This is a genomic window from Streptomyces sp. AA4, from assembly GCF_000158875.1.
GTDB lineage: Bacteria > Actinomycetota > Actinomycetes > Mycobacteriales > Pseudonocardiaceae > Amycolatopsis.
In genome coordinates this window covers 133709-181303 of sequence record NZ_GG657748.1, presented here as the reverse complement: position 1 = coordinate 181303, position 47595 = coordinate 133709, and the positions used below count along the sequence as shown (strand labels likewise).

Below are 47595 nucleotides of genomic sequence, written 5' to 3'. Positions count from 1 at the left end.
GGACGTGCACACCACTGACTGTCCTCACCTCCCCTCCCGGCGAAAGCGGCGCGAATTCCGTCGATCGGCAGATCGTCAGATGCCCTTTCCGCACTTCCACGTGTTGGAACCGCTTTCGTTGAAGATGCAGACCCGCGACTGGTATCCGGCGTCGTCGTAGTACCAGCCTGTGTGGTCCTTGTCCGCGGTGCCGAGGCCGTGGACGATGTGTTCGCCGGAGACGATCGTCCATGCCGGGTCCCCGTCGTGGCGCCGTTCGAGGATCATGTGGCATACCTGGCCGTTCCAGGACTGAACGAGTCCTTGTGCGTACCACCTGTCGTATTTCTGCTTCTCGGTGTTCATCCATCCCTTGCACTTGGCGTCGGTGACCACCGACTCGGGCTCGTACTTGTCGGGATGCGCGGCGGGTGCGTGGATGGTCGGGGCATTGCCGGCTGCAGCGTCGGCCGTCGGCGCGAGGATCGCACCGCCGGCGAGGGCGAGAGCGGAAGCCCTCAGGCACGTTTTCCAGTGGATGCGCATGTTCTCTTCCCCTTTTTCTTGTTCGGATTTGATTGAGGTCCCTATTTCGACGTGGTGCGGCCGGAGGCGCTCGGGACCGGAAAGCCGGCTGAGCGCCTCGTTCTGCCGGCGCGGCTCAGCGGAGCTGCCTCCGGGAGGCCTGCCTCGGCAGTGCCCCTTCTCTTCGGATGGGGGTTCAGATTCCGGTGGCGCAGACGAAAGAGGAGGTCGCCGGCAGGGTTGCTGCGATGCGATCTCGCGAGTCGCGATCGCCGCCGCGGCGGCCGGCGATGGGCGGCAGGCGCTACCAGGTGGCCGTGCAGTCCTCGCCGTTGGGGTAGTCGTTGTCGCAGGCGAAGAGTTGGACCGTGGATTCGTTGGAGTAGGAATAGCGCTTGCCCTCGGCGGGAAGGTAGCGGGTCATGCTGCTCGTCCACAGGACCGCGTAGACGCTCACGCCGCGGCTGGCGCTGCTGAAGCCGTAGTGGCCGTGGTACTTCCCGTTTGCGTTCCTGTACCAGGTTTTCCACACGACCGCCGTCCGTTTGCCGTCCGGCAGCCACAGAGTGGCTGTGGAGGACGTCCTCGGCTGGTTGTCGCCGGATGCCGGTGCGGAAACGGCTGGCTGCGCGCCTGCGGTGGCGGAAACCGCGAGGGAGAGAACGGCGGATGTCGCGATCGCTGCGGCCTTGCGCGAAACGGTGCTCATGGCGGTGGTCCGTCCCTTTCGTAGCAGGAGGAGAAGCGGGGCCGTTGGTGCTTCCCGAGGTGCCGGTTGGCGCTGACGACGCTCAGGCATCGCCGGGCCGGTCGGGGTCTGGTCGGCGGTCGGGCTGGTGCGGTGCGGATCCGATCGGGTCGGCCCCGCACCGCTGCGGGCCGCCGATCAGGTCATGAACTGGAACCTGCTCGCGACCCGGAAATGGCCGGGATCGCACCAGGCGGTGGATCCCCGTCGATCGCCGAGCCAGCGCCACTGGCCCTGGTGCTCGCCGCCGCCGCCGCTGCACGCAATGGTCGCGCGGTAGCTGGCCGGTCCGCGGCCGTCGCACCATCCCGAGAACCGGTTGACGGTCTTTTCCCACACTTTGCACTTCGATCCGAAGGGCGTAGGTGCGCTGGCGTCCGCCGGGGCGGCGGCTGGTGCGGGGGTGGCTGGAGAAGCGACCGCCGCGGCGCCGCTCGCCGCGGCAAGCCCGCTGCCGAGAGCCAGAGCGGCCAGCCCGAGAGCGATTCGTTGGGGTGCGATCATTTCTGAATTTCCTTTCCGGGGATGCGAGTCGATGCGGGACCGCATCGCGATTCCATCGTCTGCAGCGCACGGCACACAGCGCCAGACCGGGCGGTCGAAACGGTTCACTGTGGGACGTCCCGCGCGCTGACCTGCGGGAATGCAAAACTCGACGACACATTTCTTGGACGGCTCCCGCAGGTAAGCAGGGTTTCGCGCGGGCGCCGACTGGTTGAATCGGCTTCCATCCGCGCTTCGATTCGGGTAAATCCGAGGAAGGGAAGAGTGCATAGAGAGTGTCGGGGTCGACGTGACGGGTGGGCCGGATGACTCGGTGGAAACCGCTTCCCGCTGCTGCCGCACCGCAGGTGCGGGACCTGGTCGACCGATTGCGGGAGCTGAAAGACCAGGCCGGGATCAGCGCGGTGGCGTTGGCGCGCAGGACCGCCTACAGCAGGTCCTCGTGGACGCGGTGTCTCAACGCCCGGACGGTGCCGCCCCGACCGGTCGTGGAGGCCTTCGCCGAGGCGGTCGGGCTGTCCGGAGCGGACCGGGCGCGGCTGCTGGCGCTGTGGGAGCTGGCCGAGCAGGCGCAGGCCGAACCGGAGCCCGCCGCCGCCGTGGAGCGTGAGCCCGCCGCGGAGGCGGCGGATCGGCAGACGCCTGGCGTGTGGCGGAGGCGGACGTGGATCGCGGTGGCCGCCGGAGCGGTTGTGGCCGCGGGGGGAGCGGCGGCGTGGCTCGCCGCTGCCGGCGGTCCGCCGCCGCCCTCGGCTCGGGTCGCGGTGGCTCCGGCCGGGTACTCCTGCGACTACGCCAGCCGGGACGGCCGCTGGTATGCCGGGCACAGCACTGCTTCGACCCAGTTGGTCGTGCTCAATTTCGGCGGCGAGGACGTGGCCGAGGTGCAGTGCCTGCTCAAGCGTCACGGGAGGGATCCGGGGCGGGTCGACGGCTTGTTCGGCGAACGCACCGAACAAGCGGTCAAGGACTTTCAGCGGGCGGCCGGCGCGGTGGTCGACGGGAAGGTGGGGCCGCAGACGTGGGTTCTGCTGCGCGGATGAGGGGGCGGTGGCGGCCGCTGCCGGAGTCGCTGGCCCCGGAGGCCGCGTACCTGGCGGGAGTGCTGCGGGAGTTCAAAGACCGCTCGGGGCTGAGCCTGGCGACGCTGGGCGACAGGACGAACTTCAGCAAGTCCTCCTGGGAGCGGTGGCTCAACGGCAAGGCGCTGCCGCCGGCGCAGGCCGTGTCTGCGCTCGCGCAGCTGGCAGGAGAGGAAACCGGGCGGCCGCTGGCGTTGTGGGAACGCGCTCAGGCCAGGTGGAGCGGCCGCGACGCCGCGCCCCGGGCCGCGACGGCCGCTGCCCGGGAGCAGGCTGCCAGGCAGCGGCAGCCTGCTTCGCGCGGCCGCCGTCGCGACCGCCGGATCTGGGCGCTGGCCGCGACGGCGGCGTGCGCGGCCGGGGCTGCGGCGTTGGCGGCCCTGCCCCAGGGCGTCCTGGGCACCTCCGCGGTCCCGCCGGCATCGACGGCCTACACCGTCGGCTGCCGCGGTTCCCAGTGCACCGGCCAGGACGCGCACCCCACGGCCTGCGATGTGGACGCCGCGACCTACGCCGACCTGCGGGTCGGGCGGGCCTACCTGGAACTGCGGATCAGCGACCAGTGCGGGGCGGCCTGGGCCCGGGTCTCGGCCTCGGCGGTCGGCGACCGGATAGAGGTAGCCGACACGGACGGCCGGAGCGAGAGGGCCGCCGTCGGCGACGCCGCCTCCGCCGGACAGTACGTCCCGACCTTGATGATCGCCGCCGACCGGCATTCCCAGGTGCGGGCCTGCCTGGAGCACGGCGGCCAGCTCCGCTGCACGCCATGGGGAACCAGCACGTCGCCGACGGCGTCGTCCAGCGGCCGGTCCGGGCCGGGATCGGCGGCGGTGCGGTCGAGCACGCCGGCGTAGGCGCGGATCGCGTCGCTGTTGCCGGCGACCTGCGGCGAGGGCTTGGATGTCGGGCAGGGTGACCCGGTTCTGGGTGAGCAGGTCGGTGACGGTGTTGCGGGCGGCGGTGCCGCGGACCGAGCGGGCAGGCGCAGCTACCGCTTAAGCGGCAACTAAGTCGTCCTGATCCGTCTACCCGGGCCGCTCGTCCTCCGTCGCGCCGGCGCGACGGAGGACGTCGAATTCTTCGAGGAGCCGGGCCGCATCGGCGATCCGTGCGCGGGTGGTTCCGGCCAGCTGGCGCAGGACATCGCGTCCGGCGACCTCGGAGACGATGCCGTCCGGGGTGCAGGACAGGCTGTCGGCCTTCCAGCTCTGCGTCGCTGTCTTCACCCCGGCGAGCGTGCAGGCGGCCTGCAGTTCCCAGCCGTTGTCGTAGCGGCGGTTCACGGTGACGGCGAACGTCATCGGGCCGTGCGTGCAGGTGCCGCCGTAGCCGCCGAGCCCTTTCCTCGACGGTCCCCACGTCCAGCACGCCGGTCCGGGAACGGGCAGGGGCGGCGAGGCGGGTTCGGTCATGGCGTGCGGGGCTCCTCTCCGACGGCGGCGGAGCCGACAGCCTGCCTCACGACGCGATCGCCGCGCCACCCGCGGACGGCGTGGCGCGCCGAAACCGCACCCCGCGTGTCGTGTGCACGATTTGCGTTGCGGGGCAACGACAACGAGCGATGCCCCTGCCGTGCGAGGTCAGGACGGCACGGGGGTTCACTCGGTCGAGGAACCCGACCGGCGGTGCGTACTGTGGCCGCTCATGGACACGACCGAATCCGGCCGGTTGTCGGCGGTATCGCTGATCGTCAGCACCGCGGCAGTGGTGCTGTCCGGCGTCGCGGCGAGCCTGTACATCGGCTGGCTGCTCACCCACGGGCAAGCCCCGATGACGCCGGTCATCGCCTACGTCGGAACGGCGACGCTGCACCTGGCCTCGCTGGCCGGGTTGTGGGCGCTTCGGGCGAAGGATGCGCGGACTCCGCGGTCTCTGCGCGCGACGCTGCTGGTCGGCGCGGCGGTCGTCGGCGTGTATGCGGCTTTCGGCTTCCAGGCGATGCACCCGGCGAGCCCGGCGATCGGCCCGGTCTACGGCGGTGCCGCCGCGGCGGTCGGACCGCTCTACGTCGGGCTGCTCTTGCCGCGCCGGCGCCGCCGGGCAGCGCTGACGGTTCGCGCCCCGGTGAGAAGGATCGGAGTCCGGCAGAAGCGCCTGCCTGATCCGAGTGATCCCCGCCCACGTCGGTGATCGCGTCGAGGACAAGGTTCGCTGAATCGCGCAGATCGGTCCGCACTGTGTGTCATCGAGACCCGATCCGCAGCCTGTCTCCATCGGCGGACGGCCGTCGTTCGGACGACGCGTTGCCTTCTCGGCCGGGCCTTCCCGGCTAGGGCTGTGGCTGTGTTCGTCGAAGAGCAGCAGCGCTACCGCCGTGCTGGAACGGGAGCTCTGGCTGCGACCTGGCGAGCTGGAACGGGCACCTCCGACGGCGAATCACCGAGCGCGACCAGGACATCAGCGCCCTGGGCGAGCGGCCCAGGGCGGTTCCCGACTGGCGCGCCGTGCCCCGGCGAAGGTGCGGTCACCGCGTTGCGGCAGCCTGGTCGGCATGTGCCTGGCGATTCGCCGGTTCCGAGCCGACTCCGAAGGGAGCTGCCGAATGGCTGACAACGTGCGTGAACTGCGGCCGTCGCGTGTGCCGTGGGATCTCGCCGCGCACGCCCGGCCCGGCGTCCGGTTCGTCGCCCCGGGGGAGTATTTGGCGGGAGTCCCGTTCGCAGTGCGGCGGAGCATGGTCAAGATGGTCATGGTGGAGGCGCTGGCCGCCGCGGCCGACGAGGACGGCGTGATCCTGGATTTCAGCCCACCCGAGTTCTTCGGGACCCACGTCGCCGGCGTCCTGAACCGGGATCTCGAGGAGGACGAGGAACCCGCGACGCTCGTGTACGACCAGTTCACCGCGATGACGGTCATCAGCTGCATGGGCGAACTGGCGCGCGAAGACGGCCTGCTCGCCAATCGCGGCAACGGGGACACCGCCGACTACCGTCTGACCCTGCCGGAAGAGCTGTCCTAAAAGGACTGCGGAATCGGGTGGATCGCGTGGCCGTGAGCGCCGGCGCGATCGTCTGCCTCGCGCTGGCCCGCCACCACCTCGAGTACCTGATCCTGCTGGCGTACGTCCCGCCGGGCTATGCCGCCCTGCTTGTCGGGAGCAGAGCGAGCGGGCCGCATGCCGCCGACAGTTGACCATTCGTTCGCGCAGACCCGGTTCGTCGTCGGCCGCGCGGTACTGCCACGTGGGCGGCGCAGGCGGCGACCGGTAACCGATGTTCGGACGCCTTTCCCGGGCGCGAGCGGCGCTTTCCCGGGCAGCTGCAGCAGGCGTCCTGGTTCCGGTGCGGAGCCGTGCGCTCACACGCGCGGAGCGAGAGTGCCTGCGCGCAACTGCGCACAGTTGCGCGGAAGGGCCGCGGGCGACGGCAGGCTGGTTCAGGCGGTAGGGGAGAGCAGGCCGCGCAGCCGCCGTAGGGCGGCGAGGCCGGTGTCGACGACGGAATCCAGCCCGCCGCGGCGGGCGGCGCGGATCGCCCGCTGCAGCTGGTGGGGAAGCCGTCGCTGCTCGGCGGTGGCGATGGCCGCGCGGAGGGCTTCGGCGGAGCCGTCGCGCTCGCCTGCGGCGGCGAGGACCTCTCCGGTGGTGACGCTTTCGATCACCCGCCACTGCGGGGCGACTGGCTCGTCGGCGCCGCTGGAGCGCAGGACGCGGAGCGCGTCGCCGGGGCGGCCGAGGGCGAGCAGGCCGCGGGCGCGGATCTCGCGCAGGGTGAAGGGGTTGAGCAGCATCCCGTGCTCGGCGCCGGAATCGAGTGCCCGTCGGCAGCCGTCGACGGCGGCGTCGAACGTGTCGCTCATCCCGGCGTCGCCGGCGGCGCGGGCCAGCAGCGCGAGCGCGGAGCCGCGCCCCGCGGGCTCGCAGGAGACGGCGGCAGCGTGCTCGAGACGGGCCACGGCCGCGGTGAGCCGTCCGGCTTTGCGCAGCTCGTTGCCGTGCATGCGCAGTGTGTGGGCCAGGAACGGTGCATCGTCGAGGTGGCGGGCGAGGAGGAGGGCTTTGCCGGTCCAGACCGCGGCGCCGGTGAGTCGTTCCTCGGGCAGGACGGTGCCCAGGGACACCCCGAGCGCCAATCGTGCTGACGCGAGCAACCGCAGGGTCTCGCGTTCGAGGCGGCCCTCGGCAGCGCGGGCTTCCAGCCTCGCGGCCAAGGGCCAGAGTTCGTTGACCGCCTCAACCACCCTTCCTGACTGGCGGGCGATCTCGGCGAGCCGGACCACCGCGTCGCCGAAGTGGCAGAGCGCGGCGAAGTCGGCGTCGTCGGGGTCGGTGACGCCGAGCAGGTGGAAGGGAAGACCGAGCGCGCGGGCGATGTGGCGGCGGCCTGCGACGTCGTGGGGGGTGCGGCGGCGGCTTTCGATGAGCGCGACGTAGGAGTTGCTGTAACCCAGCAGCGCGGCGAGCGCTGCTTGGGACAGGCCGTTCGCGGCGCGGTAGGCGCGCAGGATGATCGCGAGGTCCCCGCTCGACAGGGCGGCCGCAGCAGCCGGGTCGGACCACAGCCAGACCCCGGGTGCGAGCCTCGGCCCGGGCGCGGTCAGCGCCGCGCCGCCGGCGCGGCAGGCGGGGCAGGCGCCGGGCTGGGCGTAGCGGCCCAGGGCGGTTCCGCAGCGTTCGCACCGCTCGGCCACAGCGGTGCTACCTGGTCGCCTGGAGAGTGCGGAGGCGGTCGAACCACGCGGCGATCGAGCGTTTGTAGCCGCCTGGCATCGGCAGGTCGGGCACGTCGTGCTCGGCGAATTCGGCGATCCGGTTGTGCTCGTGGCTGAGCACCGGGGCCCGGTCGGAGTCGGTGGTGCACCCGTAGGTCGCGACGAACACGTCCTTGTCCGCGGCGTCGATGTGGTAGATCCACGAGTCGAGGATCTCCGCGACGTCGACCCGCAGGCCGGTTTCCTCCGCGATCTCCCGGGCCACGCACTGCTCGGGGGTCTCTTCGGGTTCGATCCGGCCGCCGGGCAGTTCCCACTCGTCGCGTTCGTTGCGCACCAACAACACCCGCCCGTCCCGGACGAGCACGCCCTTGATCGACACCGGGTAGAGGGGTTCGGCCATCGGACGGGTCTCCCACCGTGAACGGATGCGAACGGGGTGTGGCTGCACCGTAGCAGCGCCGCACGATCCTGCCAGCCCAGCGGGGTTTACAAACTGTAAGTGGACGACGGGCGGTCGCGTCGGGTCTGCTGAGCACACCGAATTCACTCTCGCTCAGGAGGCTCCGCGATGCTTGCCGCTCCCACGGACGACCCGCTGTCGGCGTGCCGCGTGGACGTGGCCGCCGCGGGCGGCGTGGACGAGTTGGCCGCGGCGCTGGCGCGCCGCGGGGTCGCCCTGTTCGACGACGTGCGCGGCCCCCGGGCGCTGCGCGGGCTCGCCGACCGGCTGGGCACCGTGGTGCCCCACCGCGACAGCGGCCCGACCAGCCTCACCGTCCTCACCGACCGCGGGGAGCAACCGGGTGCGGGCCGCACCGGGTTCACCAACCAAGCCCTCGCCCCGCACACCGACTGCTCCGACAAGGCCCGGCCGCCGCAACTGGTGGTGATGGCCTGCGCCTGCCCCGCTTCGAGCGGCGGTGCCTGCGTTCTCGTCGACGGTCAGGCCGTGTACTCCGACCTCGCGACCACCGATCCCGAGGCGCTGGCCGGACTGAGCGCACCGCGCGGCGCGTACTTCGGCCTCAGTGCCGGATACGTCGGCAACGTCTTCGAAACCGGGCCCGACGGGACGGTCGGCCTGCGGCTGCGCCTGGACAAGCACGCCCAGTTCTCTCCGGAGACCAAGCGATGGCTGCCCGCCCTGCGCGCTGCCATCGAGCGGCACACGATCACTTTCAGCCTCGAGGCCGGGGCCGGGTACGCGGTGAACAACCGCCGGTGGCTGCACGGCCGCGACGAGTTCTCCGGGCTGCGCTTGATGTACCGGGCGCTGGTCGAACCTCGCCCCGAATGGCACATCCTCGCCGGCTTCGATCCCGCCGGAGTGCTCCGGTGATCCCGTCCTCCCGGCCTACCGCACGAAGACTGGACGTGCCCGACAGAAACGCTCGAGCTCGCCGCCGCGAGCCTCTGTCGTGACGAGCTCGGACATTGCCGACCGGTGCGGTGCAGGCTGTCTGAGCGGGCACTGCCGACCCCGGCCCATGCTGGAAGATTCGACATGCAGCCGGAGTTGACCTCTGACCTGATCGGCGACAGCGACCTCCGACGAGGGTGCCCTGTTCGTCGGACGCGCCGTCGCGCGCCTCCGGCGAGCGTGCGCGGATGAGCGACTTTCACGCTGCCTGCGCCGTGGTCGCCGCTTTCTCTACGTCGAATGCATTCCGGTGAGGACGCAGGTCACGAACTTCGTCGAGGCGGCCAGCCAGCAAGAAGCGCACCTGAGTCCTGGACTGGCCGGAGTCAGCCTGCCGGCCACCGGCCGCGGCGGCGGGGAAGGAGGCCGAAGCTCATGCCCACCGCGATCGAGGCGGTCAACCCGGAGCAGACCGCCGACCTGTCGAGCGCTGCAGGGTCGGCCCGCTTCGAGCACCACCCTGCGAACGCTGACCAGCCCGGTGAATTCCGCTTGCGGGAGCGGCCGTCCCGCCGCAGTCGATGAGCGCGACGCGGCGGCCCAACCTCGCCCTGACCCGTCTGGTCGAGGTGTCTGGTGCGGCGAAGAAGTCGCTGGCGTTCCGGCTCAACCAGCTCGCGGAGACCGCCGGTCTGGAGACGCATTACACCCACACCAGCTGGACGAACTGGATGAAGAGGGGGACTCTCCCGGCGCAGGCTGTCCGGCCGCTGGTCGCCCAGGTCTTGGAAGAACGGCTCGGGCGACCGGTCAGCTTGGCCGAGATCGACCTTGATCACGATCCTGGCGTCGACTCCGACACCGGGCTGGAGTTCCCGCGCGAGCTCGGCACCGCTGTCCAAGTCGCAACCCGGCTCTGGAGCCAAGTCGATCGCGGCGACCTCCTGCGCGGGCCCGGGGTCGCCGTCATCAACTACAACACACCGGTTCGTCGCTGGTTGGCGCTCCCGGCTGACGACAGCGCAGCCTCCCAGTCACCTGCGGCCTTCCGAAGCGTCGGAAACGCCGACGTCGTCGAACTGCTCGAAACAGCCGAGCAGGCGCGGCGGTGGGATTCGCGCTACGGGGGCGGGAACTGGCGAACATCGCAGCTCGCCGTTTGTTTGAAGGAACGAGCCGCTCCGCTGTTGCACGGCTCCTACAGCGACGTCGTCGGGCGCCGGCTGTTCACCGCCACGGCGCAACTCGCCCGGCTCGCCGGATGGACCGCGTTCGACAATGGCGACCACGCCAGCGCCCAACGGCACTACATCCAGGCGCTGCGTCAAGCCCGCGCCGCGGGGGACGTCCAGCTCGGCGGCTACGTGCTGACCTGCATGGCCCTGCAGTGCAGTCTCGGCGGGTTCCACGACGACGCGATCGACATGGCCGACAGCGCGTTCCACCGCGTCGGCGGGCATGCCACGCCGCGCGTGAAGGGCTTCTTCAAGCTGATCGAGGCCCGAATCTGGGCGCGCAGCGGCAACGCGCGCATGGCTGACCGCGCACTCGGCATGGCCGAGCGTCTGCTCGACGCCGCACGCTCCTGCACCGGCGACGACCCGACCTGGATCGACTTCTTCGACGAGCATCGACTCGCCTCGGACGCCATCGAGATCCACCGAGATCTCGGCCGGCCGCGCGAGGCACAACGCTGGGGCGAATTAGCTGCCATGCCTGCCGACACTTTCGCCCGGGCGTACGCCATCCGCCAAAGCGTCCTCGGCAGCACCTACCTGCAGGGGCACCAGCCGGACCTCGAACACGCTCTGGACCACGGCCACCGCGCCGTGTCCACGCTCGCCGTTGTCAGCTCGGCCCGCGCCGTGGACTACCTCCACGCCCTGATCGCCCGGATGTCACGCTGGCGCACCGAACCCGGCGTGGCCGGACTAGCGCATCGGGCACGGAGCGAAATATACGCAGCCCGAGCACGGAAAGAACCCGATCATGCCGCACTTGGACCCATTTGAAATAAGCCTCCCCAATCCAGTCCTGATTGTTCTTGTCGGCTTGCAGGGGAGCGGCAAGAGCACCTTCGCGCACCGGCACTTCGCGCCGGCCGAGATCCTCTCGATGGATGAGTTTCGCGCCCGATTGTGCAACGACCCGGCCAGTCAGTCGAACAGCTCCGCAGCGCGCAAGCAGCTGCTCGAAATGCTCGGGCAGCGTCTGCGAAACAGAGTCACGACCGTGGTCGACTCCACAAACCTCCGCAGTGATCAGCGCGCGGAACTCCTCGACGTGGCAGCGACATTTGAGACGCCTACGATCCCTCTCGTGTTCACCGCCAGCGAGGAATGGTGTCGAAAACGCATCGACGAACGGGCGAGCATCATCCGCGATGACGTCCTCGCTCGGAACGCCGATCTGCTGGCACAGTCACTCCGCGAAATCGACGGCGAAGGCCATTTCGCAGTGTTTCGTCTCAGCAGCCAGCAAGCGGAGTCTGTCAGGTTCGAGCACGCCTTTCCTGACGATTCTGATCCGGACCGCTGGTTCGAGGTCGAGCAACGCCGTCCGGAAGCATGGGCATTCCGGCATCCCGCTGACGAACTCCGGCGGCACCCCGCGGTTCTCGCCGAGATGCGACCGACCTGGGACTTCATCGCACGCGTCGCCGCCGATATGGCGCTCGACGCGCGGATTGCGTCGGCGAACACGCCGGGCCGCGCGCAGGTTGGCACTGAAGTGCGCGTACGGCTGCCGCACTGCCTGCCCATCCACCTCGTCGCCCGTCAGACCGGCTGGGAGCGCAAGCCGCCACACGCCATGTGATTCGTGAGCCCCCTCGTGAGCCCTCCCGCCGCGATCCGCGCCGCGATTCCATGAGCTGGTCCCCAGGGCAGCAGGCAACGAGAGGACGGACCGTGAGGCCCCACCCAGAGAGCTCAACCCGAGTCGCGGCGAGCGACCTGGCTCGGGGCCGCTACTGCATCGGCGACGGCAGCTTCTCGTTCGCCGCGGCGCATCACCTCGCCAATCCGCCCGCGACCGAGAACAAGGCCGGGCGTCCCCACGGCCATACCTTCACCGTCGAGGTCGAGCTCACCGACACCGAACTGCGGGCACCCGGTTTCGTGGCGGACTACGCCGAACTCGCCCCCGTCGGCGAGTACCTCAAGCGCGAACTGGACCACCGCGACCTCAACGCCTTGTTCACGTTCGACACCACCACCGACGCGCTCGCCCAGCACATCACCGCGTGGTTCCTGGCCCACATGCCGCCCGAGCGCGGGAAACAGCTCCGCGCCGTCCGCGTTGGCCTCGGCGCAGCGACGGGGGCGCATCGGCACGTCGACGACGAGCCGTTCGCCTTCGAGGCGGCGCACCACCTGGAGGGCCTGCCGGAAGGACACAAGTGCGGCCGGCCGCACGGCCACTCATATCGGGTGGACCTCCGGCTGGACCAGCAGACGAGCCCTCGCCGCCGTGCCAGGCTCCGCTCACGGCTTGCCGAGTACCTCGACCGTTACCTGGACCACCGCGACCTGAACGCCGTGCTTGAGCTCCAGCCGACGTCGGAACTGCTTGCCGAGCACCTGTGTGCCTGGACCCTCAGCCAAGCCGACGCACGAGAGGCCGCCGCGGTCCAGGCTGTTCGCGTCTGGGAGTCGCCGCGCCGATGGGCCGAGTTCGCCCAGGACGAGCGGAGCGGTCAATGACGATCACGCTGGCCGACGACGAACTGCTCGTCGCGGAGAGGTTCGGTCCGACCGTGCAGGGCGAAGGTCCGTCGATCGGGCGCCGCGCGGTGTTCATCCGGCTGATGAACTGCAATCTGACCTGCAAGAACTGCGACACTCCCTACACCTGGGACCGCACACGGTTCGACTTGGACGCCGAAGGCACCGTCGCTTCGATCAGCGACCTGCTGGCCTGGGTGACGGTGCAGTCGGTCGATCTCGTGGTGATCACCGGCGGCGAGCCGCTCATGCAGCAGCGCAGCCTTACCGCCCTCGCGCAGGGGCTCGCGGACGCTGGGCTGGAGGTGGAGGTCGAGACCAACGGCACGATCGTGCCCGCGCCGGACCTGCTCGCCTGGGTCACCCGGTTCAACGTGTCGCCGAAGCTGTCGAGCTTCGGCGCGGGGATGCCGATCTCGAAGCGGATCAAAGGCCGGGTGCTCGGCCACTTCGCGGCCAGCGGGCTGGCCGTCTTCAAGTTCGTCGTCTCCAGCATCGCCGACCTCGACGAGATCACCGAGCTCGTCGCCGACCACGATCTGGCACCGGTGTACGTGATGCCCGAAGGCCGGACCGCCGAGGAGGTCACGAGGAGGCTGGCCGAGATCGCTGAACCGGCCATCGAGCGGGGCTTCCACCTGACCACGCGGCTGCACGTGCTCGTCTGGGGAGACCAGCGTGGCCGCTGACCTTGTCGCCGGCCGAGCCGACCCGCCACCCTACGAGGCCGTCCGCGGTGTGTTGATCACCGTTGAGGGAATCTGGGGCACTGGAAAAACCACGACGGCCACCGCGCTGGGCGAGCGGCTGACCGCCGCAGGGTTTTCGACACGGGTCATGCACTACGGGCCCCGTCACGGCGTCGTTGAACGCCTGTCGGACATGCTCGACACCGCGCCGCTGCGTCGCCGCGACGGTCTTGGCGGCTACGCCGCGGCGCACCATGCCACGGTCGACGTCCTGCTGCGGTTGTGTCGGGAGTCCTATAACCACCGCGTCCTTTACCGGCCGGTGCTGGCCGAGCATGACGTCGTCGTCATCGACCACGGCGTGTATTCCAAGCTCGCCTACGCCCTGGCGGTGTTGTGCGAACAACACCCCGACCTGGACCCGATGTTGCTGCTGGAGCAGGTTCGAGCGGTCGCCGCTCCGTGGTTCTTGCATCCAGACGTCGCGCTATGGCTGGACATGCCCTGGCCGCTGGCCCGCGAACGCGCCATAGCCCGAGGCCGCGGCGGCGGCAGCCCCGGCTCGGTGGAGCGGCTGTTGTTCCTGCCTCGCTACAGCCACGCCTACCGCTTGCTCGCCAATGCCCTCCCCGACCGCATCCGGCGAATCCGGGTCGGCACCCGCACCACGCCGAGCGTGCTCGCCGAGATCGACGAACTGCTCTCGCCCGTGCTGCACACTCAGACAGGAGCATCGCGATGACCGAGACCCGGATCCCCGAGGTCCTACTGTTCTCCGCCGGGCTGGACTCCTACCCCGCCTGGCACTACCTCGGCTGCCCACCGGGCCTGTACTTCGACCTCGGTCACCGCTACGCCAGCCAGGAACGCGCCGCCATCGCCGCGCTCGCCGACGCCGCCGGCATCGAGGTCGAGATCAGCGAGGAACTCCGGCTCGGGGCGTGGGAGGCTGAGGACGCGATCATTCCGCTGCGCAACGTGCACCTGGCGATGCTCGCGGCCAACCGGGCGGAAGTGGTGTGGTGCATCGGCGTCAAGGGCGACCACACCCTCGACAAGAGCCGCGAGGCGTTCGCCGACATGGGCCGGTTCATCGCCCGTTTCTCCGAACAACCGGTCCGGGTCGACAGCCCGTTCTGGAACATGACCAAGACCGAGATCATCGCCTGGTACCTGGCGCAGGGCCTGCCGGTCGATCACCTGCTGCTGACCTTCTCCTGCAGCCGCACCGACGGCAGCACCACGCACTGCGGCCGGTGCCCCAGTTGCCTGCGCCGCTGGACGTCCCTTGCCAACAACGGCGTCGAAGCCGAGTTCGAGCAGCAGCCCTGGACCTGGGATCGGGTCCGAGAGTTCTACATCCCGGCCATGCGCGATGGCCGATACCCCGACCACCGGGCTCATGAGTTCTTCACCGCGCTGGCCACCGTCGGGGCGGCCGTGGCGAGCTGACCAACCCTGCCGACCCTCGATCGAGGAGCATCTCCATGAAGGCATACATCGCCGCACCGCTGTTCTGCGACGCGGAGAAGGCATTCAACATCCAGGTCGACGCCGCGGTCCGCGCCCTCGGCCTCGCCACCTTTCTGCCCCAGCGCGACGGCGGCGAAGCCGCCCCGCTGGTCCGCCAGGGCCTGGACGAAGACACCGTCCGGCGCCGGCTCTACGACCTGGACTGCGCCGCGATCGCCGAATGCCCGATCTTCGTGTTCATCCTCGACGGCCGCGTCCCGGACGAGGGCGGCTGCGTGGAACTCGGCATGGCCCGCGCCCGCGGCGCCGACTGCTTCGGCGTGCAGACCGACTCGCGCCGCTTCGGCGGCACCGACTCCAACAACCTGATGATCGACTACTCGCTCAACGGCGGTATCGCCCACTCGATCGACGAGCTCAGCGCTCTGCTGCGCGCCCACCTCGACGCGCTTGCGCCCACCCACTGACCGAATCCCTCTGCTTGGCCTCACCACCGATCCGACAAGGAGCTCCGCCATGCCCCTGGGCATCAACCTCTGCTTCGCCGTCAAAAGGATGCCCGAACCGGAACGCTGGGCCGCCTTCGTCCGCGAAGACCTCGGCCTCGACCGGGTGCAGTTCACCTTCGACCTGCTCGACCCCTGGTGGCCCGACGAGCAGCGCGCCCGGCTGGCCCGCCGAGTTCGCGACGCCGCCGCGGCCCACAACCTGATCATCGACTCGTGCTTCGTCGGTCTGGCGCACTACGTGCCCAGCGGCCTGCTCGACCCGGACGCCGACGCCCGCGCCGCCGCCCTGACCTGGTGGCAACGCGCCATCGACCTCACCGCCGAACTCGGCGCTCCGGCCGTCGGCGGCCCGATGGGCACGATCAGCGAGGCCGACGCCGCCGACCCCGACCGCCGAGCCGACCGCCAGGACGAACTCGTCGACCACCTCGAACGACTCGCCCGCCGCGCCACCGAGGTCGGAGTGCGCGAGCTGCTGGTCGAGCCGACCCCGATCCTGCGGGAGTACCCGGCCTCCATCGACCACTGCCAGACCCTGCTGAACACATTGCGCGGGCGCGGGGTCGACAACGTGGGACTCACGCTGGACACCGGACACGCGCTGTTTAAGCGGCTGCACGGCGCCGACGCCGGGATCGAGAGCTGGATCCACAACCTCGGCCCGCGCATCCGGCAGATCCACCTGGACAACACCGACGGCCGCGGCGACCCGCACTGGGGCTGGCCGCACCCGCAGGGCACATTCGACGTCGGCGCACTCGCGACCTGCCTGACCGACAACGACCTGGCCGACATCTCGGTGATCCTGGAGGTCTACCCGCGGTTCGAGGACGACTCCGCCGAGGTGCTGAAGCTGATCACCAGCTCCGTCGAGCACTGCCGCGCCCGCTTCCCCGTTTCCACCGACACCCAGGTGGTCCGCAATGCTGCCGCTGGCTGACCTGTACCCGCGCGACCGGCTCGCGGTCGAGGTGTCGCTGTGGTCGGCCGACCTGGCCGATCTCGGCGCGGAGGTCGCCCGGCTGGCCCCCTACGCCGACGTCTTCCACATCGACGCCTCCGACACCCGGTTCGTGCCGAGTCCGCTGTTCTTCCCCGACCTCGTCGCGGCGCTGCGCTCGCACACACAGGTGCCGTTCCACGTCCACGTCATGGCCGAGCAGGCCCTGCCCTTGGTCGAGGACTTCGCCCGCGCCGGAGCGGACCTGCTGTCGGTACACGCGGAAGCCGACGACGTCGTCGCCGCCCTGCAAGCGGTCCGGGCACGGGGCGGTGCCGCCGGCCTCGCGCTGCGCCTGGACACGCCCGTCGACACGGTGGGGGCGTACCTCGACGACGTCGACTTCGTGGTTCTCATCGGCACGCCGTTGGGCACCAAGGGCACCGCGATGGACCCGGTCGCGCCGAACCGTGTCCGGCAGCTGAGGGCGCTGGCCGCCCGCACCGGCCGAGACCAGCTTCCGGTCATTGCCGACGGCGGCATCCGCGAGAACACCGTTCCCGATCTCGCCGACGCGGGCGCCGACGCTGTGGTCGTCGGGTCGTTGTTGTTGGGCAGCAAGGACCTCGCCGCCACTACCGCCTGGCTTCACCGCCGGCGGGGTGACGCGGCGGTCGACGGAGAGCGCGTCGAGGTGCGGACGTGACACAGGCGGCGGCGGATCCCTTGGAGGGTTGGGTGGTCAGCGTCGACCTGTGGGGGACGCTGATCACCTACGGCGATCGCGAGGCCGAAGCCGCCTGGCGGATTCGCGAGTTCGAGACCGTGCTCGTCGAGTTCGGCCACGACCTACCCGACGGCAAGGTCCGTGAAGCAATCCTCGCCGTGCGGGCGGAAACCCAGCGACGTCAACGCACGACCGGCGAACAACCTCCGGTGCGCGCCCAAGTCGAGCAGATGCTCACGGTCATGGGGCTGCCCCTGGACACGCGGCTGGTCGACACTCTGCTCGTCCCGCACACCCACGCGGTCCTGCGAGCCTGCCCCGACCTCATCCCCGGCGCGCACGGCGCCCTCTGGGCACTGAGGCAGGCCGGAGCTCGGCTCGTGCTGACCTCCAACACCCTGGCCACTCCGGCGTCGGTGTCCCGGCTCATCCTCGACGACCACGACCTGACCACCCTGTTCGACGACACCGTCTTCTCCTCCGACGTCGGGCTGGCCAAGCCTCGCCGGGAGATGTTCGCCGCGGTCGCCGCCGCCGCAGGCGCGGACCTCGACCGGGTCGTGCACGTCGGCAACAGCCTGACCACCGACATCCACGGCGCGCTGAACGCCGGATGTCGCGCGGTGCTGTTCAACCCGCGCGGAGAACCCTGCCCCGCCGGCGTGCGTGCCATCACCAGCCTCGACCAGATGCCGACCGCCGTCCTGGCCGCCTGCTCCTGAACCCGCCGATCCGAGGAACCCGCTTGATGATCACGCCGCTGGACATCCCCCCGGCCCGCGTCTCCCCGTGCCCGCTGCCGCCCGGCGGCCTGGACCTGCTCGTCGCGGCAGCAGCGCGCGAAGGCCGCGCTCGGCACCTGCGCGACCTGCTGACGGGCGCCGACGCCGACGGATCGGTCTACCTGGCCCACAGGGACGAGGCGCGCGCAACGCTCACTCGCGGCGTCGACCCGCAGCTCTACCTCGCCTATCGCGACATCGCCGCGCCCCGGCCCAAGACCAGCCAGCCGGCTGACGTCGCGGAAGGCACGCGTGCCTGGTTCGCCGACCTCGTTGTCTACACCGCGGCGAACCTCGGTCACGGTCCGGAACTCGGCCGGTCGCTCGGCCACTGGAACACCCCGGCCCAGGTCGAGATCTTCCAGTGCCTGTTCGGCAGGGTTCTCATGCTGCACACCAACATCGACGACGACGGCAACTCCACAATGGACTATCACGTGTGCGAGGCGGGTGATCACGTCGTCATCCCGTTCGGTGCCTGGCACCTGACCGTCGTGCTCGACGCGCCGGCGGCGGTGTTCAACATCTACACCGACGTCGCCGACCTGCTGGCCGGACACACCAGCCGGGAGGCGGCCGACAGCGACCTGAAGTACCGGGCGGCGCCTGCGCCCGAGCTGACCATCGCGCGCACGGCGTCGGAGATCGCCGCGGTCGGCTCCAGCCGCGAGCTCAGCGAACGACCTTTGCGGCGCGGCGAGTTCCCGAACTGGGCCGAGGCGCTGCTGATGCCCTCGGGGCTAGCCGCGCTCTACCGCCACGCCCCGGCCGCCGAACTGACCCGCTTGCAGGAGCACGCCGCGCATTTCGGCCGTCGCCCCGTCCCCGCGGCGGCGTCATGACCAGCTCGCGCAAGCGCCAACCTGCGCCGGCCGATGCCTCCTGTCCGATCCGGCCGCTGATCGGCTGTGCAGCACCCGCTCGCGCGACGCGCCGCTTCGTCCAGGGAGCGGCCAGCGTGACCCTGCGCGCCGACCGCAGCGAGCTGGTCAAGGACGCGGAGACCACGCTCTACTCCTACGCGCGCACCGGGACCGCAGCCAGCCGATGGACCGTCACTCTGCACACCGGCGTGTCCGTCGACCAGTCCGGCGCCGACGCCCTGTTCGCCGACGCCGAGGACCGCGACATCGGGCCGAACCTGAACGCCCGGTCGATCGACCTGCGCGGCGGCCGTGCGTTCTGGATCCGCGACCACGCCGCCCTCGTGCACCTCGACCACATGGCCGGGTCGGTCACCGTGCACGCCGGCAACCTGGACTCCGCGCGGTTCTTCGCCGTCCGACTTGTGCGGCAGGCCATGACCGCCCAACTTCTGGAGCACGACGCGGTCTATGCGCACACCGCCGCCCTCGTACGCGCCGACCACGGCCTGCTGATCGCCGGGCCGAAGGGCGCGGGCAAGACCACCACCCTCCTGAGCATCCTTCGGCTGATGGGCGGGGACTTCGTCACCAACGACCGGCTCCTGCTCCGCCGCGACGGCGACGGCACGGTCGGCTATGCCTGGCCGATGCATCTGCGCGCCACCGCCAGCACGCTGCGCGCCGTACCGGGGATGACCAGGTTCCTGCCCGCCGAACAGCAGCTAAACCGCCCTGCCGGCCCCGCGCCCAGCGGCAAGATCGCAATCGAGCCGGGCGAGCTACGGACTGTGCTGCCCGACATGCGGCTGCTCGGCGAGCTCCGCCCCACGCTGATGCTCTGGCCCTACCGCAGCGTCAGCGATCTCCCGGCCGAGCCGGTGCCGTCGGCCGAAGTCCGCGACGTCTTGGTACGCACCCAGTTCTTCATGCACGACCCGGTCACCCGCGCCACCTCGCACCGCAACCACTGGCTGCTGCCGCCCGACCGAGATCGGACCGCGCTCGCCCTCACCGCCGTCGCGGACCGGCTCGCTCGAACCGTGCCGTGTGTTCGGATCCCGGTCACCGACTCGCCCGCGGCGCTGGCAGCCCGCGTGGCCGGCCTGCTCGACCACGCCGCGGCCCGAGTGGCCGGGCCGGGTGGTCGGGGATGACCGACCGACGGGCAGGCCGCCTCGCCGAGGACGCCGTCCGGGCCTTGTGCTGGGGCACCGGCGCCGACAGCCACGAGACGATCGCCCGTGCCGTGGTCGCCGAACTGGGCGCGGTGCTTGAGCAATCAGTGCGGTCAAAGACGCTCTGCCTGCTGGCCGCGTACCTGCACGACCACCCCATTCCCGAGCTGGATCGCACGGTGAGGCGGTTCCTCGACAGCACGCTGCGCACCAACCGGTACAAGACCTACGCCTGCCGCGTGGCCGCGCTCGCCGACACCGCCGCGTTGCGCACCGCCGGCGTAGCCGCCGTAGTGCTCGGGGGGCTCAGCGTGGAGCACTCCCTCTACGCCAGCACCGGCGCCCGCCAGTTCAGTGACATCGATCTGCTCATCGCGCCCGGCGACACCGAACGCACATGCGCCGTCCTCCGCGCCCAGGGCTACCAGCCCAGCCGGGACGACGGGACCTGGACGCGGCAGACCGGCGACCCGATCGTCCCGCTCATCGTCGTCGACCTGTGCACGACCCTGCCGCACGGCGGCGCCGACGACGACGTCCGCGGCCTGCTGGCCCGCCGCATCGGGATCACCGTTCCTCCGCACGACCATCGACTGCCTGTTCTCGCGCCGTCGGACGCGGTCAACCACACGCTGGCCCGGCTCGCGGCCAGGCCGCGCTGGGCGCTCGCCGCCGACGCGATCCGCCAGGTCCGTGCGAGTCCGCCGCCCCCACCGCACCACGCCGCCGTCCTCGCCGGCTGGTCGGTGCTGCGCTCGCAGTGGCCGCTGCTGCCCGCCGACCCGTCCCACATCCCCGTAGACGAGGAGCAGCGCCGATGATCATCGCCTTGGCCGGACTGCCCGGCGTCGGCAAGACCACGCTGGCCGAGCAGCTCACCAGCCACATCCCCGGTGCGCTGTTGCTGCGCAAGGATGCCGTCCGGCACGCGCTGTTCGGCACCGAGCACACCGCCTACACCCGCGACCAGGACGACCACTGCGTCCAGGTCCTGTTCGCCACCGCGGTCTGGCAGTGGCTGCGTGCTCCCGCCACGACGGTCGTGCTCGACGGGCGGACCTGGCTAGGCCCCGGTCAGGTGGAGCACCTGCGGTCCTTTGCCGCGACGCACCGGCAACCCCTGCTGCTGCTCGAGTGCGTCTGCCCGGCCGACGTCGCTCACGTCCGGCTGGCCGTCGATCACCAGCACGGCCGACACCCAGCGGCCAATCGCACCCCGCAGCTGCACCGGGAACTCGCCGCCGCCGCCGTGCCGATTACCGGCCCGAAACTGCTGCTGGACACCGGAAATTCCGTCGCGACCAACCTCGACATCGTCCTGCGCCACCTGGACATCCTCGCTCTGTCCGACGCCGGGATCCGTCTGCCGGTCCCGACCACCGTGGAGACCTCGTGACCACCGAACTGCTAGGACTGCTGCTGATCGCGCAGGCGACCGTCGAGCGCGGAGCGGAGTTCCTCCGCACCCACCGCCCCCGCACCTGCACCGGCAAAGGCGACCGGGACATGGCCACCGACGTCGATCTCGCCATCGAACGGATCCTGCGCGACGAGCTGAGCCGCGCCACGCCGGGAATCGGTGTTCAAGGCGAAGAAGAAGGCGGCCCGACCAGCGGCACCCGCTGGGTCATCGACCCGGTCGACGGCACCGCCAACTTCACCCACGACATCCCGCTGACCGGTATCTCCCTCGCCCTGGTCGTCGACGAGGATCCTCTGCTCGGGGTTATCGCCCTGCCCCAGCTCAGCCGCACGTACTGGGCGGCGGACGGCCTCGGCGCCTGCCGGGACGGCCGCCCGCTCCGCATCGCCGGCCCGGACCGGCTGGATGAGGCGATCGTCGCGCTCGGCGACTACGGCACCGGACCCGACGCCGGCCCCCGCAACGCGACGATGCTGGCGATCCAGGCCGATCTCGCCCCCCGCGCGCAACGCATCCGGATGCTCGGATCTGCCGCGGCCGACCTCGCGCTGCTGGCCGACTCCGCCCTCGGCGCGTCGATCACCCTCGGCAACCGCACCTGGGACATGGCCGCCGGAGCCGTCATCGCCCGCGAAGCCGGCGCCCACGTGACCGATCTCGACGGCACCGACCACACCACAGCCTCGCGTTGCACCATCGCCGTAGCCCCCGCACTGATCGAGGACATTCTCGACATCGTCCAGCGTGCGAGCGCGATCAACGGCTTCACCGGCGAGGAGGTCGTGGCGTGCTGATCACGTTCGAAGGCCTGCCCGGAGCAGGCAAGAGCACACAGAGCCGGATGCTCGCGAGGTGCCTTGAATCCAATGGCCACCACGCCACCGTCCTGCCCGACCTGGCCACCCTGGACACCGACCCCGTCGCAGCCGCCCTCGTCGACCTGCTCCGCACCAGCGGAGACCCCTTCCTGCGCAGCGGCGACGCCATCACCGACACCATGATCACCGCCGCCATCCGCGCTGACCTCGTCGCCACCGTCCTCGATCCGGCGCTGGCCGAGAACCCATCCGCGATCGTGATCGAAGACCGCGGCATCCACACGATGGCCTCCTACGCGATCGCCGCCCTCCTCCGCCAGCACCGCGCACCCGCCCAGGTCGCCCTCGACTGGTTGAGCTCCATCACAGCCCTGGCCGGGCCGCGCACCACCCGAGCGCTGTGGCTGCGGATGCCCCCCGCGGTCGCTGCCCGTCGCGCCGGTGAACGCGGGGGAGACCACCGTCCCGCGTTCACCGGCGAACAACGCGCACACCTCGCCTGGGTCGACCACGCCTACGCACTGCTCGCCGAACGAGACCCCCAGCTCACCGTCCTCGATGCCGCCGACCTCGACCCGGTCGGCATTCACCTCGCCGTTCACGCCGCCCTGGGTCAGCTCAGCCGGCCGGGCGACATCGACCTGGGTTCGTGTGCGGGGCACCAAGAAACTGCCCAGCCCGTCTCCTACGCTGGCCACGCCAGGCCCCGTCCGTCTGCGCCGCGCCGAAACCGAGAGTCCGAAACGATGACCACGTTCGCCAGCCACCACGAGCACACCGCCCCCGCCGACCTGCTCAACGCCCTGCGCACCGCGCGGGCGGCCGGAGCCGACGCACTGGCCGCCTCGCTCGACGAACTCGGGCTGCACCCACTGGACGGCGGCCGCAACAACGACGTCTTCGCCTGGACGACGGCCGCCACGCCGATCTGCATCAAGCTCTACAGGAAGACCGACCGGCAACGCGTCGAACGCGAATGGCACGGCCTCGCCCACGCCGCCGGCCTGGGCATCGCGCCGAAGCCGCTCTGGCTCGACGACGACCCCGAACAACCGGCCCTGGGTATGACGCTGCTGCCGGGTTCGCCGATCCTGGACGTTCTCGACCCCGCGTCGGCGATCAAGGCACTGGCCGACACCACCCGCGCTCTGCAGAACGTTCCGCTGAAAGAGCCGCTGGCCAGCCTGGAGCGGGTCGGCTCCGTCCGCCACCACATCGCCCGGCTCACCGACGTCTGGCCAGGCCAACTCGCTGCCGCCGCCGACGATCCTTTGACTCCAGAAATGCTCACTCTGCTGCGCCGGTGGGAGAACAGCGGCGACGCCGAACTGCTCGCGCAGCCCGCCGCCCGCGTCTACTCCCGCGGCGACGCGAACCTGCTCAACTGGCTCCACGACGGCGAGTCCGAGTCCACCTACGTCGCGGACTTCGAATTCAGCGGCTGCTCCGACATCGCCGTCGACGCCGCCGACCACATCGAGCACATCAGCGCCCGCGCCATTCCCGACGACGTCTGGACCGGCGCCGAAGCCGACCTCGGCATCACACCGGACAACCGCGCCCGATTCGACGCCGCCCGGCGCACCATCGCGCTGCGGTGGCTCGCCGTGCTCTGGAAGCAGCGCGCCACACGAGCCGAGGAGTTCGCCGCCCAACACGACCGGGTCCGCGCCCTCCAGCACTGAACTGAACGGCCGGACCGGCCACGAACGTCGGACTCGCCTGCACCAGCCGTCCCCACGACTCGCGAACCCGCTCGACGGCCTGCCCGCCGACGTGATCCCGTACCCGTTCGCCGGCATCCGGGTCTACCGCGGCGGCGACGCGTTCGGGCTGCTTGGCGAGGCAGCGAGCGTGACCCGCGCGGCACGGCAGCGCGTGCTCGAATCCCTGTGCTGCGGCTGCGGTCTCTCGCAAACGCCCTGCAGCGGGAAGCAGGTCGCTCTGCGCGACTTCGCCTCGCCTGGCGACCGGGCCGCGCCCGGCGGCCCGGTCGCCCCCGCGGGGGTTTACGGGATCGGCCGTGTTTCGCACCCGGCCGTATCGGCCTCGGCCTCGCGGCGTCGCAGGGGGCTGCAGGCGGTTTTGCCGAGCGACTGCCTTTACCGCCGTATTGGCCCTGCTGGGTGCACGATATCACTGGTCGCGCGCACCAGTTAATCCTGACAACAGGAGAATGCCGGTCCCTTCGCTTCGAATAGTGCATCCGCATCGGATTATGCAAAAGGCGGGAGCGGCCGAGAGAATTGCCTTCCGTGCACACCGGCAGGCGGAGGCTCAGGTCACTCGGTCGGCGGATGTTCATCATCGGTGATCACGGCCACGCTCGGAGTCGTACGCGGGGAGGCGTACCGTTTGCCGGTTCCTGGGACCCGGTTTGAGCGCAGGGGAGGCGGGATCGACCGCGCCTCGCATCTTTCCGGAATCGTCCGGCACGTCTTCCTCGCCGATCGGCAATTCGAGGGGAGCATGAAGTGCAACGATCGCGTTCACGTATTACGCGCTTTCGCAGACGGACCCTTATTGCAGTTTTCGCAATGGCGGGATTGCTGGGCGGTGGAATCGCGCCTGTGGCGGCGGACCCGCTGACGCCGCCTCCGGATTTGTTGTCCCGAGGGAAAGTCGTGTCGTCCGAGCTGCGTTTCTACCCCGCGAGCGACAGCGGATGGACTGCCGGCCCGGAGGAGCCCGGTCGTCGCGGGCGTCCGGGTCTGGAGCAGCTGCGCCGGGAGGACCGCGCCAGCACGGCGACCTATCGCTCCGAATACCGCGGCGCTCCGCATGCCCCGGCCGCGGCGGGATGGTCGCCGCGCAGGGGGCCCGGAGGGGTGGATCAAGAACCACTACGGGTTCTGCCGCATCATGAAGGGCGAGAAAGGCGACCGGATCTGCTTCCCCGGGCAGTGCTTCGACGTGAAGTCGACCTTCCGGGTCACGATCATCGGCCAAGGCTCCGAACGAGAGCGGAAGGCGAGGTTCGTCACCTACGTCGACGACGTCGTGTCGAACACGCCGGCCCTCGCCGAGGCGACGTTGCTGCGGCTCGATCTGCGGTGCACGGCGCTGCTGAACCCGGACGACTGCACCACGGATCCGCGCTACCCGACCGCCGAAGAGCGGTCTTTGGGGGAGTGGCAGCGGACGCACACGTACTACACCGAATTCAGCTCCCCCGCACCGCCGTGGACGCCGCAGAACGCCAACAGGCTCGGCTATCTCGACTTCTGGTCGCACGCCACGGCCAGGGTCCCGGTCCTGCCCGACTCGAAGCCGCAGAGCGCGGACAGCCCCGCGCAGCGGGTCCGCTTCGACACGGTCAACTACCTGAACCTCAACGGCAACAACGCCGCGATCTTCAGCCGGGTCAAAGCGGTCATCCACTTCCCGGTCAGCCGTCCCGAGTTCGCCGCGATGCGCGAATCGGCGGCGCACTACCGGTACGCGCAGCAGTTCCCGCAGAACACGATTCCGCGCAACCCGGCCAAGACGATCCCGGGAGCGTTCGGCTACCAGCCGTTGACGCGGTGGTACTACAACAACAGCAACCAGAACCGGGCGGCGGCGGTGAAGGCCTGCGTCGACGAGTGGGGCCCGAACTACACCGAGGGCGGGAAGTACCAGTGCGACGAGTACCCGTTCAACACCACGCAAGAGGGCGCGGCGCGCGGGGACGGGCGGTTCTCGGTGCAGCGCATCTCCGGCCCTGACAACGAGGCCGCCGGCACGTGGCTGGGCGCGTGGTACTCCTACGACCGCATCCTGGACAGCGACGAGTTCTACGTCGACGCGACACCGTGATCCGGGAGATCCGGGAAGGGGTGCAGGCTCGCCGGGGCCTGCACCCCGCCGATCACCGCTGCTGCAGCCAGAACTGCAGCACCCAGTGCTCGACCACCTCGCCGGTGTAGGGCAGGTCGCCTGTTCGCCGGGCGTCCTGCCGGCCCCGGCACAGCACCCGGATCCCGTACACCCCGGGACCGTCCAGAGGGAATGTCCGCTCCGAGACCCCGGACGCCACGAAAGCCAGTCGGACCACCCCCGAGGTCAACGGGATCCGGTTCTCCCATGCGGTGTCCCAGCTGTCGGCGGCCGCCGGCGGGACACTGTCCCAGAACTCCAGCCGCACGCCCGCGCGATGGGCGGTGCCGCCGCTGCGGAAGACGGCACCGTTCTTGCCCGTGAGGAAGGTGTCCGGCGACCCGAGCGCCAACCAGCCTCGTTCGCCCGGTTGCACCCGTTCGTCGTCGATGAGGCCGAACTTGCCCCACTCCACGTCCGCAAGGTCGTCCAACGACGACACCAGGCTGGCCACAGCACCCTTCCGGGACTCTCGAGGATTGTCAGGCCCTGCTCGTCACGACACGATACCGGGTGCACTGCGGACATGGTCCCGGCGGAACGGGGCCTTCCCCGGCGCCCGGCCGGGTTCGCTTCGGCCTCGGCAGCACTCCCCTGCGCGGCGCGGACCCGAGTCCGGACGGTCCGCGGTCGACGGACCGCCGCAGCACGCTGCGTCCGCGGCCGTCGTTTCTGTTCTCCTGGCGGCTGAACAGTCCCGGCGGCGCCGGCCCTGTAGATGAGTCCGGCCGTGGCCGGTCCTTTGTGCTCGCTCGGGTCTGGCGACGACGCGACGATGACGCAACTTCGCGCGGACGTATAGGTCGTTATACACCGTGAGGGCGGTCTCGACACCGGTCGCTCGGCACGGCGGAGCGGGGTCCAGGCTTCGCGATCGTCGCCGACGCCGCGCGGATGGCAGCCCGGACTGGCCGTCCGGCTGGCCCGACGGGTGGCCAGCGAGCATGCCCGCGGGACTGCCGATCAGGTTGTGCCACAACAGGAAGCTGCCGGAGAGTCGGGCGCGGCGACGCTGCCCGCTCTCCGCAGCGCGGGCCGGGCGGCGCCCGGAACCGCTGTGCGACACCGGGGCTGCGCTCCGTTGCTCGGTCCCGGGTGCGCGCGGGCACCGCGGATCGGGCATGATCGCCACGCCTGGACAGCCCAGGCTGGGTGGGTCCCGGCGAGCCCGTCCGGGACAACGTGGGCCAGGAAACCCAACTGCCTGGCCCACGCCCGGTCACAGAACCGCGCGCACGTCCGCGAGCCGCTGTTCGACGTTCGTCCCCGCGAGATCGCCGACGAGTCGTTGCCTGCCTTGGTCGGCCGTCGAGCCGACGCTGTCGAGCGCCTCCTGGTCGTCCGGGACCAGCGCGACGATCTGCCACTCGCCGCGCGACCAGACATTCCGCAGCCAGCCGCTGTTGGTCTCCCGCGCGATCCGCGCCAGCGCGGTCGTCCGCCGGGTGCAGTCTTCGCGGGCGGCGGCGCCGACAACGGGGGAGAGGTCGTCGGTCATCGCGAGAGTGTCAGGTCTTCTGTCACGCGTCGGCCCCGGACGGCGGTCGCGGCGACAGGCCGGCATCGTCGAGGACGTAGCGCACCAGCGTGCGCGCCGCTTCGCGGCCGTTGCTCTCCAACAGCTTCTTCACCAGGTCGCGGGCGCGTTCCCCGGCCCGGCCTCCCTGGTCCTCCTCGACCAGAAGGGACACGAGCGCCCGGCTGGCGAGGATGTAGCTCTTCTCCCGTTCGGGCAGCTGGTCGTAGGGTTCGACCGGTTCGTCGGGCCCCTCGGACAGCCAGTTCGTCAGCACCGCTCGGACCTCGTCCGGCAACGGCTCGATCGGCCTCATGCGCCCGCAGCCTAGCCCCGGCGCCCGGTCCGTGCCCCTCCGACGCTCCGCTCCGCCGGGCGGAGCAGGAGCGCTACGCGCGCCGCCATGTCGGACCGTGTCCGCCGGCGGGCGGCCCGGCCTCCAGGACCCCGAGCTCCACGAGCATGTTCAGGCAGTGCATCAACGCGAACGCGTCCTCCGGCCCGATGCCGGTCGCGGCCCCGATCTCCTGCATCGCGTAGGTGCGGCCGGGCTCGGCGTGCTCGCGGAAGAACTGCAGCACCGGGCCGGTCAGCTGCGACTTCCGGGCCATGTCCTCCTCGGTGACCGGCAGCATCGCGGCCAGCTCCGCGATCCCGCCCTCGACGACTTCCACCGTGTTCGCCTTCGGTTCGGCGCAGGCGTCGTCGGCACGCTCGCCGAGCAGGACCTTGCCGAAGTACAGCCGGTCCGGGCGGGCGAACAGACTGTCGACGAACTGCTCGAGGCCGCCGCTGACCGGCTCGCGCGCGCAGACGACGAGGGCGAAGCCGTGATGTTCGGCGGCGCGCACCCACTCGCCGGACCCAGGATGGGACAGGACCCCGTCCCGGCCGTAGAGCAGCCGCGCGCCGGTGCCCTCGAGCAGGATCCGCGCCCTGCCGCGGGCCACTACCGGCGGAGGGGCGCTCTTCACCGGTATGAGCCCGAGCGCGGCCGCGACGACCGGCATCCCCTTGGCGTCGGACGCCAGCCGAGGGCAGACGATCAGCTCGGCAAGATCGCTGCCGTCGTCGGGGTGGGCGCCGATCCAAGCGATCACGTCGAGGTCGGCCACGGCGTCGGGCGAGGACGGGCACATCAGGTCTCCAAGGGTGCGGGCGCGGAAACTCGCCGTCGCAGACGGGCACCGATCGAGGCCCGCGACGACGGTCGAACACCCCCGCGCCCGGCAGGGAAACACTGATCGACGGACGAGTCTAGCGGACGAGCCCGGGAGCCCCCTTTTGTCGTCCTGCCCGGCCCTGGCGAACCCTGCTGCGCGGGATCACCGCCGGGTTCGCCCGGCGGCTGTGCCGCTAGACTCGGTGCCGGGCATGCGCGGGCCTTTCTCCGAGCCGACTGATCCCCACGTGGTCGCGGCGCCGAGGACGAGCTGGCTTCCCTTCCCCGGGGAGGACTCACAGCGCCAGAGGAAACCCGCGAACTGCCGTGCCGTCTGGCGAACTCAGCGGGGTGACGTGGGCTCCCGCACGAGGAGGACCGGATGGGCAAGCGCAGCGCGCGCCGCCGCAAGGCGCGGATCGAGGCATACAAGGCCGAGCACGGAATCAGCAAACATACGGAGGCGGCCCGGGCCGTCGACCGGGAACGCGAGCGGGCCGCTGACCTGGACCGCGTTCTCGGCGGCATACGGCGCGGCGGCGAAGGGAAAACCTCCGCCCAGGCATCGATCCCGCTGCCGCACAAGGCCGAGCTCACCACCGCCATGCTGTGGAGTTCACGGAACGGCGGCAGCCGGGACAAGACCGACCCGGCGATGAATCTTGCGATCGCCCGCTGGTTCGCGAGCCAGGCCGAGTTCAAGCCCGTCGTCGTCGACGCCGACACCACCGGTTCGACGACCGCGTCCCTGGTGCTCGCCTGGCTGGTGCGCAAGGCGGGCAGCGACGATCCCTCCCGCATCGCCGAGTGGCTCGCCCGGCACGGCCGCGTGCTGACCGCCCCCCAGCGCGCGGTGCTGGACGGGCTTCTGGGCGAGCCCGGCCTGCGTGGCGATCTGAACCGGCCCGGCCGAGAGCTCGACGACGACCACGCCCTGAACCTCGGGCTGCTGGACCACGTGCTCGCAGGGCCGGGACGGACAACCCTGGCAGTGTGGCCGGGCGCCGACGGCGCGACCAGCCACCTCGCGGTCATGTTGCTGCAACAGTGGGAAGGCGAGCACGGACCGCTCACTGTGGACAGCGCGGACGCGGGAACATCGTTGCGGCAGCGGGGAAACGCCACGTATCGCAGGACGGCGGCGATCCTGGTCAGCTGGGTGGTCGAGGTCGCGGGCAGCGAGGACCCGCAGCGGATCGCCGCGCGCCTGGCGGAGTTCGGCCTCGTGCTCACCGCCGCACAGCAGGCGACCCTCGCGGACCTGGTCGCCGATCCCTGCTTGCGGGTGCCTCGCGACGCGCGACGGACGGTGCTCGGCCCGGAGACGTACTTGCGGCTCCTCGGGGCTGTGCTGGCCGCACCACCGCAGGAACACGAGACGGTAGTCAACCGCGACCGCCCGTGACCCTCCAGGGGAGTTGGCCTGCGACGTCCCGGCTCGTTCGCTGACCGCGACTGCCCGGCCCGCACAAAAACCGCACGGTGGAATGGCACGGATTCACGGCATCGGACCTCGGCATGCTGGTCGCCGGGCAGGGCCTCGTCTTCTAGTTCGAGGCGCGCCAGGCTGCCGCGACGGCCTGCGGGGACGCGCGGCCAGGGAGGCAAGGGGAGCACCGGGCAGCGCGGACGGGGCGAGGCCCGGAGCCGGGGCGGCTGCGGGCTCGTCCGGTCGGTGCCAGCCGGTGCAGGCAGTGGGACCGCCATTCACCCAGTTGCCGCAGGCTCGTTCCAGCACGCCGCTGTCGTCCCGCATCGAGGAGTAGTTCGACGGCGCAGGGGCGGGCCTGGGTCAGTCCCGGCCACGTTCTCCGCACCGCCGACGTGGTACGCGGTCACCAGTGCGAAGCCGCCGGCAAGCGCTCGTCGCCCGGCGCACCAGGTGCCCGGGTCAGTGCACGATCGGCCAGTGGTTCCGCAGCTCCCGATCGGCGGCGACGGCAGTGACATGCGGGATGTCACCCCCATGTCCGCGGTGTCACTATCGCGCTCGGCCTGCAGCTCGTAGATTTATGCGTACAGCGAGCCACCGCACACCGCATCGGCGGTTGCGTTTCACTCACGATTCTGTCCGTCGGCTCGCCGCGTGCGCAATTGCCGGAGCATTTCGAGGAAAAGGAGTTCCTGTGGGCCAAACCCAGAATTGCTGGTGCAGCGTGTGGCGTCGCCGGGCCCGCGGGGCGGCGGCGAAAGCAACGGCGCGCATCGTCGCGTTGGCCGTGCTGGTGCACGAAATCGCAGGACTTGTCCATCAATTCGTTCTCTGACGTCGCGTCAGGCAACATTCGCCCGGGTTCGATCTGCGTTTGCCGAATCCGCAGCCGGTGATTGGAGATTTGACGCATCAGCCCGGCGATCGCGCCGCCCCGGGGGCATGGCCGGATCCGGCCCGTTTCGGCGTCGTTGCCGGACGCAGAGGAAGAAGCAGGTGCGTGTGCCGTCGACCGTTGGTCATTGCTCATGCGTCGCAGGATTCGCCCGGACGGACTCGTATCTGGCCTCCGGCTGGCTGCTCCTGCTGGTTGCCGGTTCCGGTGCAGAGTAGAGGGAGCCCGTCCGGTTCGCCGGCGCGGGCGCGGGGACCGGGGTGCGACGAGGGGGACCGTTGGGCGTGGCCGATCGTTTGGAGTTTCGGCTGCTGGGGCCGGTGGAGGTGTGGCGCGGGCCTGAGCAGCTGGCGATTTCCAGTCGGCATCAGCTGTCGGTGCTGGCTGCGCTGGCGCTGAGTCCGGGGCGTGCGGTGTCGGTCAGCGCTCTCGTCGACCTGGTCTGGGACGAGGAGCCGCCTCCCACGGCGCGCCGCCAGGTGATCAAGCTGGTGTCCCGGCTGCGTGGCGCGCTCGGCGGGGCGATTGCCACGAAGTCGGGCGATTACCTTCTCGCCGTCGAGCCGGAGCAGGTCGACGTCGGCGTTTTCGACGTCTCGGTGGCTGGAGCCCGACAGTTGTCGGGCACCGATCCGGCGGGTGCGGCCAGAGAGGTGCGGGCGGCGCTCCGGTTGTGGCGAGGCCCGGCGCTGAGCGGAGTCACTCCGTGCCTTGCGGCGCAGGCGAGGCGGCTGGAGGAAGGCCGCGTTGCCGCGCTCGAAGAGGCGGTCGGCTGGGAGCTGGCCGCCGGTGGGCACGCGGGTCTGGTGGCGGAGTTGACCGCATTGGTCGCCGAGCATCCGCTGCGGGAACGGATGGTGGGGCAGCTCATGTCGGCCCTGCACCGGTCGGGGCGCACCGCCGAAGCGCTGGAGGTCTACCGGCGCACCCGCGACCGGCTGGCCGATGATCTCGCGCTGTCACCCGGGCCGGAACTGCAGCAACTGCACGTGGCGATCCTGCGCAACGACGCCGCCCGCGCCGCACCGATCTCGCCTCCGGCGTCAGCCCCGGCAGCCGCCCGCCCGGTCGCGGCCCCGGTGCCGCGGCAGCTGCCGGGCGCAGTGCCGGGTTTCACCGGCCGGACGGCCCAGCTCAAGGAACTCACCGGGTTGCTGGACAGGCAGGAAAGTCTCGCAGTCGCGGTGATCAGCGGCACTGCGGGCGTGGGGAAGACGGCGCTTGCCGTGCACTGGTCGCACCAGATCGCGGACCGGTTTCCCGACGGTCAGCTCTACATCAACCTGCGAGGCTTCGATCCCAGCGGCGAGCCGGTCGCGCCCGCCGACGCGATCGGAAGTTTCCTCGGCGCGCTCGGGGTGCCCGCCGAGCGGATCCCTGCCGGTCTCGCCGACCGGTCGGCGCTCTACCGGTCCCAGCTGGCCGGTCGCCGGATGCTCGTGGTGCTGGACAATGCCCGCGACGCCGGTCAGGTCCGGCCGCTGCTTCCGGGCTCGGCCCGGTGCCTGACCGTCGTCACCAGTCGTGACCGGCTCGGCGGCCTGATCGTCAGCGAGCGTGCGTGTGCCGTGTCCGTGGATTTGATGACCGCTGCCGAAGCCCGCGGCCTGCTGGCCGGCAGGCTGGGCCCGGAGTGCCTGGCCGCCGAACCGCGAGCGGTCGGCGAGCTGATCGAGTTGTCCGCGCGTCTCCCGCTGGCTTTGAGCATCGTCGCGGCACGGGCGGTCCTCGCCGCGACCTTGTCGCTGACCGAACTGGTCGCCCAGTTGCGCGAGTCCCGCGATCGCTTGCGGAGCATGGACGTCGGCGATGCCTGCGTCGACCTGAGCGCCGTGTTCTCCTGGTCGTACCGGACGCTGAGCGCCGCTGCGGCACGGATGTTCCGGCTGCTGAGCCTGCATCCCGGCCCGGAGGTCTCGGTACCGGCGGCCGCCAGCCTCGCCGGAAACGGACTCGATCAGGCTCGGTCGGCCTTGTCCGAGTTGGGCAGAGCACAGCTGCTCGCAGAAACCGGCACCGGCCGGTTCGCCTGCCACGACCTGCTGCGCGCGTACTCGGCGCAAACGGCGCGCGAAGACGAGACCGAGCAGGCGCGCCACGCTGCTCTGCACCGGATGTTCGATCACTACCTCCACACCGCGCACACCGCCGCGCTGCTGCTCAACCCGTTCGCCGACCGGCTGTCCCCGGCCGCGCCCCGACACGGCGCCGAGGTCGCCGAACTCGCGAACGACGCGCGGGCATGGCAGTGGTTCGCCGCTGAACGACCGGTGTTTCCCGGCGTCGTCGACTGCGCCGTCGACGCCGGTTTCGACGCGCACGCCTGGCAGTTCGCCTGCAGCGTGGCCGATTTCTGCATCCGCGCCGGACATTGGACCCAGACGGTCGCCGTCCAGCTCGTCGCGATCGCCGCAGCCGAACGCGCGGGCGACCCGGAAGGGCAGGCCCGGTCTCTGCGCGAACTCGGCCGGGCCTACGTCCGACTCGCCCGCTATCGGGACGCGAAGGCCGCCGCGGTCCGCGCGCTCGCCCTGGACGAGTCGCTCGGCGACCCCCTCGGCCAGGCACGCAGCCACACCACCCTCGGCATCGTGGCGTACTTGCAGGGCGACTACCAGGAGGCGATCGAGCGCGACAGGGTCGCCTACGAGCTGTTCGGAGCGGCCGGACACCGGGCAGGCCAGGCCGACGCGCTGAACGGGATCGGCTGGATGCTGGCCAAGCTCGGTCGCCACGCCGAAGCGCTGCGCTACTGCACCAGATCGCTCGAACTCCAGCAGACAGCCGGAAACACGCACGGCGAGGCGGACACCTGGGACAGCCTCGGCTGCATCCATCACCGCCTCGGCGAGCACCAGATAGCCGTCGCCTGCTACCGCTCCGCACTGGACCTGTATCAGAAAGCGGGCGCTCGTCATCCGCAGGCCAACACCCTCATCCGCCTCGGCGACACCCGCCAGGCCGCGGGCGACACCCAGGCCGCGCGCCGTTCCTGGCGGCGAGCACTGCTGATCCTCGACGATCTGCACCACCCCGACGCCGACGACCTCCGCGCGCGGCTGGACGAGCATCTGCCCGCCTCCTGAGCCCCAGCAGCCCGCCGGGAACGGTCGGGTACCGGTGTGCCGAAGGACGACCAGAACCACATGCCGCGAAGGACACGACGGCATGCTGACCGCGTTTCTTTGCGGCCGGCCGGGCTTGGTCGAGGGGCTCGTGCCGCGCGGCGGCGGGCGAGCATCACCGCGAGCTTGCTCGATGTCGCCGTATCCCTGTCGCGTGTCTGCGGGTGCAGACAATCAATTGCACCATGGCAGTTCCCGGTTCAGGTGCCAGCCGCACGGTCCCCGCGCATCACGGCGACAATCGCGTGTCGCCGGTCGCGCGGCATTTGGTCGAGGTCGACCGGCGGACCCGGTTCTCCGAACGCTCACACATGCCGACGGGAAGACCGGCCGCGATAGCACCCTGCTGACTCAGCTGTACGCGGCCGTGCCGGCGCAGGCGTGCACCTTCGAGATCGCCGCGATGGCCGAGTCCACCGGCCTCACGACTGGGGGCGGAGCAGCCAGGCTGCTCCGCCCCCAGCGCCAGTCGTTCGGCGCCGCGCATGGGCACTGTCCGGTGTGCACGTCGGTTCCCGTGCCGGTGTACGGGCCGCCGTCGGCGTTGCTGAAACCGCACCGTCGTCCGCGGATGACGTACCTGTCCGCAGGGTATTGCACACTTTGCCAAACACCGTCAGACCATGAGCGACGATTCACGATGTTCCCGTTCGGGTCCTTGATCTGCATGCCGAACGACGCAGGCGAACGTAAATCAGGTGTCGTCAGTCTGCAATCGACCCTTCGAAGAAGCGATCAGCCACGCAATCTCACCGACGAACGCGACGTGCGCCTGCGCAGAGCGGGCATCGTCACGTATTGAGGTCGATCCGGTTAATCCAGCTGCCCTGGTTCCAAAAGGTCCCAGGCGGCATCCCCGGCTGGTAGGTGCCGCCATTGTAGACCAGCGCCACCCACTGGTTGCCGGTTTCGACCCAGTCCACGCCCCGGTAATCGACGTTTACGCTGCCACGGCCGGACCAACATATGGCCGTGCCATCGGTGAAATGCACCTCCATGCGGAGGCCGCAATCGCGGCTGGTGGCGTTGGGCCTAATGACGTGAGCAGTCTGGGTTGCGGAACTGGAGTCGGCGTGCGCCTCTGACGCGTTCACGGCGGTGACGACCCGATCCGGACGGGTCTGCACCGCGGTGGCGGCGTTCGCGGCACACGCGTCGCCGACCGCGGCAGTGGCCCCGGCGATCGCCACGACCCCCAGGGCGGTCATGGCCCGACGCGCAAGCACGGAAATATTCAGCATTGAATCCCCAATTCTCGGAGTGTCTGGATTTGCCGGCCCCGACCGGTGCCTCCCCTCCCGAACGGTTTCCTTGGAGGCGGTCACCGACCACAGCGAAGATCGGCCGACAACTGCCAGCTTGTCCGTGCTCGGTACCCGCTCGGTCCCCGCCCGGTACCCGATGGGTTCCTCGGCTCGGCCATGCAGGCATGCCGACCACATGATCGGTTGCAAGGCTCGGAGACGAAGGGTTCGCGTTTCGCGGACTTGCCGCTCGTGGCAACGCCTGTGACACCTTGGAGGAAGGGGCGGGCCCGCGTGTTCGCCCGCGGAGATCTCGACTTCGCCGCCTAACGGCTGTAGGCCGCAGCTGTCGCTTCTCGCTGGATCTGACGAGCTGGGGCACCGCTGACCGATCCCGACAGGAATTCCGAGTCCTCGAAGTGCTCGTGCGCAACGCCGGGGCGATCCAGCCGAGGGAGAAGCTCATCCGCGCGCTGTGGGGCATACAACCGGAAGCGACGAAGTTGCTGGACGTCATGGCGGCGGCGCGGGTGTGTTGCAGGGCGGCGGCGGGTTCATCCAGCAGGTGCTCGACCGAGAAGCGGTGGCTGAGCAGGTTCGCGCGGGCGAAAGTCGCGGACAGCAGGTTCCCGTTACCTGCGGGCGGCCGCCTCCAGCATCGCGTCGACCAATCGCTGGGCCGCGTCGGGCCTGCCCAGTTTGCGGGCCCGTGCCGCCATCGTCAGACGGCGGTCGCGTTCGGTCAGCAGCGGCGTCATCGCAGCGCGGAGGGCGTCCTCGGACACCGCGCCGGTCAGCGCGACGGCGGCTCCGGCGTCGTGGAGATTCCGCGCGTTGTGGAGTTGTTCGTTGCCCGCCGAGGAGGCGAGCGGGATCAGCACCGACGGTTTGCCCAGCGCGGTCAGCTCCGCGATGGTTCCCGCGCCGCTGCGGGCGACCACCAGATCGGAGAGGGCGAGCACGTCGGCGAGTTCGTCACCGACGAACTCCGTGACGAAGCAGCGCGCGACGAGTTCGGCCGGCTGCCGTGCGTACTCGCTTTGCAGCTGCGCGGCGTTTCCCTTCCCGCACTGGTGGACGAGGTTCGCCTGCTCGAGCAGCCACGGCGCGCTCCGGCAGACCAGCTGGTTGATCTGCCGGGACCCCTGGGCCCCGCCCGTCACGTACACCGTGGGCAGGTCCGGCGCGAACCCGCGCAGACCCGGCGCTTCAACCGCCCGGTCGGCGCTGCCGTGCAGCAGTTCCGGCCGGACCGGGTTGCCGGTCACCACCGCGCGGACACCGGACGGCAGGAGCTCGAGCGTGGATTCCGACGACACGGCCACGCAGGTCGCGGCCCGGGCCAGCAGCTTGTTGGTCAGCCCCAGCCGCACGGTCTGCTCGTGCACGACCAGCGGGCGGCCGCAGATGCGTGCGGCGAGGCCCACCGGCACGGCCACGTAGCCGCCGGTGGCCAGCACGACGTGCGGCCGGAAACCCGCCACGAGGCTGCGCGCCTGCGCTATGCCCAGCGGAACGCGGCCCATGTCTTTGAGGTTTGCCGCCGTGATCATTTTGAGCGGGTTGGACGCGCGCCGGATCTTGCCGGTGGCGACCGCGGCGAACCGAAACCCCGCGGATTCCGCGACGCGCTGTTCGAGCCCGCCGTCTTTGCCGATCCACAGCACGTCCAGGGCTCGGTCGTCGGCTTCGATCCGGGAACGCAGGGCGCGAACGGCGGTCAGTGCAGGGTAGGTGTGGCCGCCTGTGCCGCCACCGGTGACGATCACGCGGAAAGTCCCGGCAGGGCTCCCTGCGGGCTGCTGACTGTTCACAGAGAAGCGTCTCCACCGGGCGAAGTGATCCGGGCCGTCGTACCCGGTGCTCTCCTTACAGTGCCGCAGTCCCGCTCATCGTGTGCGAACGGGTCGCTCCCCGCGTCGTGGTGACCGCGCGGCGGCGCACGAGCTCGCCGGGGAGAACCCGCAGCCGCGGCGCGGAGGCACTGGCTGGACGTGCAGGACTCCGACTGGAACAAGCACTGCGTGAACGTCTGGGAGTACTACGACGCGGATCTGACCTTCGGCTCACTCTCGGCGAGGACGGCGACATCGAAGAGTGCCGGCTGGCTGAAGCCAAGGAACGACCGGCGGCCGTCGACACCGCTGGCGAAGGAAGCTAGGAATCCGCGCTGGCTCGAACGAGCGGGTCAGAAGGCAGATCGGATCTGCCGGATGAGGTCGTCGAGTTCCTGCTCGGACGGCACGTCGACGCCGGATTTGTTGAGCGCGCGGACCGTCTTCCAGCCGCGCCACCAGTCACGCGGCGTGCGCAGCAGCGAATCCTGCGTCAGCCCGGGCGAGGCGGAATCGCCGCCGGCCGCGACCGCCGACAGCCGATGCGTCACCAGGGGCTGTGCGTCGTGCAGGTGGAACTCCTCGCACACGAGGGTGATCTCGGCGCGCCGGTCCCGGGCCATCGGCGCGATTTCGTCGCGGTCGAACCGCATGAATCCGGCGGGGCTCGGCCCGGCAGGCAGAATGACCACATTGTCCTCCCGGGCGACGAGGGGAGCGTGGTCGTCCCCGATCTCGGCGAGGACTCTCCGCAGCTGCCCGTACTTCTGCACCATCCCGGCCGTCATGCGCCGCTCGGTGCGCAGCTGCATGCGGAACAAGGAGGCGGACATCGCGACGCCCAGTCCGGCCAAGGCGATGACGACCACGCCGAACCAGGTGAAAGACCGGACCGAGGCGCTGATCGCGAGGAGCCCGCAGACGGCACACCCCATCACCGGCGTCGCCGCGACCGCCAACCGCCTCGCTCGAGAAGACCGCACTTTCACGTCGGCCACCACGCCCTTCCACTGCCCGCTGCTGCCTCCCTCAGGTCGCGGCCGCCGCTCCCGGCGTTACCGTGCAGCCTGCGGAGAGGCGTCACGATTCCGCCACGGGCGGGTTCGGCAAGTCTCGCGGCGGCCGGACGTCTCCGTGGCGTCGACCTGCTCGCCACGGTGACGGCACCGTCGGGTCGTGGATGCCTTGCCGATCTCGCGAACTCCTCGACCCCCGCAACGGATTCGCCAGCCCGCCCTGGGACCGGTCGGGTTGGCCGGCGCCACGCCTGATTCGTGCCTGTGCACAGACGGCTTCGCCGCGCGGCGCTTGTGCCGCCCGGGCGGCAGCGCGTTCCCCCGGACCTCGTCGAGCAAAAGGAGCTTGCCCATGATTCCGCGTCCGCCCGGACGGGGGCTCGTCACCGGAGGAGCCGGGTTCATCGGCTCGCACCTCGCAACCCAGCTGCTTCGCGCCCCGGACGTCGCGCAGGTGACGGTGCTGGACGCGCTGACCTATGCCGGACATCCCGACAACTTGGCCCACCACGCGGACCAACGTCCAGGGCACGCAGACCTTGCTCGACGCGGCGTTGTGCGCGGCGGCCGGAAGCGCCGCGGCCTTCGGAAGCGTCTCAGCGGCGTCCTCCGGAGCCGGGTGCGCCGCCGCGGACGATCTGGACCGGGGGCAGCGGGCGCGGCGGGCCGCCGTCGTCCTGGGCATAACCCTTGGTGGGAACGAAATGGCGAGCGCCGTCGCGGCGTTTGATGTAGCCCTGGACCGCAGCGCGGGCGGCACCGATCGTGGCGAACCCGGTCAGGTCCAGGATCGTGTCGCGCAGCGTGTCGACCTTGCGCTGCTGTCCTGCGGTGAGCGTCCTGCGGCGGCGGTGCCAGGAGTCGAACTCCTTGAGCAGCGCTTCGGCCCGGAACGCGGTCTCGTCATCTAACCGCGGCACCACCCCCGACGGCTCCGGATGCCGTCGCCGCCCCGGGACCGCCGGGCGGTCGTCCTCGCGCGGCTCCGGTACGCGGCGGCGCCGTCCGGGAGAACGCGGCTGCAGCGGCGGGCTCTCCCCGCGCGGAGGAGGAACGACCTGACGCCCTGCGCCCGGCGGTGGAGGCAGCTGGACCGGGGCGATGAACGACACCTGGTGCCGGGTGAGGCGCCGGGCGGCGTCCACTGCGGCGCTGAGGCTGTTCATTCCCGTCACCCGGCACAGCCACCGCTGCACCTTCGCCAGGTCTTCGTTCCGCTCGGCCGATTCCGGCTGCCCGACCAGAACGTCGTACGTGGCCACCAGCCACATCACGTCATCGCGGCGACTGACGTCCAGCATGAGCCCCCCACCCGTCCGAGGAATCGGGCGCAGTCCGCTCCGTCACGGAACCGCACATCCACCATAGCGCCGGCGGCGGGCCGTGAACGGCAGGCGCGCACGAGGTACCAACGCCGGCGACGGATGGCTCCCCCAGAACCGGGCGCGGGCAGGTGCCGGCGGCATAGACTCGGCGGGAGACAGCCGGGGGGAGTACTGGTGGAGAAGCGCCTGTGGCGGACCATCGTCAGCGGGATCAAGGCCGGGCACGTCGAGACGCTGCGAGCGGGGTTCGTGCTCAAGCCGCAGCTGCACGCGTTCGCCGACGGGAAACTGCTGGGTTACATCCAGCTGCGCCCCGTCCGCCGGGGCGAGGACGCCCGCACCGGCATCGCGGAGATGTCAGGCTTCGCCGCGGCCGCTCGCGCCGACGAGATCGTCGTCGCCTGGGAAACCCAGGACGTCGCCGTGGCATGCGATCTCCCGGCCCGGCACGAGGGCGCCGGGCTCAACATCGTCCGGGCCACCGCAGAGCAGCGGATTCTCTACCCGTTCACCTACCGGGAGCAGCAGATCGGCCTCACCGATACCGGACTCGCGTCGATCGCGCCGCAATGGACCTCGTCGGGCGCCGCACAGCCGGCGACGGACCTCGAACCCGCGATCGCGGTGTTGCTCGAGTTCAGCTTCCGCCCCGTCGAGACCGGTTCCGACAACCTGTTCCAGCAATCGGTGGCGCTGCTGGAATCGCAGGAATACCGCATCAGACTGACCGCGTAGGACACGTCGCGCGGGCCGCGTCCAGCCGGGCCCGCAGGCAGGGGCCGCCGGACTGTGCAAGATGCGGTGCTCGGACGGAAATGCAGATGTCGACCCCGGCCGCCGAGCCGTCCCGGTCGAACGCCCCGCAGCCCCCGCCATCCATGCGAGACGGACGCGTGATCTCTTTCGGCCGAGACGGTCGGCCGGCCGTTCACGAGTTTCCGCTGTGCTTGCGCCGGTCGTCGGTTGAGTCGGGTTTCGCTGTGGCGCGGAGCCGCAGCGCCGGGGTTTCGTTCAGTCGCAGGATGCCGATGGCCTGGCTGGTGACGTGGGCGCCGTTGGCGACGGAGTGCAGGATCCCGTTGTAGACCAGGTCCCAGATGCGGCGGTCGCGCTGCAGTTCCTCGGTGCTGCGGGAGAAGCCGCCCTTTTTGTTGTAGAGCCACAGGTGGAACGTCGTGCCGCCGTAGGACGCGTCGATCTTCGTCAGCGCGTACAGGTCGACCCAGGCTCGTTTCTTCTTGCCCCACCGGGAGAACTCCACCACCAGCCAGTCGGCTCCGGCCGCGTAGGTGATGTGGGTGAATGGGCTTGTGGTCAGGAAGGTGAATACGGCGACGAACACCCATATCTGCCAGTACGTCAACGCGTCGAGACCCATTCCTTTGAACAGGGAAACGCCTGCTGCCAGCGCCACGGTCATGACGAAACCGACGACCACGGTCATGATCTTGCCTCCGCGGCTTTCCCGGTGCCAGGCCAGCACCGGCCCGTATCCGGGGGGCGGAGCAGGCCGGCGCGACAGTTTCGTTTCCCGTGTCGGATCGTCGTAGCGCGAGAGGCGGGGTTCGCGGCGGAAGTAGCTAAGCCCGTGAGGAGGGAACGGCTCTCCGGTCTCGGGGTCGGGGCGAGGGGGCAGGGCGTCGAGCCATGCCAGCGGCTCCCAGAGCGGCTCGGCCGCCTCAGGGTGGCGCGCGTCTTCGGTCATTCGGGTACCAGCCAATCGACGACGGCTTGTCCGCCGATGGCTCCGGCGATGCCGCCTGCTGTCCCCACGATAAACGACCCGACGGGGGTGAGCGGCGCGCCCGCGACAGCTCCGGCCGCTGCGCCGGCCGCCGCGGCGCCGAGTGACCCGCCGACGATGAGGCCGGTGGCGTCCGCCGCCGCCTTGCCCCAGGTCTGCTCGCCAGTCGCCGCATTGACGATCTCGGTCGCGATCGTCAGCCCGCTGCCGACGTACGGCATGCCCTTGAGGAGCTTCTGGCCTGTCCTGAGACCGAGGCCTGCCTCGTCGGGCAGGGCATGGTACTTCGCCTTGCCGGGGTATTTGGCGATCCACTCGCGCAGCTTCTCGGGGACTTTCTCGACGTACTGGCCGAACTGCTGGGCGCGGGTTTGGTAGGCGGTCTTGTTGTCGCGCGACTGCTCCGCGGCCCAGGCGAGCAGTTCCTTGTCGGCGGCGGTCATGGAAATCTGGGTGCCTCGGGCCCAGTTGTCGAAGAACTGGGCGCTGCCTTCGGCGCGCTGGGCTTTGAGCAGGGCTTCGGCGCGGGGGTTCTCGAAGGAGCTGATGTAGCCGTTGACGCGGGCGATGGTGGTGGTGCCGACCTTGTAGGCGTCGATGTCCGGGCCGCCCGGCGGCGGTGCGAGCGCTTCGCGGAGGGCGACGTGGGCGTTGCCTTCGGTGGTGCGGGCGGCGTCCACGATGGCTTTGCAGTCGTTGTAGACGGCCGCTTTCGCGTTGTACCCGGCGACGGCCGCGTTGTACTGGGCGATGTCGCCCTGGTAGACGCCGATCGCGCGGTGCGCGCCGCCCGGGGTGCAGACCTCGACCGGGGTGCCGGGTTTCGGCATCGACACCGGCAGCGGTTCGACGATGAACGGCCCGTCGACCTCCAGCCCGCCCGCGGCGGCCTTGGCCAGGGCTTCCTGCATCCGCGCCACGACGGCGTCCAGCGAGGACGCGAAATCCCGCAGCCCGCGCTCGACGCGCGCGGCCCACTCGCCCATCCCGTCGGCCACGACGTCGACCTGGTTCACCGAGTCGCGGAACGCCTGGCTGGCCGGCCCGGACCAGCCGCCCTCGGCCGCGGCGCGGGCGTCGCGGACGCTCCCGGCGGCGCAGTGTCCGGCGTCGGCGACGGTCCGCAGCCAGTCCGCGGCCGCGACGCAGGTGCCGGACGACCCGTTGACCGTGGTGTTGAGTGCCTGCCCCATGCCGGGCTCCCCTTTCTCGGCGGTGGTCAGCCGTGGACGTGCAGTTCCCGCCGGGCGTCCGGGTCGGAGTCCTGGCGGTCGTTGAGTTTCAGCTGCCCGGCATGGCTGTTCTCGATGTCGTCGTAGGCGCCGCTGGCCGCGTGCACGTTCGCGGCCGCCCCGCCCATCGCCCCGGCCGCGGCGACGCCCATCTTCACGATCCCGGCCACCGCCTGCCCGACCACCGCCGACGACGCACCCGCGTCCACCCCCCGCGCCGCACGGGACGTCGCGACGTCCAACGTCTGTTCCCCGTCGCGCAACCGGGCGACGATCCCCTCCAACGCGCCGGCGGTGAAGCTGTAGCCGCCGTCGCGTTCCCCGTACGGCATTCCCATCCCTCTAGTCCTCTCCGGCCGCTGATCGCGAATTCCAGTCCCGGACCGGCCCGGCGTGCCGGGCCGATTCGTCCAGCACGGGGTTCAGCAGCACCCCGCGCGCGCCGGCCTGCACCGCGACGCCGGCGATCGCGTCGGCGCGCACCGCCGCCCACGGCTGAAACCCGCCGCACCCCGCCGCCAGCAGCGCCGGCGAGGTGTAAGCCAGCAGCAACAGCCGCCCCGCGGCATCCGGCTGCAGCTCCAGCTCGACCACCCGCTGCCCCGCCCGCACCGGCCGCGACGGCACATACAGGCAGCCGCCCTGCTCGCCGACCGGATCCACAAGGTCCAGCGGCGGCTGCTCCCGACCCTCGGGCGCGTCGGGATAGCGCGGGACCGGATCCACCACCGCGTCGAGCACGACCACGCCGACCCCCGCCTCCGCGCAGAACCCGGCCAGCCTCTCGCGGGGCACCTGGATCCACGGCTGTCCGCTGCCGCACGCGGCGGCCAGCAGCTGGATCGAGGAGTACGCGACCACCGCGACCTCGTTGCGCGCCGTGCGCCGCAGCTCGACACCGGCGGGACGATCCCCCTCCGGCGGCACCGCCAGCACGAACACCCGCTCAGGCAGCCTCTCGGGCAGGTCGTCCACGCGCACGAGCGCACGCCGCGCATCGGCCGCGCTCAATCGCACCGCCGCGTCCGCCGCCCCCGCACGGAGCCGGCCCCCGTGCACCCGTTCGCCATATTCACCGCGCATCCCCTTCCGTCGATCCCGCGCGGGGGCCGAAACCGAATCGGGGCGGGCGAGGCAGAGCGCCGGACGACGCGTCGGAAAAACCAGGGAGCGCCCCCGCCTGCCACACCGATCCCCTCTCCGGAAAATTCGAACGACGACCCCGGCAAAACGCCTGAACGGCTCTACGCCAAACGTTAAGCAGGCCCCGGAAACACGACCGCACACCTCCGATCGGCCGCCTGGAAAGCCAAGCGAACCGCGCGGTCGACGACGAATCCGAGACGCCGCAACAACTCCCGGATTAGAACAAGACGGCACGAGGCGCACAACAACCGCGCACCCGAACCACGCAATCGCAGAGCAAGTCATTCAATTCAGAACGGAACTCTCATGAGAATTTCACATGGCATAAATGAATAGCCTGGCTCGCGGCGGCGGTTCCCTGTCGGCCTGGGGCAGAATCGTCGCCTGCGGACCGGTCCTTCGCCTTCATCGTGCGTCCTCCGCGTTGCCCCCACCGACATCGTGTGGGCCCAGCCGCCCGGCGCGCCCGCACCGGCTGGTGGACCGGCAGGGACCGAAAACGATGCCGCGAGGCAGCGCCCTTCGCGCTCCCGGTCGAGGACGGGGCCCTCGATGCCGGTGCGCCGTGGAGGTGCGGGACCGCTCTTCCCGGGTGGTGTCGGCGGGCCGGTGGCTGCGCTGCGGTGGGGGCGTCACCGGGGCGCGTTTCCATGGCGCGATGGACGCGGTCGAGCGGACCCGCTGGTCGCATGCGTGCGTGGTCGAGACCCGGTCGGGGCGGTGGCTGGTCGATGTCTGTCCAGCCGGGCGGATCGAGCCGCGCGACGAAGCGGCGTTCGGCGAGCTCGCGCGACGACCCGGGCTCCGGCGGTCGCGCGGGCGTTCCTGCTGCACTTGCTCTGGCATCGTCGGCCGGGCACGGACCTGGCCGCCCCGTTGAGCGACCGCGCCCTGATCGTCATGGCACCGGGCGAAGCGCGGTGACGCCGGGAGTGGACCTCGGGGCCGGGGAGGTGCTGGTGCTGGACGGGCAGGAATGGACTGTCGAGCGGGCCGAGCCTCGCATCGGGCGCGTCGTTCTCGTCAACGCCACGGGCGAGCGGAAGGCGGTCAGCATCCGTTTCCTGATGCACCATCCCGATTGCCGCCAGTCCACCCGCACAGGAGGCCCGGTCACGGCGGCCTGCGGGAGGCAGGAGCCGACCGCGGGCGATTTGACTCTGCCCCAGCGGGATCTCGTCGCCCTGCCCCCGGCGCACCTCGTCGCGAACGTTCCATCGACACCAAGACCACGACTCGCCAGTGGCAGAAACCGTGATCAGGGGACAGATAACTTGATCCGTCACAACAAGCAGCCGCTCCCGCGCCGGCTCATCCTGCTCGGTGACATCTAGAACATATGTTCGACAACCGGTGTCAGAGTGTCGTACCTTTCCGTCGTACGCCAGGCCGGAATCGGCACTGGCGGAGTTGTCCGGCTGCGGGAACCGCGGCCTGTCGGGGCGATGGCCGGGCAGCGCACGAGGGGTCTGCCGGGCCTTCCCCGCCCGACAGATCGCGCAACGGCACGTCGAGGAGCAGGGGAGGCGTTCGGTGACCACGGCCGCAGCGGACGCGCTGGCGCGTCTGTCGTCGATCCCCGGCGTCAGCACCGCGACCGCGCTGGCCGGCGAGCGCGCGTCGGCGGCGTCCGAGGGCAGCACGCTGCCGGTGGCTGGCCCGCTCGCCGCGCTGGGGCCGCTCCGGCGCGGCACGACCGTGTCCGTGGCCGGGTCGACGTCGCTGCTGCTCGCCCTGCTGGCCGAGGCGACCACGAACGGGGCGTGGGCCGCGCTTGTCGGGTGCCCTTCGGTGGGGGTCGTGGCGGCGGCGGAGCTGGGAGTGGCGCTGCAACGGGTGGTGCTGGTGCCGCGCCCGGGCGCCGACGCGGCCGCCGCGGTGGGCGCGCTGCTGGACGGGCTCGACATCGTCGTGCTGGGGGAGGCGCTGTGCCGCACGGTTTCCGCTGCGGCTGCGGCGCGGTTTTCCCGCCGCGCCCGCAACCGGGGCGCGGTCTTGATCGCGGCCGGGCCGTGGCCCGGCGCGGACCTCGGCCTGCGCTGCGAACCGGGACGGTGGCACGGTGCGGCCGCCGACGGACGCGGACGGTTCGAATATCGCGAAGCGGTGATCCGCCGGGACGGGCGCCGCGCGCCCGAGGCGGCGGTGGCCGTCCGGCTTCCCGGCGCGGGCGGAACGATCGCAGCCGCGAGCACGGCGCCGGCACAAGCCGCCCGCCCGGCGATGACGGTGGTCGCGCCGTGAACCCTGGCCCGCCGGGCACGAACCCCCGGACATCCCCGGACGCCGCAGGCTGTGTCGCTCGAGGCTCGATCCCCGCCGCCGCGCGCCGACGCCGATCAGGTCGTCACGACCGCTCCGGCGACGCGCGCACGGCGCCGTCCGGGGGGGTTTCCGCCTCGATCTCGATCCGCAGCCAGGCAGCCGCGCGGACGCGAACCCGGAGGGCGACCTGCCGCTGCGGCGAGCGCGCAATCTTCGCCAGCACCGCGGCGGCCACGGAGCCGGCCAGCGCGAACACCACCACGACACCGGCAACGACCAGCACACACAGCCATATCCCGTTTGACGACAGCGCGGCCACGACATCCGCTCCTCGGCCGCCCGAGCATCGGAGTCCCCGCCCCCAGCGCGGCGGCCCTGCGCTGTCCCGATCGTACCGCCCCGGCTGGTCCGCCTCATCGGCTTCCCGGGTGAGCAGCGCCGCGCGCGCAGGCCGCTTCCGCAAGGCTGCGGCACCGGGAGAAAGTGTTGCCTCCGGTGAATAATGCAGCCGCGCCGCGCCTGCTGGCGCTGTGGTGCCCGGACTGGCCCGTCGTGGCGGCGGTCGCGGCCGCGGGGCTTCCGGTCACCGCCGCGGCCGCGGTGTTCCACGGCAGCCGGGTGGTCGCCTGCTCGGCCCGCGCACGGGCCGACGGCGTGTCCCGCGGGATGCGGCGGCGCGAAGCCCAGTCCCGATGCCCGACCTTGGCCGTGTTCGGGCACGATCCCGACCGCGACGCCCGGCATTTCGAGGCTGTCGCGAGCGCGGTCGAAACGGTCGCCGCGGGCCTGGAGATCGTCCGCCCCGGGCTGATCGCGCTCCCGGTCGCGGGCCCCGCCCGGTACGCGGGCTCGGAGACGGCGTTGGCCGAGCAGCTCGTCGACCAGGTCGCCGCGCTCGCGGGCGTCGAAAGCCAAGTCGGGATCGCGGACGGACTGTTCGCCGCGACCATCGCCGCGCGACTCGGCCGCGTCGTCGAACCCGGCGGCACCCGCGCGTTCCTCGAGCCTCTGCCGCTGACGGAACTCAGCCAGCCCGGTACCGACCGCACTGGGCTGGTCAGCCTGCTGCACCGGCTCGGACTCTGGACTCTCGGCGATTTCGCCGCGCTGGCCGAACGCGACGTCGCGGGCCGATTCCCCCGGGACGCCATCCTCGCACACCGGCTCGCGCGCGGCCTGTCGCAACGTCCGCCGACGCGGCGCACGCCGCCGCCGGAACTGACGGTACGGCGGACGTTCCAGGACGACCCGCTCGACCGGATCGACGCGATCGCGTTCGCCGCGCGAGCGGCGGGCAGCGAGCTGCACGTGCGCCTCGCCGACCGCAGCCTGGCCTGTACCCAGCTCGCCATCCACGCCACGACTGAGACCGGAGAAGAACACAGCCGCACCTGGCGCGCTTCCGAACCCCTCACCGCCTCGGGAATTACGGACCGGGTGCGGTGGCAGTGCGAGGGCTGGCTGCGCCGCCGCGAGGACGACCGGCCCTCCTCCGGCATCGTCGGGCTGGTGCTCGAACCGGCGGAGACCGTGTCCGGGGGCGCGCTGCAGCTGAGCCTGCCCGCCGCGGGCGTCGTGCCGGACGCCGACGACCGCGCCGCGCGCGCGATCGGCCGCGTGCAGGGCCTCCTCGGCCCCGACGCGGTGTTCACCGCGGTCCTGGGCGGCGGCCGCGGACCCGCCGAACAGGTCCGCCTGGTGCCCTGGGGCGATCTCCCCGACGACGACGGCGACCCCGACGCGCCGTGGCCGGGACGCCTGCCCGCGCCCTCGCCCGCGACCGTGCCCCCGGAGCCCTGGCCCGCGCAGGTGCTGGGCCCCA

The 47595-nt window shown here is 71.0% G+C and carries 49 protein-coding genes and 2 pseudogenes; 32 read left to right on the top strand and 19 right to left on the bottom strand.

The genetic code is table 11. The annotated features are described in order from the left end of the window. Positions 1 to 75: 75 nt before the first annotated feature. The 3 genes from SSMG_RS41160 to SSMG_RS42875 form a co-directional block, all read right to left on the bottom strand. The gene (locus SSMG_RS41160; protein WP_009086323.1) at positions 76 to 525 is read right to left on the bottom strand and encodes a hypothetical protein; all 450 of its coding nucleotides are present in this window, start codon (positions 523 to 525) and stop codon (positions 76 to 78) included. Between the two features lie 283 nt (positions 526 to 808). After that, positions 809 to 1213: a hypothetical protein gene (locus tag SSMG_RS41155; RefSeq protein WP_009086321.1), complete on the bottom strand. Its 405-nt coding sequence runs from the start codon at positions 1211 to 1213 to the stop codon at positions 809 to 811. Positions 1214 to 1390: 177 nt separating this feature from the next. Beyond that, on the bottom strand, positions 1391 to 1756 hold the full coding sequence (locus tag SSMG_RS42875) for a hypothetical protein (protein ID WP_050788563.1): 366 nt from the start codon (positions 1754 to 1756) through the stop codon (positions 1391 to 1393). A gap of 305 nt (positions 1757 to 2061) precedes the next feature. On the opposite strand from SSMG_RS42875, the gene SSMG_RS41145 reads away from it, so the two are divergent. Together SSMG_RS41145 and SSMG_RS41140 are read left to right on the top strand one after the other, a co-directional pair. Beyond that, a complete protein-coding gene (locus SSMG_RS41145; RefSeq protein ID WP_009086319.1) occupies positions 2062 to 2799 on the top strand; it encodes a peptidoglycan-binding protein in 738 nt (245 codons plus the stop codon). Beyond that, positions 2796 to 3692: a DUF2690 domain-containing protein gene (locus tag SSMG_RS41140; RefSeq protein WP_009086317.1), complete on the top strand. Its 897-nt coding sequence runs from the start codon at positions 2796 to 2798 to the stop codon at positions 3690 to 3692. The genes SSMG_RS41145 and SSMG_RS41140 overlap by 4 nt, the downstream gene beginning before the upstream one ends. Before the next feature lie 171 nt (positions 3693 to 3863). Here SSMG_RS41140 and SSMG_RS41135 read toward each other — a convergent pair whose 3' ends face one another. Continuing rightward, positions 3864 to 4250, bottom strand: a complete 387-nt coding sequence (locus SSMG_RS41135; protein WP_009086313.1) for a hypothetical protein — start codon at positions 4248 to 4250, stop codon at positions 3864 to 3866. A gap of 232 nt (positions 4251 to 4482) precedes the next feature. On the opposite strand from SSMG_RS41135, the gene SSMG_RS41130 reads away from it, so the two are divergent. From SSMG_RS41130 to SSMG_RS45855, 3 genes are all read left to right on the top strand, one after another. Continuing rightward, positions 4483 to 4968 (top strand): hypothetical protein, encoded by a 486-nt coding sequence (locus SSMG_RS41130; protein ID WP_037719244.1) that lies wholly within the window; start codon positions 4483 to 4485, stop codon positions 4966 to 4968. A gap of 412 nt (positions 4969 to 5380) precedes the next feature. Continuing rightward, positions 5381 to 5797: a hypothetical protein gene (locus SSMG_RS41125; protein WP_037719242.1), complete on the top strand. Its 417-nt coding sequence runs from the start codon at positions 5381 to 5383 to the stop codon at positions 5795 to 5797. A gap of 26 nt (positions 5798 to 5823) precedes the next feature. Continuing rightward, entirely contained in the window at positions 5824 to 5970 is a 147-nt protein-coding gene (locus SSMG_RS45855) for a hypothetical protein (RefSeq protein ID WP_158688157.1), read from the top strand. 243 nt (positions 5971 to 6213) lie between these two features. Here SSMG_RS45855 and SSMG_RS42865 read toward each other — a convergent pair whose 3' ends face one another. Both SSMG_RS42865 and SSMG_RS41115 read right to left on the bottom strand, forming a co-directional pair. Continuing rightward, complete coding sequence (locus SSMG_RS42865) at positions 6214 to 7467, bottom strand: helix-turn-helix domain-containing protein (protein WP_009086310.1); 1254 nt, start codon at positions 7465 to 7467, stop codon at positions 6214 to 6216. 7 nt (positions 7468 to 7474) lie between these two features. Beyond that, positions 7475 to 7891, bottom strand: a complete 417-nt coding sequence (locus SSMG_RS41115; RefSeq protein ID WP_009086308.1) for an NUDIX domain-containing protein — start codon at positions 7889 to 7891, stop codon at positions 7475 to 7477. Positions 7892 to 8059: 168 nt separating this feature from the next. Between SSMG_RS41115 and SSMG_RS43060 the strand changes: the two genes are divergently transcribed. The 19 genes from SSMG_RS43060 to SSMG_RS42845 all read left to right on the top strand — a co-directional run bounded on the left by SSMG_RS43060 (position 8060) and on the right by SSMG_RS42845 (position 25776). Continuing rightward, on the top strand, positions 8060 to 8830 hold the full coding sequence (locus tag SSMG_RS43060) for a TauD/TfdA family dioxygenase (protein WP_063632079.1): 771 nt from the start codon (positions 8060 to 8062) through the stop codon (positions 8828 to 8830). A 456-nt stretch (positions 8831 to 9286) separates the two neighbouring features. Continuing rightward, on the top strand, positions 9287 to 9436 hold the full coding sequence (locus tag SSMG_RS45850; RefSeq protein WP_009086304.1) for a hypothetical protein: 150 nt from the start codon (positions 9287 to 9289) through the stop codon (positions 9434 to 9436). 230 nt (positions 9437 to 9666) lie between these two features. Next, positions 9667 to 10863, top strand: a complete 1197-nt coding sequence (locus SSMG_RS41105; protein ID WP_234392917.1) for a sporulation protein — start codon at positions 9667 to 9669, stop codon at positions 10861 to 10863. Then, complete coding sequence (locus SSMG_RS41100; protein WP_009086300.1) at positions 10841 to 11668, top strand: AAA family ATPase; 828 nt, start codon at positions 10841 to 10843, stop codon at positions 11666 to 11668. The genes SSMG_RS41105 and SSMG_RS41100 overlap by 23 nt, the downstream gene beginning before the upstream one ends. A 92-nt stretch (positions 11669 to 11760) precedes the next feature. Next, a complete protein-coding gene (locus SSMG_RS46570; RefSeq protein WP_050788560.1) occupies positions 11761 to 12555 on the top strand; it encodes a 6-carboxytetrahydropterin synthase in 795 nt (264 codons plus the stop codon). After that, positions 12552 to 13265, top strand: a complete 714-nt coding sequence (locus tag SSMG_RS41085; protein ID WP_009086295.1) for a 7-carboxy-7-deazaguanine synthase QueE — start codon at positions 12552 to 12554, stop codon at positions 13263 to 13265. The genes SSMG_RS46570 and SSMG_RS41085 overlap by 4 nt, the downstream gene beginning before the upstream one ends. After that, the gene (locus SSMG_RS41080; RefSeq protein ID WP_009086293.1) at positions 13255 to 14007 is read left to right on the top strand and encodes a hypothetical protein; all 753 of its coding nucleotides are present in this window, start codon (positions 13255 to 13257) and stop codon (positions 14005 to 14007) included. The genes SSMG_RS41085 and SSMG_RS41080 overlap by 11 nt, the downstream gene beginning before the upstream one ends. Then, complete coding sequence (locus SSMG_RS41075) at positions 14004 to 14717, top strand: 7-cyano-7-deazaguanine synthase (protein WP_009086291.1); 714 nt, start codon at positions 14004 to 14006, stop codon at positions 14715 to 14717. Before SSMG_RS41080 ends, SSMG_RS41075 begins: the two co-directional genes overlap by 4 nt. A gap of 35 nt (positions 14718 to 14752) precedes the next feature. Beyond that, positions 14753 to 15205 carry a nucleoside 2-deoxyribosyltransferase gene (locus tag SSMG_RS41070; RefSeq protein WP_009086289.1) on the top strand — a complete coding sequence of 151 codons (453 nt, stop codon included), beginning with the start codon at positions 14753 to 14755 and terminating at the stop codon, positions 15203 to 15205. A 49-nt stretch (positions 15206 to 15254) separates the two neighbouring features. Then, on the top strand, positions 15255 to 16187 hold the full coding sequence (locus SSMG_RS41065; RefSeq protein WP_009086288.1) for a sugar phosphate isomerase/epimerase: 933 nt from the start codon (positions 15255 to 15257) through the stop codon (positions 16185 to 16187). Continuing rightward, positions 16171 to 16893: a ribulose-phosphate 3-epimerase gene (locus SSMG_RS41060; RefSeq protein WP_009086286.1), complete on the top strand. Its 723-nt coding sequence runs from the start codon at positions 16171 to 16173 to the stop codon at positions 16891 to 16893. Before SSMG_RS41065 ends, SSMG_RS41060 begins: the two co-directional genes overlap by 17 nt. Then, entirely contained in the window at positions 16890 to 17636 is a 747-nt protein-coding gene (locus tag SSMG_RS41055; protein WP_009086284.1) for an HAD family hydrolase, read from the top strand. Before SSMG_RS41060 ends, SSMG_RS41055 begins: the two co-directional genes overlap by 4 nt. A 26-nt stretch (positions 17637 to 17662) precedes the next feature. Beyond that, positions 17663 to 18538 (top strand): hypothetical protein, encoded by an 876-nt coding sequence (locus SSMG_RS41050; RefSeq protein WP_050788559.1) that lies wholly within the window; start codon positions 17663 to 17665, stop codon positions 18536 to 18538. Between the two features lie 116 nt (positions 18539 to 18654). Continuing rightward, positions 18655 to 19716 (top strand): hypothetical protein, encoded by a 1062-nt coding sequence (locus tag SSMG_RS41045; RefSeq protein WP_199786466.1) that lies wholly within the window; start codon positions 18655 to 18657, stop codon positions 19714 to 19716. Next, the gene (locus tag SSMG_RS41040) at positions 19713 to 20558 is read left to right on the top strand and encodes a nucleotidyltransferase family protein (protein WP_009086278.1); all 846 of its coding nucleotides are present in this window, start codon (positions 19713 to 19715) and stop codon (positions 20556 to 20558) included. Before SSMG_RS41045 ends, SSMG_RS41040 begins: the two co-directional genes overlap by 4 nt. Next, positions 20555 to 21133, top strand: a complete 579-nt coding sequence (locus tag SSMG_RS41035) for an AAA family ATPase (RefSeq protein ID WP_009086276.1) — start codon at positions 20555 to 20557, stop codon at positions 21131 to 21133. The genes SSMG_RS41040 and SSMG_RS41035 overlap by 4 nt, the downstream gene beginning before the upstream one ends. Then, a complete protein-coding gene (locus SSMG_RS41030) occupies positions 21130 to 21954 on the top strand; it encodes an inositol monophosphatase family protein (protein ID WP_009086274.1) in 825 nt (274 codons plus the stop codon). The genes SSMG_RS41035 and SSMG_RS41030 overlap by 4 nt, the downstream gene beginning before the upstream one ends. Then, positions 21948 to 23663 carry a phosphotransferase gene (locus SSMG_RS44175; RefSeq protein WP_009086272.1) on the top strand — a complete coding sequence of 572 codons (1716 nt, stop codon included), beginning with the start codon at positions 21948 to 21950 and terminating at the stop codon, positions 23661 to 23663. The genes SSMG_RS41030 and SSMG_RS44175 overlap by 7 nt, the downstream gene beginning before the upstream one ends. 1177 nt (positions 23664 to 24840) lie before the next feature. Then, positions 24841 to 25776: a hypothetical protein gene (locus SSMG_RS42845; RefSeq protein WP_050788558.1), complete on the top strand. Its 936-nt coding sequence runs from the start codon at positions 24841 to 24843 to the stop codon at positions 25774 to 25776. 52 nt (positions 25777 to 25828) lie between these two features. On the opposite strand, the gene SSMG_RS41010 is transcribed toward SSMG_RS42845, so the two are convergent. From SSMG_RS41010 to SSMG_RS40995, 4 genes are all read right to left on the bottom strand, one after another. Beyond that, positions 25829 to 26290, bottom strand: coding sequence for a hypothetical protein (locus SSMG_RS41010; protein WP_009086267.1), 462 nt, complete (start codon positions 26288 to 26290; stop codon positions 25829 to 25831). A gap of 765 nt (positions 26291 to 27055) precedes the next feature. Next, on the bottom strand, positions 27056 to 27334 hold the full coding sequence (locus SSMG_RS41005; RefSeq protein WP_037719235.1) for a hypothetical protein: 279 nt from the start codon (positions 27332 to 27334) through the stop codon (positions 27056 to 27058). A gap of 22 nt (positions 27335 to 27356) precedes the next feature. Next, positions 27357 to 27668 (bottom strand): hypothetical protein, encoded by a 312-nt coding sequence (locus SSMG_RS41000; protein ID WP_009086264.1) that lies wholly within the window; start codon positions 27666 to 27668, stop codon positions 27357 to 27359. A 73-nt stretch (positions 27669 to 27741) separates the two neighbouring features. After that, positions 27742 to 28491, bottom strand: a complete 750-nt coding sequence (locus tag SSMG_RS40995; protein WP_037719233.1) for a hypothetical protein — start codon at positions 28489 to 28491, stop codon at positions 27742 to 27744. A 405-nt stretch (positions 28492 to 28896) separates the two neighbouring features. On the opposite strand from SSMG_RS40995, the gene SSMG_RS40990 reads away from it, so the two are divergent. Both SSMG_RS40990 and SSMG_RS40985 read left to right on the top strand, forming a co-directional pair. Beyond that, positions 28897 to 29919: a hypothetical protein gene (locus SSMG_RS40990; protein ID WP_009086260.1), complete on the top strand. Its 1023-nt coding sequence runs from the start codon at positions 28897 to 28899 to the stop codon at positions 29917 to 29919. Between the two features lie 1206 nt (positions 29920 to 31125). Beyond that, complete coding sequence (locus tag SSMG_RS40985; RefSeq protein ID WP_199786465.1) at positions 31126 to 33927, top strand: BTAD domain-containing putative transcriptional regulator; 2802 nt, start codon at positions 31126 to 31128, stop codon at positions 33925 to 33927. Between the two features lie 830 nt (positions 33928 to 34757). On the opposite strand, the gene SSMG_RS40975 is transcribed toward SSMG_RS40985, so the two are convergent. Then, the gene (locus SSMG_RS40975) at positions 34758 to 35174 is read right to left on the bottom strand and encodes a beta/gamma crystallin domain-containing protein (RefSeq protein ID WP_286157111.1); all 417 of its coding nucleotides are present in this window, start codon (positions 35172 to 35174) and stop codon (positions 34758 to 34760) included. 308 nt (positions 35175 to 35482) lie between these two features. On the opposite strand from SSMG_RS40975, the pseudogene SSMG_RS47865 reads away from it, so the two are divergent. Further along, positions 35483 to 35713: pseudogene (locus tag SSMG_RS47865) on the top strand (helix-turn-helix domain-containing protein); the annotation flags it as partial. 129 nt (positions 35714 to 35842) lie between these two features. Here SSMG_RS47865 and SSMG_RS40970 read toward each other — a convergent pair. Both SSMG_RS40970 and SSMG_RS40965 read right to left on the bottom strand, forming a co-directional pair. Next, entirely contained in the window at positions 35843 to 36979 is a 1137-nt protein-coding gene (locus SSMG_RS40970) for a glycosyltransferase (RefSeq protein ID WP_286157110.1), read from the bottom strand. 419 nt (positions 36980 to 37398) lie between these two features. After that, positions 37399 to 38043, bottom strand: coding sequence for a hypothetical protein (locus SSMG_RS40965; RefSeq protein WP_158688155.1), 645 nt, complete (start codon positions 38041 to 38043; stop codon positions 37399 to 37401). Between the two features lie 370 nt (positions 38044 to 38413). Between SSMG_RS40965 and SSMG_RS47860 the strand changes: the two are divergent. Beyond that, positions 38414 to 38584 (top strand): annotated as a pseudogene (locus SSMG_RS47860) (NAD-dependent epimerase/dehydratase family protein); the annotation flags it as partial. A 73-nt stretch (positions 38585 to 38657) separates the two neighbouring features. Here SSMG_RS47860 and SSMG_RS47855 read toward each other — a convergent pair. Next, the gene (locus SSMG_RS47855) at positions 38658 to 39362 is read right to left on the bottom strand and encodes a hypothetical protein (RefSeq protein ID WP_009086249.1); all 705 of its coding nucleotides are present in this window, start codon (positions 39360 to 39362) and stop codon (positions 38658 to 38660) included. Between the two features lie 198 nt (positions 39363 to 39560). On the opposite strand from SSMG_RS47855, the gene SSMG_RS40955 reads away from it, so the two are divergent. Next, positions 39561 to 40121 (top strand): hypothetical protein, encoded by a 561-nt coding sequence (locus SSMG_RS40955; protein ID WP_050788557.1) that lies wholly within the window; start codon positions 39561 to 39563, stop codon positions 40119 to 40121. Positions 40122 to 40314: 193 nt separating this feature from the next. Here the strand turns inward: SSMG_RS40955 and SSMG_RS42840 are convergent, their stop codons facing one another. Genes SSMG_RS42840 through SSMG_RS40935 form a run of 4 tightly spaced genes read right to left on the bottom strand, consistent with a single transcriptional unit; the run spans position 40315 to position 43379 of the window. Further along, a complete protein-coding gene (locus SSMG_RS42840; protein WP_009086245.1) occupies positions 40315 to 41091 on the bottom strand; it encodes a hypothetical protein in 777 nt (258 codons plus the stop codon). Further along, entirely contained in the window at positions 41088 to 42323 is a 1236-nt protein-coding gene (locus tag SSMG_RS40945; protein ID WP_009086244.1) for a hypothetical protein, read from the bottom strand. Before SSMG_RS40945 ends, SSMG_RS42840 begins: the two co-directional genes overlap by 4 nt. 26 nt (positions 42324 to 42349) lie before the next feature. Further along, positions 42350 to 42700, bottom strand: a complete 351-nt coding sequence (locus tag SSMG_RS40940) for a hypothetical protein (RefSeq protein ID WP_009086242.1) — start codon at positions 42698 to 42700, stop codon at positions 42350 to 42352. 4 nt (positions 42701 to 42704) lie between these two features. Continuing rightward, positions 42705 to 43379 carry an SAV_915 family protein gene (locus tag SSMG_RS40935; protein WP_159396492.1) on the bottom strand — a complete coding sequence of 225 codons (675 nt, stop codon included), beginning with the start codon at positions 43377 to 43379 and terminating at the stop codon, positions 42705 to 42707. A 1088-nt stretch (positions 43380 to 44467) separates the two neighbouring features. Here SSMG_RS40935 and SSMG_RS40930 point away from each other — a divergent pair. Then, the gene (locus tag SSMG_RS40930) at positions 44468 to 44842 is read left to right on the top strand and encodes a hypothetical protein (RefSeq protein WP_158688153.1); all 375 of its coding nucleotides are present in this window, start codon (positions 44468 to 44470) and stop codon (positions 44840 to 44842) included. A gap of 199 nt (positions 44843 to 45041) precedes the next feature. Further along, positions 45042 to 45752, top strand: coding sequence for a hypothetical protein (locus tag SSMG_RS40925; protein WP_037719221.1), 711 nt, complete (start codon positions 45042 to 45044; stop codon positions 45750 to 45752). Between the two features lie 103 nt (positions 45753 to 45855). Here the strand turns inward: SSMG_RS40925 and SSMG_RS40920 are convergent, their stop codons facing one another. Next, positions 45856 to 46092 (bottom strand): hypothetical protein, encoded by a 237-nt coding sequence (locus tag SSMG_RS40920; RefSeq protein WP_037719219.1) that lies wholly within the window; start codon positions 46090 to 46092, stop codon positions 45856 to 45858. Positions 46093 to 46268: 176 nt separating this feature from the next. On the opposite strand from SSMG_RS40920, the gene SSMG_RS40915 reads away from it, so the two are divergent. Next, positions 46269 to 47595 (top strand): DNA polymerase Y family protein (locus SSMG_RS40915; RefSeq protein ID WP_050788555.1); only part of this gene is annotated, 1327 nt, incomplete at its 3' end.

What these genes read in the sequence shown, in the direction of transcription:
- SSMG_RS41160 (WP_009086323.1), bottom strand. Translation starts at nt 525, where the DNA reads ATGCGCATCCACTGGAAAACGTGCCTGAGGGCTTCCGCTCTCGCCCTC.
- SSMG_RS41155 (WP_009086321.1), bottom strand. Translation starts at nt 1,213, where the DNA reads ATGAGCACCGTTTCGCGCAAGGCCGCAGCGATCGCGACATCCGCCGTT.
- SSMG_RS42875 (WP_050788563.1), bottom strand. Translation starts at nt 1,756, where the DNA reads ATGATCGCACCCCAACGAATCGCTCTCGGGCTGGCCGCTCTGGCTCTC.
- SSMG_RS41145 (WP_009086319.1), top strand. Translation starts at nt 2,062, where the DNA reads ATGACTCGGTGGAAACCGCTTCCCGCTGCTGCCGCACCGCAGGTGCGG.
- SSMG_RS41140 (WP_009086317.1), top strand. Translation starts at nt 2,796, where the DNA reads ATGAGGGGGCGGTGGCGGCCGCTGCCGGAGTCGCTGGCCCCGGAGGCC.
- SSMG_RS41135 (WP_009086313.1), bottom strand. Translation starts at nt 4,250, where the DNA reads ATGACCGAACCCGCCTCGCCGCCCCTGCCCGTTCCCGGACCGGCGTGC.
- SSMG_RS41130 (WP_037719244.1), top strand. Translation starts at nt 4,483, where the DNA reads ATGGACACGACCGAATCCGGCCGGTTGTCGGCGGTATCGCTGATCGTC.
- SSMG_RS41125 (WP_037719242.1), top strand. Translation starts at nt 5,381, where the DNA reads ATGGCTGACAACGTGCGTGAACTGCGGCCGTCGCGTGTGCCGTGGGAT.
- SSMG_RS41115 (WP_009086308.1), bottom strand. Translation starts at nt 7,891, where the DNA reads ATGGCCGAACCCCTCTACCCGGTGTCGATCAAGGGCGTGCTCGTCCGG.
- SSMG_RS43060 (WP_063632079.1), top strand. Translation starts at nt 8,060, where the DNA reads ATGCTTGCCGCTCCCACGGACGACCCGCTGTCGGCGTGCCGCGTGGAC.
- SSMG_RS45850 (WP_009086304.1), top strand. Translation starts at nt 9,287, where the DNA reads ATGCCCACCGCGATCGAGGCGGTCAACCCGGAGCAGACCGCCGACCTG.
- SSMG_RS41100 (WP_009086300.1), top strand. Translation starts at nt 10,841, where the DNA reads ATGCCGCACTTGGACCCATTTGAAATAAGCCTCCCCAATCCAGTCCTG.
- SSMG_RS41085 (WP_009086295.1), top strand. Translation starts at nt 12,552, where the DNA reads ATGACGATCACGCTGGCCGACGACGAACTGCTCGTCGCGGAGAGGTTC.
- SSMG_RS41075 (WP_009086291.1), top strand. Translation starts at nt 14,004, where the DNA reads ATGACCGAGACCCGGATCCCCGAGGTCCTACTGTTCTCCGCCGGGCTG.
- SSMG_RS41070 (WP_009086289.1), top strand. Translation starts at nt 14,753, where the DNA reads ATGAAGGCATACATCGCCGCACCGCTGTTCTGCGACGCGGAGAAGGCA.
- SSMG_RS41065 (WP_009086288.1), top strand. Translation starts at nt 15,255, where the DNA reads ATGCCCCTGGGCATCAACCTCTGCTTCGCCGTCAAAAGGATGCCCGAA.
- SSMG_RS41060 (WP_009086286.1), top strand. Translation starts at nt 16,171, where the DNA reads ATGCTGCCGCTGGCTGACCTGTACCCGCGCGACCGGCTCGCGGTCGAG.
- SSMG_RS41050 (WP_050788559.1), top strand. Translation starts at nt 17,663, where the DNA reads ATGATCACGCCGCTGGACATCCCCCCGGCCCGCGTCTCCCCGTGCCCG.
- SSMG_RS41040 (WP_009086278.1), top strand. Translation starts at nt 19,713, where the DNA reads ATGACCGACCGACGGGCAGGCCGCCTCGCCGAGGACGCCGTCCGGGCC.
- SSMG_RS41035 (WP_009086276.1), top strand. Translation starts at nt 20,555, where the DNA reads ATGATCATCGCCTTGGCCGGACTGCCCGGCGTCGGCAAGACCACGCTG.
- SSMG_RS42845 (WP_050788558.1), top strand. Translation starts at nt 24,841, where the DNA reads ATGAAGGGCGAGAAAGGCGACCGGATCTGCTTCCCCGGGCAGTGCTTC.
- SSMG_RS41005 (WP_037719235.1), bottom strand. Translation starts at nt 27,334, where the DNA reads ATGACCGACGACCTCTCCCCCGTTGTCGGCGCCGCCGCCCGCGAAGAC.
- SSMG_RS41000 (WP_009086264.1), bottom strand. Translation starts at nt 27,668, where the DNA reads ATGAGGCCGATCGAGCCGTTGCCGGACGAGGTCCGAGCGGTGCTGACG.
- SSMG_RS40995 (WP_037719233.1), bottom strand. Translation starts at nt 28,491, where the DNA reads ATGTGCCCGTCCTCGCCCGACGCCGTGGCCGACCTCGACGTGATCGCT.
- SSMG_RS40990 (WP_009086260.1), top strand. Translation starts at nt 28,897, where the DNA reads ATGGGCAAGCGCAGCGCGCGCCGCCGCAAGGCGCGGATCGAGGCATAC.
- SSMG_RS40975 (WP_286157111.1), bottom strand. Translation starts at nt 35,174, where the DNA reads ATGACCGCCCTGGGGGTCGTGGCGATCGCCGGGGCCACTGCCGCGGTC.
- SSMG_RS47855 (WP_009086249.1), bottom strand. Translation starts at nt 39,362, where the DNA reads ATGCTGGACGTCAGTCGCCGCGATGACGTGATGTGGCTGGTGGCCACG.
- SSMG_RS42840 (WP_009086245.1), bottom strand. Translation starts at nt 41,091, where the DNA reads ATGACCGAAGACGCGCGCCACCCTGAGGCGGCCGAGCCGCTCTGGGAG.
- SSMG_RS40945 (WP_009086244.1), bottom strand. Translation starts at nt 42,323, where the DNA reads ATGGGGCAGGCACTCAACACCACGGTCAACGGGTCGTCCGGCACCTGC.
- SSMG_RS40940 (WP_009086242.1), bottom strand. Translation starts at nt 42,700, where the DNA reads ATGGGAATGCCGTACGGGGAACGCGACGGCGGCTACAGCTTCACCGCC.